The organism is Rhodanobacter sp. Root179 (assembly GCF_001428465.1).
Lineage (GTDB): Bacteria > Pseudomonadota > Gammaproteobacteria > Xanthomonadales > Rhodanobacteraceae > Rhodanobacter.
The window spans coordinates 1-57671 of the sequence record NZ_LMHR01000074.1 but is presented as its reverse complement, the minus strand read 5'-3'; the positions used below and the strand labels follow the sequence as shown (position 1 = coordinate 57671).

Annotated in this window: 42 protein-coding genes, 1 tRNA gene and 1 riboswitch (1 of these 44 running past the window's edge); of the genes, 23 read left to right on the top strand and 20 right to left on the bottom strand. The window is 68.2% G+C overall.

Annotated elements, in window-relative coordinates:
- A protein-coding gene (locus ASD82_RS08740; protein WP_056717442.1) for a pitrilysin family protein crosses the window boundary here: on the bottom strand, positions 1–986 show its start. Its footprint begins 1888 nt before the window's first position; the window shows 986 of its 2874 coding nt (coding positions 1–986); its start codon is at positions 984–986; the stop codon falls past the left edge of the window.
- Between the two features lie 273 nt (positions 987–1259).
- Here ASD82_RS08740 and ASD82_RS08735 point away from each other — a divergent pair, with 273 nt between their 5' ends.
- From ASD82_RS08735 to ASD82_RS08705, 7 genes are all read left to right on the top strand, one after another.
- On the top strand, positions 1260–1481 hold the full coding sequence (locus tag ASD82_RS08735; protein WP_056717441.1) for a hypothetical protein: 222 nt from the start codon (positions 1260–1262) through the stop codon (positions 1479–1481).
- 32 nt (positions 1482–1513) lie between these two features.
- On the top strand, positions 1514–1984 hold the full coding sequence (gene trmL / locus ASD82_RS08730; protein ID WP_056717440.1) for a tRNA (uridine(34)/cytosine(34)/5-carboxymethylaminomethyluridine(34)-2'-O)-methyltransferase TrmL: 471 nt from the start codon (positions 1514–1516) through the stop codon (positions 1982–1984).
- Between the two features lie 27 nt (positions 1985–2011).
- The gene (locus ASD82_RS08725) at positions 2012–2662 is read left to right on the top strand and encodes an SCP2 sterol-binding domain-containing protein (RefSeq protein WP_056717439.1); all 651 of its coding nucleotides are present in this window, start codon (positions 2012–2014) and stop codon (positions 2660–2662) included.
- Positions 2659–4308: a ubiquinone biosynthesis regulatory protein kinase UbiB gene (ubiB, locus tag ASD82_RS08720; RefSeq protein ID WP_056717438.1), complete on the top strand. Its 1650-nt coding sequence runs from the start codon at positions 2659–2661 to the stop codon at positions 4306–4308. Before ASD82_RS08725 ends, ubiB begins: the two co-directional genes overlap by 4 nt.
- Positions 4309–4418: 110 nt before the next feature.
- The gene (locus ASD82_RS08715) at positions 4419–5165 is read left to right on the top strand and encodes a pseudouridine synthase (RefSeq protein WP_056717437.1); all 747 of its coding nucleotides are present in this window, start codon (positions 4419–4421) and stop codon (positions 5163–5165) included.
- Positions 5166–5274: 109 nt separating this feature from the next.
- Positions 5275–5697: an alternative ribosome rescue aminoacyl-tRNA hydrolase ArfB gene (gene arfB / locus ASD82_RS08710; RefSeq protein ID WP_056717436.1), complete on the top strand. Its 423-nt coding sequence runs from the start codon at positions 5275–5277 to the stop codon at positions 5695–5697.
- Complete coding sequence (locus ASD82_RS08705; protein WP_056717435.1) at positions 5694–6290, top strand: 1-acyl-sn-glycerol-3-phosphate acyltransferase; 597 nt, start codon at positions 5694–5696, stop codon at positions 6288–6290. The genes arfB and ASD82_RS08705 overlap by 4 nt, the downstream gene beginning before the upstream one ends.
- Positions 6291–6320: 30 nt before the next feature.
- On the opposite strand, the gene ASD82_RS08700 is transcribed toward ASD82_RS08705, so the two are convergent.
- Entirely contained in the window at positions 6321–7358 is a 1038-nt protein-coding gene (locus tag ASD82_RS08700; RefSeq protein WP_056717460.1) for a LysR family transcriptional regulator, read from the bottom strand.
- Positions 7359–7480: 122 nt separating this feature from the next.
- Between ASD82_RS08700 and aceB the strand changes: the two genes are divergently transcribed.
- The gene (aceB, locus tag ASD82_RS08695; protein ID WP_056717434.1) at positions 7481–9091 is read left to right on the top strand and encodes a malate synthase A; all 1611 of its coding nucleotides are present in this window, start codon (positions 7481–7483) and stop codon (positions 9089–9091) included.
- Between the two features lie 142 nt (positions 9092–9233).
- Positions 9234–10532, top strand: coding sequence for an isocitrate lyase (gene aceA / locus ASD82_RS08690; protein ID WP_007804234.1), 1299 nt, complete (start codon positions 9234–9236; stop codon positions 10530–10532).
- Positions 10533–10624: 92 nt separating this feature from the next.
- Here aceA and ASD82_RS08685 read toward each other — a convergent pair whose 3' ends face one another.
- The 3 genes from ASD82_RS08685 to ASD82_RS08675 form a co-directional block, all read right to left on the bottom strand.
- On the bottom strand, positions 10625–12412 hold the full coding sequence (locus ASD82_RS08685; protein ID WP_056717433.1) for a sodium:proton antiporter: 1788 nt from the start codon (positions 12410–12412) through the stop codon (positions 10625–10627).
- A gap of 79 nt (positions 12413–12491) precedes the next feature.
- The gene (locus ASD82_RS08680; protein WP_082585288.1) at positions 12492–13985 is read right to left on the bottom strand and encodes a YifB family Mg chelatase-like AAA ATPase; all 1494 of its coding nucleotides are present in this window, start codon (positions 13983–13985) and stop codon (positions 12492–12494) included.
- A gap of 162 nt (positions 13986–14147) precedes the next feature.
- On the bottom strand, positions 14148–14408 hold the full coding sequence (locus tag ASD82_RS08675) for an accessory factor UbiK family protein (protein WP_040672624.1): 261 nt from the start codon (positions 14406–14408) through the stop codon (positions 14148–14150).
- A gap of 182 nt (positions 14409–14590) precedes the next feature.
- On the opposite strand from ASD82_RS08675, the gene glnK reads away from it, so the two are divergent.
- The 6 genes from glnK to ASD82_RS08645 all read left to right on the top strand — a co-directional run bounded on the left by glnK (position 14591) and on the right by ASD82_RS08645 (position 21585).
- Positions 14591–14929, top strand: coding sequence for a P-II family nitrogen regulator (glnK, locus tag ASD82_RS08670; protein ID WP_056717431.1), 339 nt, complete (start codon positions 14591–14593; stop codon positions 14927–14929).
- A gap of 89 nt (positions 14930–15018) precedes the next feature.
- Positions 15019–15234, top strand: a riboswitch (cobalamin riboswitch).
- A gap of 152 nt (positions 15235–15386) precedes the next feature.
- The gene (locus ASD82_RS08665) at positions 15387–17825 is read left to right on the top strand and encodes a ribonucleoside-diphosphate reductase subunit alpha (RefSeq protein WP_082585287.1); all 2439 of its coding nucleotides are present in this window, start codon (positions 15387–15389) and stop codon (positions 17823–17825) included.
- Between the two features lie 16 nt (positions 17826–17841).
- The gene (locus tag ASD82_RS08660; protein ID WP_056717430.1) at positions 17842–18066 is read left to right on the top strand and encodes a hypothetical protein; all 225 of its coding nucleotides are present in this window, start codon (positions 17842–17844) and stop codon (positions 18064–18066) included.
- Positions 18067–18081: 15 nt separating this feature from the next.
- Positions 18082–19107: a ribonucleotide-diphosphate reductase subunit beta gene (locus ASD82_RS08655; RefSeq protein ID WP_056717429.1), complete on the top strand. Its 1026-nt coding sequence runs from the start codon at positions 18082–18084 to the stop codon at positions 19105–19107.
- Between the two features lie 191 nt (positions 19108–19298).
- Entirely contained in the window at positions 19299–19685 is a 387-nt protein-coding gene (locus tag ASD82_RS08650; RefSeq protein ID WP_056717428.1) for a BlaI/MecI/CopY family transcriptional regulator, read from the top strand.
- Between the two features lies 1 nt (position 19686).
- Positions 19687–21585: a M56 family metallopeptidase gene (locus tag ASD82_RS08645; RefSeq protein ID WP_056717427.1), complete on the top strand. Its 1899-nt coding sequence runs from the start codon at positions 19687–19689 to the stop codon at positions 21583–21585.
- A 60-nt stretch (positions 21586–21645) separates the two neighbouring features.
- Here ASD82_RS08645 and ASD82_RS08640 read toward each other — a convergent pair whose 3' ends face one another.
- Positions 21646–23982 carry a S9 family peptidase gene (locus ASD82_RS08640; RefSeq protein WP_056717458.1) on the bottom strand — a complete coding sequence of 779 codons (2337 nt, stop codon included), beginning with the start codon at positions 23980–23982 and terminating at the stop codon, positions 21646–21648.
- A 258-nt stretch (positions 23983–24240) separates the two neighbouring features.
- Between ASD82_RS08640 and ASD82_RS08635 the strand changes: the two genes are divergently transcribed.
- A complete protein-coding gene (locus ASD82_RS08635) occupies positions 24241–24993 on the top strand; it encodes a glutathione S-transferase family protein (RefSeq protein WP_056717426.1) in 753 nt (250 codons plus the stop codon).
- A gap of 172 nt (positions 24994–25165) precedes the next feature.
- Here ASD82_RS08635 and ASD82_RS08630 read toward each other — a convergent pair whose 3' ends face one another.
- On the bottom strand, positions 25166–26065 hold the full coding sequence (locus tag ASD82_RS08630) for a LysR family transcriptional regulator (RefSeq protein ID WP_056717457.1): 900 nt from the start codon (positions 26063–26065) through the stop codon (positions 25166–25168).
- A gap of 104 nt (positions 26066–26169) precedes the next feature.
- Here ASD82_RS08630 and ASD82_RS08625 point away from each other — a divergent pair, with 104 nt between their 5' ends.
- The 3 genes from ASD82_RS08625 to ASD82_RS08615 all read left to right on the top strand — a co-directional run bounded on the left by ASD82_RS08625 (position 26170) and on the right by ASD82_RS08615 (position 28838).
- Complete coding sequence (locus ASD82_RS08625; RefSeq protein WP_056717425.1) at positions 26170–27162, top strand: aldo/keto reductase; 993 nt, start codon at positions 26170–26172, stop codon at positions 27160–27162.
- 122 nt (positions 27163–27284) lie between these two features.
- Positions 27285–28109 carry an NADPH-dependent 7-cyano-7-deazaguanine reductase QueF gene (gene queF, locus ASD82_RS08620; protein WP_056717424.1) on the top strand — a complete coding sequence of 275 codons (825 nt, stop codon included), beginning with the start codon at positions 27285–27287 and terminating at the stop codon, positions 28107–28109.
- Positions 28110–28268: 159 nt separating this feature from the next.
- Positions 28269–28838, top strand: a complete 570-nt coding sequence (locus tag ASD82_RS08615; RefSeq protein WP_056717423.1) for a hypothetical protein — start codon at positions 28269–28271, stop codon at positions 28836–28838.
- Positions 28839–28890: 52 nt separating this feature from the next.
- Here the strand turns inward: ASD82_RS08615 and ASD82_RS08610 are convergent, their stop codons facing one another.
- Genes ASD82_RS08610 through ASD82_RS08600 form a run of 3 tightly spaced genes read right to left on the bottom strand, consistent with a single transcriptional unit; the run spans position 28891 to position 33461 of the window.
- Positions 28891–29955 carry a glycerophosphodiester phosphodiesterase gene (locus tag ASD82_RS08610; RefSeq protein ID WP_157599224.1) on the bottom strand — a complete coding sequence of 355 codons (1065 nt, stop codon included), beginning with the start codon at positions 29953–29955 and terminating at the stop codon, positions 28891–28893.
- A 59-nt stretch (positions 29956–30014) separates the two neighbouring features.
- On the bottom strand, positions 30015–31022 hold the full coding sequence (locus ASD82_RS08605) for an alpha/beta hydrolase (RefSeq protein ID WP_056717421.1): 1008 nt from the start codon (positions 31020–31022) through the stop codon (positions 30015–30017).
- A gap of 3 nt (positions 31023–31025) precedes the next feature.
- Positions 31026–33461 carry a TonB-dependent receptor gene (locus ASD82_RS08600; protein WP_056717420.1) on the bottom strand — a complete coding sequence of 812 codons (2436 nt, stop codon included), beginning with the start codon at positions 33459–33461 and terminating at the stop codon, positions 31026–31028.
- A 395-nt stretch (positions 33462–33856) separates the two neighbouring features.
- On the opposite strand from ASD82_RS08600, the gene ASD82_RS17355 reads away from it, so the two are divergent.
- Complete coding sequence (locus tag ASD82_RS17355) at positions 33857–34009, top strand: DUF3309 family protein (RefSeq protein ID WP_200946065.1); 153 nt, start codon at positions 33857–33859, stop codon at positions 34007–34009.
- Positions 34010–34030: 21 nt separating this feature from the next.
- Here the strand turns inward: ASD82_RS17355 and recD are convergent, their stop codons facing one another.
- The 5 genes from recD to ASD82_RS08575 all read right to left on the bottom strand — a co-directional run bounded on the left by recD (position 34031) and on the right by ASD82_RS08575 (position 45499).
- The gene (recD, locus tag ASD82_RS08595; protein ID WP_056717419.1) at positions 34031–35899 is read right to left on the bottom strand and encodes an exodeoxyribonuclease V subunit alpha; all 1869 of its coding nucleotides are present in this window, start codon (positions 35897–35899) and stop codon (positions 34031–34033) included.
- A complete protein-coding gene (locus ASD82_RS08590; RefSeq protein ID WP_056717418.1) occupies positions 35896–39519 on the bottom strand; it encodes a UvrD-helicase domain-containing protein in 3624 nt (1207 codons plus the stop codon). The genes recD and ASD82_RS08590 overlap by 4 nt, the downstream gene beginning before the upstream one ends.
- Positions 39516–43181, bottom strand: coding sequence for an exodeoxyribonuclease V subunit gamma (gene recC / locus ASD82_RS08585; protein WP_056717417.1), 3666 nt, complete (start codon positions 43179–43181; stop codon positions 39516–39518). Before recC ends, ASD82_RS08590 begins: the two co-directional genes overlap by 4 nt.
- A 178-nt stretch (positions 43182–43359) precedes the next feature.
- A tRNA-Arg gene (locus ASD82_RS08580) sits at positions 43360–43436 on the bottom strand.
- A gap of 164 nt (positions 43437–43600) precedes the next feature.
- The gene (locus ASD82_RS08575) at positions 43601–45499 is read right to left on the bottom strand and encodes a M61 family metallopeptidase (protein WP_056717416.1); all 1899 of its coding nucleotides are present in this window, start codon (positions 45497–45499) and stop codon (positions 43601–43603) included.
- 290 nt (positions 45500–45789) lie between these two features.
- Between ASD82_RS08575 and ASD82_RS08570 the strand changes: the two genes are divergently transcribed.
- A complete protein-coding gene (locus ASD82_RS08570) occupies positions 45790–46866 on the top strand; it encodes a GGDEF domain-containing protein (RefSeq protein ID WP_056717415.1) in 1077 nt (358 codons plus the stop codon).
- A 34-nt stretch (positions 46867–46900) separates the two neighbouring features.
- On the opposite strand, the gene ASD82_RS08565 is transcribed toward ASD82_RS08570, so the two are convergent.
- Positions 46901–48403, bottom strand: coding sequence for an amino acid permease (locus tag ASD82_RS08565; RefSeq protein ID WP_056717414.1), 1503 nt, complete (start codon positions 48401–48403; stop codon positions 46901–46903).
- Between the two features lie 197 nt (positions 48404–48600).
- Here ASD82_RS08565 and ASD82_RS08560 point away from each other — a divergent pair, with 197 nt between their 5' ends.
- A complete protein-coding gene (locus ASD82_RS08560) occupies positions 48601–51099 on the top strand; it encodes a TonB-dependent receptor (RefSeq protein ID WP_056717413.1) in 2499 nt (832 codons plus the stop codon).
- A gap of 69 nt (positions 51100–51168) precedes the next feature.
- Here the strand turns inward: ASD82_RS08560 and ASD82_RS08555 are convergent, their stop codons facing one another.
- The 4 genes from ASD82_RS08555 to ASD82_RS08540 all read right to left on the bottom strand — a co-directional run bounded on the left by ASD82_RS08555 (position 51169) and on the right by ASD82_RS08540 (position 55357).
- Complete coding sequence (locus ASD82_RS08555; protein ID WP_056717412.1) at positions 51169–52437, bottom strand: sterol desaturase family protein; 1269 nt, start codon at positions 52435–52437, stop codon at positions 51169–51171.
- Positions 52434–53180 (bottom strand): lysoplasmalogenase, encoded by a 747-nt coding sequence (locus ASD82_RS08550; RefSeq protein ID WP_056717456.1) that lies wholly within the window; start codon positions 53178–53180, stop codon positions 52434–52436. Before ASD82_RS08550 ends, ASD82_RS08555 begins: the two co-directional genes overlap by 4 nt.
- An 84-nt stretch (positions 53181–53264) precedes the next feature.
- Positions 53265–53522: a hypothetical protein gene (locus ASD82_RS08545; RefSeq protein WP_235577699.1), complete on the bottom strand. Its 258-nt coding sequence runs from the start codon at positions 53520–53522 to the stop codon at positions 53265–53267.
- A 122-nt stretch (positions 53523–53644) separates the two neighbouring features.
- A complete protein-coding gene (locus ASD82_RS08540; protein ID WP_056717411.1) occupies positions 53645–55357 on the bottom strand; it encodes a sulfatase-like hydrolase/transferase in 1713 nt (570 codons plus the stop codon).
- 182 nt (positions 55358–55539) lie between these two features.
- Between ASD82_RS08540 and ASD82_RS08535 the strand changes: the two genes are divergently transcribed.
- Entirely contained in the window at positions 55540–57567 is a 2028-nt protein-coding gene (locus ASD82_RS08535; protein WP_056717410.1) for a bifunctional 2',3'-cyclic-nucleotide 2'-phosphodiesterase/3'-nucleotidase, read from the top strand.
- Positions 57568–57671 lie beyond the last annotated feature (104 nt).

Below are 57671 nucleotides of genomic sequence, written 5' to 3'. Positions count from 1 at the left end.
AGCTTGTCCTGGTAGACCAGCCGCTGGTACAGCCGCGAGGTCTTGCTGCCGCCGAGCACGGCGGCGGCCAGTTCCAGCAGGTTCTCGTCGTTGCTGCCGCGGCCGGGCACGTTCCACTCGCGGTAGATGCGGGTCTGCGCCACGTTGTCGGTCATGGTGCCCCGGGTGGAGCTGTCGCGGGGGGCGATCCACGGCTGCGGACGCGGCACCTGCGGGCCGGCGGCGATGTCGCCGAAGTACTTCTGCATCTTTTCCTTCGCCACCGCCGGCGTGATGTCGCCGGACAGCACCACCACCGTGTTCGCCGCGCCGTAGTAGTCGCGGAACCACTGCTTGACGTCGCCCAGCGAGGCGGCGTTCAAGTCGTCCATCGAACCGATGGTGTCGTGGTGGTAGGGATGATTGGCCGGGAATGCCTCGGCCTGGATCAGCTCGCCCGCGCGGCCGTACGGCTGGTTCTCGCCCTGGCGCTTCTCGTTCTGCACCACGCCGCGCTGCTCGTCCAGCTGCGGCTGGCCGATCGCGCCCAGCAGGTGTCCCATGCGGTCGGATTCCATCCACAGTGCCATGTCCAGCGCGCTGGTCGGCACCGTCTCGAAATAATTGGTGCGATCAAGCCAGGTGGTGCCGTTCTGGTCGGTGGAGCCGGCCAGCTCGAACGGCTTGAAGTACTCGTCCTTGTGGTTCTCCGAGCCCTGGAACATCAGGTGCTCGAACAGGTGCGCAAAACCGGTCTTGCCCTTCGGCTCATACGACGAACCGACGTGATACCAGACGCTGACCGCCACCACCGGCGCCTTGTGGTCTTCGTGCACCACCACGGTGAGGCCGTTGGGCAGGGTGAAGCGGCTGTAGGCCAGCTCGGGAATCTGCTGCGAGGCGGCGGCAGTCGTCGCGGCAATCGCGGGAGCCGCCCATGCCAGCGGCACGCCGCCCGCCAGGGTGAGTGCGCCGGCGATCAGCAGGGCGAGTGGTTTCTTTGTCACGGTGAACCTCCTGTTTCACGGATAAGTCGACACAGGCTAGCGTCGCGGGACAGGTGTCGCAAATGACTTGCGGCAGGGTCCGCCCGGGGCGTCCGCCCGCATGTCCGGCTGTCCGGCGGCGGTCGACAACGGTGTCCGCGGACAGGCTTGTTCGCCCGGGGTCGCCGCGATGAGCGCGTCAAATCAAGCACTTGGGGCGTTTGCAACCGTTGGCACGCGGATTGCTCTTATGTCCGTGCAGGGACTCTTCCCCCATTCGTCGGAGACAAGCTCATGAAATTCGAAACCCTGATGTTGCGCGGACTGTTCATCGCCTGCCTGGCGGTATGCGGCCTGATCTTCGGCGCGATGGTGACCACCACGCCGGCCTCGATACAGCTGGCCGGCAGCCATTCCCTGCGGACCATCCTGCTGGCGGCACCGAGCAGTTGCGCCTTGCCGCCCGACGGCGTGATGTGCGCCCAGCTCGGCACGGCGTCGCCGCTCAACGGTTGATCCCGGGCGATGCCGTACGGCGATAATGGCGGATGCTCCACGTCATCCTGTTCAATCCCGAGATCCCGCCGAACACCGGCAACGTGATTCGCCTGTGCGCGAACACCGGCGCTGCGCTGCATCTGGTTCGCCCGCTGGGCTTCGAACTTGACGATGCCCGCCTGCGCCGCGCCGGGCTGGACTACCACGAGTACGCAAGGCTCGCGGTGCACGACGACCTGGCCAGTTGCCTCGATGCGATCGGCGCGCCCCGGGTGTTCGCCTTCACCACCCGCGGCCGTGTCGCCCATGTGGAGGCGCGTTTTGCCGACGGCGACGCCCTGCTGTTCGGCTGCGAAACCGCCGGACTGCCGGCAGCCGTGCTCGAGGCGATTCCCGCCGAACAACGCCTGCGCCTGCCGATGCGTCCGGACAGCCGCAGCCTGAACCTGTCGAACACGGTGGCCGTGGCCGTCTACGAGGCATGGCGGCAGCTCGGCTTCCACGGTGCCGCCGACGTCTGACCGAAGCGGCCGGGCTACAATCGGCAGATGAACGCCGCCACTCCCAACTCCTGGTTGCCGCAACCGCTGCGCAAGCTTGCCGGCCGTGCGCTGGAAACCGCGCTGAACCACACCTTGTCGCTCGATCCGGACACGCAGCAGAAGCTGGCCGCGCTGAATGGACGCAGCGTGCAGCTGCACCTGCGCGGCCCCGAGATCGCGCTGGCCATCACCGTCGAGGACGCCCGCCTCAAGGTGGGCCCGCCGCAGGACGACAACCAGCTGAAGGTCGCCGCCTCACCGGGCAGCCTGCTGGCGATGATGTTCCGCCGCGACGACGACGGCATCGCTCCGGGCAAGGTGGAGATCGCCGGCGATGCCGAGCTGGCGCGCCGGCTGGAAAAGCTGGCCAGCAAGTTCGCCCCCGATTTCGAGGAAGCGTTCGCGCGCACGTTCGGCGACGTGCTCGGCGTGCCGCTGGCCAGGACGGTGCGCAAGGGCCTGGCCCACGCCCGCGAAACCGCCAGCCACCTCACCGAGGATGGCGCGGACTGGTTGCGCGACGAGGCGCGCGTGGCGATGGCGCCGGGCGAGGTGGAGGGTTTCCTCGAAGGCGTGGACGAGCTGCGCGAACGCAGCGAACGACTCGAATCGCGCGTGCAGCGACTGCTGCAGCGCGTGTCGGGCAACGCCGCGTGACGCCGCTGAAGGTCGTGCCGCGGCTGCTGCGGGTCGCCTCGGTGCTGCTGGCGTACCGGCTCGACGAACTGGTCGACGCGGCGCACCTGTACCGTCCGCTGAAGCTGCTGCGGCCGCTGGTGGCGAAGCCGCGCGTCGACATCCGCGGCTTGCCGCGCGGCGCGCGCCTGCGTCATGCGCTGACCGAACTGGGGCCGATCTTCGTCAAGGCCGGCCAGGTGTTGTCGACCCGCCGCGACCTGGTGCCGGCCGACATCGCCGACGAGCTGGCCCTGCTGCAGGACCAGGTCGCGCCGTTCCCGGGCAGCGAAGCCCGTGCGATCGTCGAGCAGGAACTGAAGCTTCCGATTGGACGTCTATACGCCCGTTTCGACGAAACACCGCTAGCCTCCGCCTCGATCGCCCAGGTGCATGCCGCCACCCTGCACGACGGCCGCGAGGTGGTGGTCAAGGTGCTGCGCCCGGGCATCGATGCGCAGATCGCCCGCGACGTGAAACTGCTGCGTTCGCTGGGCGAACTGGCACAGCGCTGGCACCCGAACGCCGACAAGATCCGCCCGCTGGATGTCGTCGCCGAAGTCGAGAAGATGCTGGAGAACGAGCTGGACCTGCAGCGCGAAGGCGCCAGCGCCAGCCTGCTCCGGCGCAACTTCGCCAGCGGCGTGGACCTCTACGTGCCTGAAGTGCACTGGGACCTGACCGCCACCCGCGTGCTCACCCTGGAGCGGGTGCACGGCCTCAGCAGCGACGACATCGCCGCGATCGACGCCGCCGGGCTCGACCGCAAGGCGCTTGCCGTCAAGGGCGTGCGGGTGTTCTACGAGCAGGTGTTCCGCGACAACTTCTTCCACGCCGACGCCCACCCCGGCAACATCTGGGTCGACCCGGCGCGCACCGGCGAACCGCGCTTCATCGCGCTGGATTTCGGCATCATGGGTTCGCTGCCCGAAGCCGACCAGTACTGGCTGGCGCAGAACTTCATCGCGCTGTTCGAACGCGACTACGCCCGCATCGCCAAGCTGCACGTGGACGCGGGCTGGATGCCTGCCAACGTGCGGCTGGACGAGCTGGAAGCCGCCGTGCGCACGGTGTGCGAGCCGTACTTCACCCGCCCGTTGTCGCAGATCTCGCTGGCCGAGCTGGTGGTGAAGCTGTTCCAGACCGCACGGCGTTTCGAGCTGACCCTGCAGCCGCAGTTGATCCTGCTGCAGAAGACCCTGCTGAACATCGAGGGCGTGGGCCGCATGCTCGACCCGGAGATCGACATCTGGGCGGTGGCGCACCCGGTGCTGAAACGCATCCTGCGCGAACGCTACAGCCCGTTGCGCACGTTGCGCGAAGTGCGCAAGCGGCTGCCCGAATGGCTGCACGAGGCACCGCAATTCCCCGAGCTGGTGCGCGACGCACTGCGCCAGATCGGTCGCGGCGAGCGACGCGAGGTTGCTGATCCACTGGCGCTGAAACTGGCTCTGGAAACTGCGCATCGCCAGCACAAGCTGCTTGCCTGCGGGCTGCTCGGCAGCGCGCTACTGATTGCTGCCGCTTTGCTGTGGACGCTGGCCCCGCAACACGGCAGCTGGCCACCGCTCGGCGCTGGCCTCGCCGGCCTGCTCGCTTTCGCCATCGGCTGGCCCCGCTCGCGCTGACCGGAATGCCGACGTAGGGCGGGCACTGCCCGCCGGCTCTTGGCGCAAGCCAGCGGGCAGTGCCCGCTCTACATTGATGGCGCAACTATCCCCCCGGCCGACGAACCACCATGATCGAGATTCTCTACCAGGACGACACGCTGATCGCGGTGAACAAGCCCGCGAACCTTGCCGTGCATCGCTCGAAGATGGTGGGCAACACCGAGGAATTCCTGATCGACCTGTTGCGCGAACAGATCGGCGACAACGTCTACCTGGCCCACCGGCTAGACCGCGCCACCAGTGGCGTGCTGCTGGTGGCGCGCAGCAAGGAGGTCGCCGCCGCGCTGGGCGAACAGTTCATGGCCCGCAGCATCCACAAGCAGTACCTCGTGGTGGTGCGCGGCTGGCCTGAACCGGGCGAAGAGGTGATCGACTATCCGCTGCCCGGCTCGCGCGAGACCGGCCCACGCCGCGAGGCACGCACCCGCTACCGGCGCCTCGCCACCATCGAGGTGCCGATCGAACTGAGCCGCTATCCGCAGCAGCGCTACGCGCTGGTTCTCGCCGAACCCGAAAGCGGCCGCTTCCGCCAGATCCGCAAGCACCTGGCGCATATCCACCATCCGGTGATCGGCGATTGCCAGCACGGCCGCGGCGACCACAACCGCCTGTACAAGCAGCATTTCGGCTGTCATCGGATGCTGCTGCACGCATGGCGGCTGGAGTTCCACCACCCGGTCACCGGCGTGCCGATGCAACTGGAAGCTCCGCTGGATGAGGCTTACACGCACCTGCTCGCCCGGTTCGGCTGGCCCCAGCCCGAGGACATCGAAGCACCGGCGAACGACTTCCCGCCACCCCTCGGTTCGTCCTGAGCGTCGCCGCACGGAGGCGAAGTCGAGGAGCACACGGCGCCATGCCCGGCCCACACGGGAAGAAGCCGCTCTCTCGCCCCGCCTTTCGCTTGCCCGTAAACTGCCTGGCATGTTGACCGTCAGCCACAGCATCACCCTGCCCGAGTCCGAGCTCGTCGAGCGCTTCCTGCGCGCCGACGGCCCCGGCGGACAGCATGTGAATCGCACCGAGAGCGCGGTGGAGCTGCGCTTCGACGTGGCCAGCTCGCCGTCGCTGCCTGAGGAGATCCGCACGCGTCTGCTGGAGCGCCGCGATCGCCGGCTGACCGCCGAGGGCGTGCTGGTGATCCAGGGCCGTCGCTTCCGCGACCAGGGACGCAACCGCGACGACGTGCGCGAGCGGCTGGTGGAGATCATCCGCGGCGTGCTGGTGCCACCGAAGAAGCGCCTGGCCACCCGCCCCACCCGCGCCTCGAAGGAACGTCGCCTGGTGGGCAAGCAGCAACGCGGCCAGATCAAGCAGTCCCGTTCACGCAAGCCGGATCTCGAATGAAGGGACAACTGCCCAGCCCCGGGCAACTGCCGCCGGGCATGCCGCATCTGGCCGACAACTGGCGCCGCCGACTCTGTCGAGGCGTACTTCGCCTGTGCGGCTGGAGCCTGGTCGGCGAGTTTCCCGACGTGCGCCGCGCCGTGCTGATCGCCGCGCCGCACTCGTCGTGGTGGGATGGCGTGTGGGGCCTGTTGATGAAGGTCGGCATCGGCGCCGACATCCATTTCATGGGCAAGCAAGAGCTGTTCCGCGGTCCGCTGGGCAAGCTGCTGCTGAAACTGGGCGGCATGCCGATCGACCGCGGCGCCGCCAAGGGCGTGGTCGAACAGATGATCGACCAGCTGCAGCAGCACGAATCGCTGTGGCTGGGCATCGCACCCGAAGGCACGCGCAAGCCGGTGGCGCGCTGGAAGAGCGGCTTCTGGCGCATCGCCCACGAGGCCGGCGTACCCATCGTCACGGCCTGGTTCAACTATCCGGACAAGACCATCGGCGTCGGCCCGCTGTTCCACACCAGCGACGACATGGAAGCGGACCTCGCCCGCCTGCGCGCGTTCTATGCGCCGTTCCGGGGCAAGCACCGCAACGTGTGACCGGATGCGGGCGCGCGCCCTGCCGCCGCGTCAGCGCTGCGAATGGCCCGGATCGTCGTGCTCGCGATGGGTCAGCAGGCCGGGCCGCACCAGGTCGATGAAGGCCCGCGCCTCGGCGCTGAGGAACTTGCCCTTGCGCATCACCACGCCGTAGCTGCGCTGGGGGAAGAACTGCTTCATGTTGCGCACCGCCAGCCGTTCGCTGTCGACGGCGGTGATGCAGATGCCGGTGACGATGGAGATGCCCATGCCCATCGCCACGTATTCCTTGATCACGTCCCAGCCGCCGACCTCGATCGCCACGTGGAACGGCACTTGCTGCTGCTGGAACACCAGGTCGACCAGGCGATAGGTGGACAGCCGCTGCGGCGGCAGGATCAGGCCGTAAGGTGACAGGTCTTCCAGGGTGATCTTTTCCTTGGCCGCCAGCGGATGACCCGGCGGCATGATCAGCATCGGGTCGTAGTGCTGCACCGGCGCCCAGGCGATGTCGTTGGGAACGTCGAGCATCGAGCCCACGGCGAAGTCGGCCTCGTCCGCGCGCAGCATCGCCATGCCGTCCTTGCCGGTGACGTTGGCCAGCTGCAACTGCACCGCGGGGAAGCGCTCGCGGTAGCGGCGCACCAGGTCGGGCAGCAGGTACTGGATGGTCGAGGTGCCGGCAGCGATGGTCAGGCGGCCGGCCTGCAGTCCCTTCACCCTGGCCTGGAAGTCGCGGTCCAGCGTGTCCCAGCCTTCGACCAGCGGCCGCGCCAGTTCATACAGCGCCTCGCCCGCGTCGGTGAGGTTGATGCGGCGCCGACGCCGTTCCAGCAGGCTCATGCCGAGTTCCCGCTCCAGCGCCTGCAATTGCAGGCTGATGGTGGGTTGCGACAGGTACAGCGCCTCGGCCGCGCGGGTCAGCGTACCCAGCTTCACCACGCTGACGAAGGCACGCAACTGCTTGTGCCGGTTGCCTTTGTAGTAATAGCGCCCGCCGTTCTCCGCCGGCGCGACCTCGCCGCGCTTCTTTGCTGCGCTGCGGCGCGGCTTTTTCGGTCCGTTCAGCGACACGTCGTGCTTTTTCATCGCCATATTTCAATACTTTGGAGTATGTATTGCATTTGCTCATAGTAATGATTGAAACATTCACTTTGTCAAATAGCTGATTTGTACCTAGCTTCGAGTCATTCCCGACACGGAGCGACACCATGGCAGTACCGCAGGAAAGACTCGAACTCGGCGCCATCGAGATTCATGCCGACGCGGCCGGTTACGCGAGCATCCTGACCCCGGCAGCGCTGGCCTTGCTGGCCCGGCTGCACCGCCGCTTCGAACCGACCCGCCAGAAGTTGCTGCAGGCGCGGCGCGAGCGCCAGGCGACGTACGACGCCGGCGGCCTGCCCGACTTCCGCGCCGACACGGCGGCGATCCGCGAATCGGACTGGAGCGTGGCGCCGATCCCGCCGGCGCTGCGTGACCGTCGCGTCGAGATCACCGGCCCGGTCGAGCGCAAGATGATCATCAACGCGCTGAATTCCGGCGCGAAGGTGTTCATGGCCGACTTCGAGGACTCCTCGGCGCCGACCTTCGCCAACCAGCTCGACGGCCAGCTCAACCTGCGCGACGCAGTGAATGGCTCGATCGACTTCACCTCGCCCGAGGGCAAGCACTACCGCGTGGGCGACAACCCCGCCGTGCTGGTGGTGCGCCCCCGCGGCTGGCACCTGCACGACAAGTTCTTCAGCGTGGATGGCGAGCCGATGGCCGGCGCCCTGGTCGACTTCGCCCTGTTCGTGCTGCACAACGCCCGCACCTTGCACAGCCGTGACCGCGGCCCGTATTTCTACCTGCCGAAACTCGAGGCGATGGAGGAGGCCGCGCTGTGGGACGCGGTGATGGCCGACGCCGAGAACGAACTGCAGCTGCCGGTAGGCACGATGAAGGCCACCGTGCTGATCGAGACGCTGCCGGCGGCGTTCCAGATGCACGAGATTCTGCATGCGCTGCGCCGTCGCGCGGTCGGCCTCAATTGCGGCCGCTGGGATTACATCTTTTCCTACCTGAAAACCCTGCGCGGCCATCGCGACCGCCTGCTGCCCGAGCGCAGCCAGGTGCAGATGACCGCGCCGTTCCTGAAGGCGTATTCCGAACTGCTGATCCAGACCTGCCATCGTCGCGGCGCGTTCGCGATGGGCGGCATGGCCGCGCAGATCCCGATCAAGGGCGACGAAGCCGCCAACGAAGCGGCGCTGGCCAAGGTGCGCGCCGACAAGCTGCGTGAGGTGCAGGCCGGCCACGACGGCACCTGGGTGGCGCACCCGGCGCTGGTGGCCGTGGCCCAGCAGGTCTTCGACCAGCACATGCCCGGCGCCAACCAGCTCGGCATGCTGCGCCAGGACGTGCAGGTCAGCCGCGAACAGCTGCTCGCCGCGCCCAACGGCACCATCACCCGCGCCGGCTTCGACAACAACGTCGAGGTGTGCCTGCGCTACACCGCCGCCTGGCTCGATGGCCTGGGCTGCGTGCCGATCCATCACCTGATGGAAGACGCCGCCACCGCCGAGATTGCCCGCGCCCAGTTGTGGCAGTGGCTGCATCACGCCGACGGGTCGCACGCGGACACGCTGGCATTCCCTGACCACGCGCCGATCGACTTCGCCCTGTTCGATCACGCACTGGCCTGCCACACCCACCGACTGCGTGACAGCCAGCACCCCGGCGCCGCCCGCGCCGACGCGGCCGCTGCCCTGCTCTCGGCGATGACCCATGCCGACGTGCTCGGCGACTTCCTCACCCTGCCCGCCTACGACCAGCTTTGATTTTTTTCCCTTCTCCCTCCGGGAGAAGGTGCCCGAAGGGCGGATGAGGGTACGAGGTCGAATGCGCTGCCGCGCTTCGCCCGAACCCTCTCCCCAACCCCTCTCCCGTAGGGAGAGGGGCTCAATACCACGGAGCCATGCCATGAAGACCACGACCCTGCCGACCGCCGAACAGATCACCCTGGACTGGAACAACAACCCGCGCTGGACCGGCGTGCAGCGCAACTACTCCGCCGAGGACGTGGTGCGCCTGCGCGGCACCGTGCACGTGGAGCACTCGCTGGCCCGCCATGGCGCCGAGCGGCTGTGGAAATCCCTGCACAAGGAAGACTTCGTCAATGCGCTGGGCGCGCTCACCGGCAACCAGGCGATGCAGCAGGTCAAGGCCGGCCTGCAGGCGATCTACCTGAGCGGCTGGCAGGTCGCCGCCGACGCCAACGTGGCCGGCGAGATGTATCCCGACCAGTCGCTGTACCCGGCCAACTCGGTGCCGCTGGTGGTCAAGCGGATCAACAACACCTTGCTGCGCGCCGATCAATTGCATCACGCCGAAGGCAAGGACGACTGCGACTGGCTGGTGCCGATCGTGGCTGACGCCGAAGCCGGCTTCGGCGGCGTGCTGAACGCGTTCGAGCTGATGAAGGCGATGATCGAGGCCGGTGCCGCCGGCGTGCACTTCGAGGATCAGCTGGCCAGCGTGAAGAAGTGCGGCCACATGGGCGGCAAGGTGCTGGTGCCGACCCGCGAGGCGGTCGACAAGTTGAACGCGGCGCGTCTGGCCGCCGACGTGGCCGGCGTGCCGACCCTGCTGGTGGCGCGCACCGACGCCGACGCCGCCGACCTGCTCACCTCGGACATCGACGACAACGACAAGGCCTTCATCACCGGCGAACGCACCGTCGAAGGCTTCTTCCGCGTGCGCCCGGGCCTGGACCAGGCGATCAGCCGCGGCCTCGCCTACGCGCCGTACGCCGACCTGATCTGGTGCGAGACCAGCAAGCCGAACCTGGACGACGCGCGCCGCTTCGCCGAGGCGATCCACGCGAAATTCCCCGGCAAGATGCTGGCCTACAACTGCTCGCCCAGCTTCAACTGGAAGAAGAACCTGGACGACGCCACCATCGCCAACTTCCAGAAGGAACTGGGCGCGATGGGCTACAAGTTCCAGTTCATCACGCTGGCCGGCTTCCACAGCCTCAACTACGGCATGTTCGACCTGGCGCACGGTTACGCCCGTCGCCAGATGAGCGCCTTCGTCGAGCTGCAGGAAAAGGAATTCGCCGCCGCCGACCGCGGCTTCACCGCGGTGAAGCACCAGCGCGAAGTGGGCACCGGCTACTTCGACGCCGTGACCCAGGCGATCCAGCAGGGACAGTCGTCGACCACCGCGCTGAAAGGCTCGACCGAAGAAGCCCAGTTCAAGCAGGCTTCGGCGGCCTGAGAAGAAGAGAAGTGAGTGCAGGGGAGTGAGGAGTCAGAGAGAGCAAAGGCACGGACTGCTCTCGCTTTCCCTCACTCCTCACTTCTTGTTCCTCACTTCTCGCTGGGCGGCACCAGCGCGATCACGGTCCAGCCGGGCTTCGGTTCCAGTTCGCGCTTGGCCGAGGCCACCCGCAGGGCGCCCTTTTCCTCGACGCCGAACATCAGCACCGTGTTCGAGCCGTATTGCTCGATGAAGTGCGGCCAGTCGAAGGTGGCGCTGAGCCGGGTCGACTTGATCCGCCAGCCCTGTTCCAGCATTTCGGCGAAGCGCCCGTGGGTCATCGTCTCGTCGAACAGCGGCGGCGCCAGCAGGCTGCCGGCGAGCGCGGCGCGGTCGGTGTTTTCCTGGGGCGTGAGGTTGCGCAGGCGGTAGACTCTTTCGCGACCGAATTCCTGCCGGTAGTGCACGCAGGCCAGCGAGTTGCGCTCGCGATGGGTCGACACCGCCAGCAACCGGCCGATGCCGGTGAGGTCCAGGTGCCGCTCCGCATGCGGCGAGGCGGGGTTGCCGAAGAAGGTGCTGCGTCCTTCCATCCGCGCGAGGCGGATGCCATCCCAGTCGTCGTCGGCCAGCACCACGCGGAAGCCTGCCTCGTCCAGCGCCTTGCCGATCGCGCGCGCCACGACGTCGGAACCGAAGATCAGCAGACCGCGCGGCTCCGGCTCGGCGACCTTCAGCCAGATCGCCAGCGGACGGGCGGTGGCGCTCTGCAGGATCACGGTGCCGATGATCAGGGTGAACACCAGCGGCACCAGCGCCTCGGCACCGGCCACGCCCAGGGCATCGAGGCGCAGCGCGAACAGCGCCGACACCGACGCGGCCACGATGCCGCGCGGCGCCACCCAGCCGATCAGCGCACGCTCGCGCCAGCTCAGGCTGCTGCCGAAGCTGGCGATCGCCACGGTCACCGGCCGCACGAGCAGTTGCGCGATCACGAACAGGGTGATGCCGGCGCCCAGCATGCCGTCGGGCAACGGCCATTGCAGCCGGGCGGCGAGCAGGACGAACAGCAGCGACACCAGCACCGTGGTCAGGCTTTCCTTGAAATCCAGGATGTCGTCGATGTGTACGCCGCGCAGGTTGCCCAGCGCGATGCCCATGATCGTCACCGCCAGCAGGCCGGACTCGTGGGTCAGCGTGTTGGAGACGCTGAAGGCCAGCAGCACCGCGGCCAGCACCGCGTAGTTCTGCAGGTATTCGGGAATCATCTGGCGACGCAGGAAGAACGCCATCGTCCACGCCGACAGCGCACCGATACCCACGCCACAGCCGATCGTGGCAACGAAGATGCCGATGGTGTGCCCTTCCTGGCGCGACACGATGGCCTCGTAGATCAGCACCGCGAACAGTGCGCCCAGCGGGTCGATCACGATGCCTTCCCAGCGCAGCGTGTTGGCGATGCGGGCATTCGGGCGCAGGGTGCGCAGCATCGGCGCGATCACCGTCGGCCCGGTCACGCAGGCCAACGCGCCGAACAGCAGGGCGATCGGCCAGGCCAGTCCGGCGACGAGATGGGCGGCCAGCGCCAGCAGCAGCAGCGACGCCACCGCGCCGTAACTGACCAGCCCGCGCACCGCCTTGCCGATGCCCGGCAATTCGTGGAAGCGCAAGGTCAGGCTGCCTTCGAACAGGATCAGCGCGACCGACAGCGAGACCATCGGGAACAGCAGTTCGCCCAGCAGCTTGTCCGGCTGCAGCACGCCGCTGACCGGCCCCAGGATGATTCCGGCCAGCAGCAGGAACACGATTGCCGGCAGTTTCACCCGCCATGCCAGCCACTGCGCCAGGAAGCCGATCACCAGCATGCCGGCGAGCATCAGGCTGAGCTCGATAGTCATCGCATTCCCTGGGAAGATCCGGGCGCTATCGAAACATGCGCGCTCCTGGACGTCCAGTCACGCAGGTTCTCGCCGTCGCTCAGAAGCGGCGGTACTGCAGCGCCTCGGCCAGGTGCTCGCGTTCGAGCAGGGCGGCGCCGCCGTCCAGGTCGGCGATCGTGCGGGCCACCCGCAACACGCGGTGATAGGCGCGCGCGGACAGGCCCAGCCGCTCCAGCGCAGCCTCGAACCAGCGCCGCTCCGGTGCGCCCAACGCACAATCGCGCTCCAGTTCACGCGTGCTGATTTCCGCATTGGGCCGACCCGCCCGCATCAGCGATTGCCGCCGCGCGTTGAGCACGCGCGCGCGCACCGTGGCGGAGTCCTCGTCGCGGTCGCCGCGCGGCGCACCCAGGTCGGCCAGGGGCACGGGCGGCACTTCCACGCACAGGTCGATGCGATCCAGCAACGGGCCGGAAATGCGCCCGCGATAGCGCTGGATCTGATCGGGCGTGCATTGGCAGCGGGGGTCGCCGGCGTAACCGCAGGGGCACGGATTCATCGCCGCCACCAGCTGGAACTGGGCCGGAAAGGTCGACTGCCGCGCCGCCCGCGAGATCATGATGTGGCCGGATTCCATCGGCTCGCGCAGCACTTCCAGCACGTGCCGGCTGAATTCCGGCAGTTCGTCGAGGAACAGCACGCCGTTGTGCGCCAGCGACACCTCACCCGGCCGCGGATACGAACCGCCGCCGACCAGGGCCACCGCGGACGCCGTGTGATGGGGGGAACGGAACGGGCGCCGTCGCCAGTGCGCCAGGTCGGTCGTCTGGCCGGCCACCGACAGCACGGCGCAGGTCTCCAGCGCTTCGGACTCGCTCAGCGGCGGCAGGATGCCGGGCAGGCGTTCGGCCAGCATGGTCTTGCCGGTGCCGGGCGGACCGATCAGCAGCAGGTGGTGGCCACCCACGGCGGTGATTTCCAGCGCGCGACGCGCCTGCAATTGTCCACGCACGTCGGCAAGGTCGGGGCCGTCTTCCGCGCCGCCGTTGCTGGGAATGCCGACCGGCATCGACAGCTCGTGGGCGCCGCGCAACCAGCCGCAGACCTCGGCCAGCGTATCGGCCACGCGCACGTCGACATCGGCCACCAGCGCCGCTTCGGCGGCGTTCTCCCGCGGCACCACCACCCGGCGCCCGCGCGCCCGCGCGCGCAGCAGGGCCGGCAGTACGCCGGATACGCTGCGCAGCGTGCCGCTCAGCGCCAGTTCGCCGAGGAATTCACAGTCGTCGAGTTTCTCGCGCGGCACCTGGCCGCTGGCGGCAAGAATGCCCAGCGCGATCGGCAGGTCGAACCGGCCGCCGTCCTTGGGCAGCTCCGCCGGCGCCAGATTCACGGTGACGCGGCGACCGGGGTATTCGAACGCGGTGTTCTGGATCGCCACGCGCACGCGATCGCGGGCCTCGCGCACCGCAGCCTCGGGCAGGCCGACGATGTTGGTACACGGCAGACCACCGGAAAGATGCACCTCGACCATCACTTGCGGTGCGGCGATTCCTTCCTGCGCACGGCTGAGGGTAACGGCAAGACTCATGCGGCCGCGGGTCGATGGAACAGCTGGAGGGGAAACATGGAGGGCGGGGTGCTGAGGGGCATGGACATGGAACGGCTCCATCAGCAGCGCTGAATAAATAACCGCCTCCGATCGTTCTCGGGGTGAGGGTGACGGATCGGAGGCGGCTCCCGGGAGGCGGTTTTACGAACCCGCGCGGGCAGCCACCGCGGCCTCCAACTGGGCCACGTGTCGCTCCAATTCGTCGACCTTGGCGCGCGTACGCGCCAGTACCTGGGACTGGACTTCGAATTCTTCGCGGGTGACCAGGTCGAGGCGGCGCAATCCTTGCGCCAGAACATCTTGGAAGTTGGTTCGCAAATCCTGATGCGCCTGTGCCAACCCTGGCGGTACCAACGACACAAGTCGCAGGGCAATCTGGTCGATATCCTGCCTATCCATCATGGATAGCGCCTCGCACTCGTCGGATTGAATATTAGGTGAATGCAAATCGGCGTCGCCATCGGTACGCTCCATCAATAATTGTAAGGATTGTCCTACACCCGTCGCGATCAGGCGACAATGTTCCGGCAGGCAGGCAAAATGGCCCTCCGACGTAATCGATGCCCTGGCAAGGAACCAAACCCATGAAGCTGGTCGTGGCGATCATCAAGCCGTTCAAGCTGGACGATGTCCGCGAGGCGTTGGCGGAGGTGGGTCTGCAGGGCATCACGGTGACCGAGGTGAAGGGTTTCGGCCGCCAGAAGGGGCACACCGAGCTCTATCGCGGTGCCGAATACGTGGTGGACTTCCTGCCCAAGATCAAGCTGGAAGTGGCGGTGGCCGATGATCAGCTGGACCGGGTGCTGGAGGCGATCCAGAACTCCGCCCGCACCGGCAAGATCGGTGACGGCAAGATCTTCGTCAGCACGCTGGAACAGGTGATCCGCATCCGCACCGGCGAGCTGGATCACGACGCGCTGTAATTTTTTGGCAGCCCGCGCCAGCGCTCGCCGCAAGCGGCTTTCGCCCCGACTTATGCACAACTTGTTGGGTTGACCCTGTCCGGGCCACCCGATATGTTGTGTCCGTCGGTGCCCGACCAGATGCGACATCGGTCGGGCTTAAAAGGGAATCCGGTGTGACTCCGGAACTGCCCCGCAGCGGTAAAGCGGAAACGAACGCCCCCACATGCACTGGCCCTCAGCGGCTGGGAAGCGGGAGCAACTAGGCGGATCGCTCTGATCCTCGTCCGCAAGTCCGAAGACCTGCCGACACAGCGGGACGAACGTGTCCCGTTGCGTAGTGACGGCTTCCGCGGGGAAGTGCGTCGTGAGGCGGTCGCCGCATGGCGTCCGCTCGCGCGTCGCCTCCGGAATCCGTCGCTATCAGGCCCTGCGCGCGGGAGCAGGCGTTTGATGTCCTTCGCCGGAGCCAACCGCCATGCAAGCCCTCGATACCGCCGAACGCGAGCGCGCCGTCGCGCGCGCCGAATCCCCCAGCCCGTCCACCGATGAAGCCGCGTTCGCGCTGACCCCGCCGCATAGCGCGGCCTCCATGCACGTGACCAAGCGCAACGGCGGCCAGGAAGCCGTCGACGTCAACAAGATCGTGCGCGCGGTGACGCGCAGCGCCGAAGGTTTGCACGGCGTCGATCCGCTACGGGTCGCGCTGAAGACCATCGGCGGCCTGTACGACGGCGCCACCACGCAGGAACTCGATCAGCTGTCGATCCGCACCGCAGCCGCCTTGACCGCGGAGGAGCCCGAGTACGGCCAGCTCGCCGCGCGCCTGCTCGGCGCGTACATCGACAAGGAGGTCAGCGGCCAGGAAATCCAGAGCTACTCGCAGTCGATCGCGCGTGGCGCCGAGCTGGGCATCCTCAACGATCGTTTGCGCGACTTCGTGGCCGCCAACGCGCGCAAGTTGAACGACGCGATCGACCCGCTGGCCACCCGCCGTTTCGAATACTTCGGCCTGCGCACGGTGTACGACCGCTACCTGCTGCGCCACCCGCGGCAGCGCCTGGTGATCGAGACACCGCAGCATTTCTTCATGCGCATCGCCTGCGCGCTGGGCGGCAACGAGATCGGCGAGACGCTGGAGCTGTACCGCCTGCTGTCGTCACTGGAATACATCGCCAGCTCGCCCACCCTGTTCAACGCCGGCACCGCGCACGAGCAGCTCAGCTCGTGCTACCTGCTCGACTCGCCGGTCGATTCGCTGGAGTCGATCTACGACAAATACGCCGACGTGGCCAAGCTCAGCAAGTTCGCCGGCGGCATTGGCCTGGCCTATTCGCGGGTGCGCTCGCGCGGCTCGCTGATCAAGGGCACCAACGGCCACTCCAACGGCCTGTTGCCGTGGCTGAAGACACTGGACGCGTCGGTCGCCGCGGTGAACCAGGGCGGCAAGCGCAAGGGCGCGGCCTGCGTCTACCTGGAGTCGTGGCACGCCGACATCGAGGATTTCCTGGAACTGCGCGACAACACCGGCGACGACGCGCGCCGCGCGCACAACCTCAACATCGCGAACTGGATTCCCGACGAATTCATGCGCCGGGTCGAGAATGACGGCGACTGGTCGCTGTTCGATCCGAAAGTGGTGCCGCACTTCGTCGACAGCTGGGGCGAGGTGTTCGACGCCGCGTACCGCAAGGCCGAAGCCGACGGCCTCGCGGTGAAAGCGGTGAAGGCACGCGAGCTCTATGCCCGCATGATGCGTACGCTGGCGCAGACCGGCAACGGCTGGATGACGTTCAAGGACCGCTGCAACGCCACGTCCAATCAGACGGCCAAATCCGGGAACGTGATCCATCTGTCCAATCTGTGCACCGAGATCCTCGAAGTCAGCTCGGTCAACGAGACGGCCGTGTGCAATCTCGGCTCGGTGAACCTGGCGCGGCACGTCACCGGGGGCGTGTTTGATTACGACCAGCTCGCCGCCACCGTGCGCACCGCGGTGCGCCAGTTGAATCGGGTGATCGACCTCAACTACTACCCGATCGCCACCGCGCGCACCGCGAACATGAAGTGGCGGCCGGTGGGCCTCGGCGTCATGGGTTTGCAGGACGTGTTCTTCAAGCTGCGGCTGCCATTCGACTCCGCCGAGGCGCTGGCGTTGTCCACCCGCATCGCTGAGGAGATCTACTTCAACGCGCTGTCGCAGTCGTGCGAACTGGCCGAAGCCGAAGGCGCCCATCCCGGTTTCGCCGAAAGCCGTGCGGCCAGCGGCGAGCTGCAGTTCGACCACTGGCCGCAGGCCACACCACACGACGACACGCGCTGGGATGCGCTGCGCGAACAGATCAAACAACATGGCCTGCGCAACTCGCTGCTGATCGCGATCGCGCCTACCGCGACGATCGCGTCCATCGCCGGCTGCTACGAATGCATCGAACCGCAGGTGAGCAACCTGTTCAAGCGCGAGACGCTGTCCGGCGATTTCCTGCAGGTGAACCGTTATCTGGCCGACGAACTGAAGGTGCTGGGGTTATGGACGCCCGAAGTTCGCGACGCGATCAAGCTGGCGGAAGGCTCCGTGCAAGGCATCACCGCGATCCCCGAGCCCCTGCGCCAGATCTACCGCACCGTATGGGAACTGCCGCAGAAGGCGCTGATCGAACTGGCCGCTTCGCGCGGCGCATACATCGACCAGAGCCAGTCGCTGAACCTGTTCATGGAAAACCCGAACATCGGCCAGCTGAGCTCGATGTACATGTACGCGTGGAAGGCCGGCATCAAGACCACCTACTACCTGCGCTCGCGACCGGCGACGAAGATCGCCAAGACCACCGTCTCGTCGTTGCCCGACCAGGCCCAGGCCACCGCCGCGGTGTTTTGTTCACTGGAGAACCCGGAGTATTGCGAAGCCTGCCAATGACGCGAGAGGTGTCGCGATGAAACGCTACCGGAACCTCGACGGCAACTCCGGCGTCACCGCCTACGAGTGCGGTGACGGTTTCATCTGCATCCGCTTCGTCAACGGCGACACCTACGAATACACCGACAAAGCCACCGGTCGCGAACACATCGCGAACATGCAAAAGCTGGCGCAAGCCGGCTTGGGGCTTTCCACCTATGTCAGCCGCTTCGTGCACGACGACTATGCGCGCAAGCTATGAATCCAAGGAACCAAGATGTCTGCCCAACCCACCCGCAACGCTCACATCCTCGACCCAGGCTTCGAACTCACCCTGCGCCCGATGCGTTATCCCGGCTTCTACGAGATGTACCGCAACGCGATCAGGAACACCTGGACCGTCGAGGAAGTGGATTTCTCGATGGATACGCGCGACCTCGACACGAAGATGTCGCCGGCCGACCGTCATCTGATCCAGCGCCTGGTGGCCTTCTTCGCCACCGGCGACACCATCGTGTCGAACAACCTGGTGTTGAACCTGTACCAGCACATCAACGCGCCGGAAGCGCGCATGTACCTGTCGCGCCAGTTGTACGAGGAAGCGCTGCACGTGCAGTTCTACCTCACCCTGCTCGACACCTACATCCCTGACCCGGCCGAGCGCAACGCCGCCTTCGCGGCGATCGAGACGATTCCGTCGATCCGGCAGAAGGGCGCGTTCTGCTTCAAGTGGATCGACTCGATCCAGGGCCTGCAGAGGCTGGAGACGCGCGCGCACCGGCGCCAGTTCCTGCTCAACCTGATCTGCTTCGCCGCCTGCATCGAAGGGCTGTTCTTCTACGCTGCGTTCGCCTACGTCTATTACATGCGCTCGCGCGGCCTGCTGCACGGCCTGGCGGCCGGCACCAACTGGGTGTTCCGCGACGAGAGCTGCCACATGGCGTTCGCCTTCGAGGTGGTGCGCACCGTGCGCGAGCAGGAGCCGGAACTGTTCGACGCGGACATGCGCGCCCAGGTCGAGGAGATGATGGAAGAAGCCATCGCCTGCGAAACCCGCTTCGCCGAAGACGTGTTGTCCGGCGGCGTGGCCGGCATGTCGGTGAAGGACATGCGCCAGTACCTGGAATACTGCGCCGACCAGCGCTTCGCCCAGCTCGACCTGCCGAAGAAGTACGGCGCGAAGAACCCGTTCGACTTCATGGACCTGCAGGACGTGCAGGAACTGGCCAACTTCTTCGAGCGCCGGGTGTCGGCGTATCAGGTCGGCGTGCAGGGCGAGGTGGCGTTCGACATGGCGTTCTGAGCGGAGATTGGAAGACGGGATCGGGGATACGGAAAGGACGGCGCTTGCCAGCGCCGCCTTCCCGCCACGCTGGGCGCAGCCCGCGCAGGGGGTGGAATCGAGGCGTCAACCGGACCCCGATCGAACGGCACTTGACTACGCCTGTAGTCATGGCGTAGCTTGCCTACAACTGTAGTCAAGCGGAACCCGTCATGCGCAAACCCTCCATCGGCGACCAGGAACTGGCGCTGCTGCAGCACATCGATGAAAGCGGCGCGGCCTCGGTCGGCGAAATCGCCGCCAGCTTCGGCGAGCCGCGCGGGCTGGCCCGCTCCACCGTGCTGACGATGATGGAGCGGCTGCGCGGCAAGGGTTTTCTCAAGCGCAGGCAACTGCGCGGCATGTTCCGCTACAGCACGGTCACCGGCGCCGGCGAGGCGATGCGCAGCGCGGTGGGCAGCTTCGTCGAAAAGACCCTGAGCGGTTCGGTCTCGCCGTTCGTGGCGTGGATGTCCGAGCGCGCCGAGGTCAGCGACGACGAACTGGCCGAGCTGGAAGCGCTGGTGTCCCAGCTGCAATCACGCCGCAAGGAGTCGTGAGATGGATGCACTGAACACGCTGGCCGAGACCCTGCTCACCCGCATGCTGTGGACGTCCATCCAGGCGATCGGCCTGATCGGCCTGGTCTACCTGCTTGGACGATTGCTGCCGCGCTTGTCGTCGGCGATGCGCTGCACCTTGTGGTGGCTGGTTGGCGCCCAACTGCTGCTGGGCCTGCTGTGGCATGCGCCGGTGGAACTTCCGTGGTTGCCGGCGCCGGCGGTGGAAGCGACGGTGCAGGTTGCTCATCCCGTCTCCTACAACGCCATGGTGCTGGCCGGCCATGAGACCGTGCTGCATACCTCGCCCACCGTCGTGGCCATCACACCCGTGCTTTCCTGGCGTGCCGCCGTGATCGCGCTGTGGCTGGCCGCGCTGCTGTGGCTGGCCTCGCGCAGCCTGCGCGAATGGCGCGCCACGCGACAGGTTCTGCACGACTCGCAAGCGATCGGCGACCGGGCGATGCAGGCGCTGTGCCTGCGCAAGTCCCGTCAACTCGGCCTGCGCCGCTGCCCGCAGCTTCGCGTATCGGACGCGATCGTGTCGCCCCAGGTCATCGGCCTGTGGCAGCCCACCGTGCTGCTGCCGGCGCGCGACGCGCTGAATGCCGACGAGTCCTCGATGGCGCTGGCCCACGAACTTGTCCACCTGCGCCGCGGCGACCTCTGGCTGGGCTGGATTCCGGCGCTCGCGCAATGGCTGTTCTGCTTCCACCCGCTGGTGCGCTGGGCGATGCGCGAATACGCACTGAACCGCGAGTCGGCCTGCGACGCGCAGGTCGTGCAGCACGACCAGGCCACCCCACAGGACTACGGCCGCCTGCTGTTGCGCCTCGGCGTGGCGCAACCCGTCCATGCCGGCCTGGCCGGCGCATCCCCCACCTTCCACAACCTGAAGAGGCGACTGACCATGCTTCAGCAAACCGCAAACCAGCCAACGTCCCGCGCACGCGGCTGGCTGCTCGTCGCCGCGATCGCCCTGATCGGCGTGCTGCCCTACCGCGTCACCGCCGCCGGCAACCAGCACGACAACGCGAAGGCGGCGGTGACCAGCACGGCCGCAGTGGCACCGTTGGCACCGTTGGCACCGCTCGCCCCGATGGCGCCGATGCATTCGTCCGCCCCGTCCGTCACGCCGCCACCACCGCCACCGGCCCCGCCGGCACTGCCGGCGATGAGCCCACCGCCGCCGCCACCGCCGCCGCCCGCGCCGCCTAGCGACAGCGGCTTCTCCGCGCGGCACGTCAGCATCGACACCACGGATCACGCGAACAATGGCTTCGCCCTGTTCGATGGCGACTCGATGATCACCATCAACGGCTCGAACGCCGATCTCGATGCAGTGAAGAAGCTCCGCGCCACCAACAAGTCGATACTGTGGTTTCGTCGCGGCAGCGAGGCCTACGTGATCCACGACAAGGCCATGCTGGAACGTGCCAGCCGCATCTACGCACCGGTGACCGCGCTGGCCCGGCAACAGGGCGAGCTCGCCGGCCAGCAGGGCGCGATCGCCGGCAGGCAGGCCGGGCTTGCTGCGCAGGATGCCGCCTTCGCACGGGAACAAGCCGGGCTGGCGCGGCAACAGGCGAAGATGGCGGCGCAGATCGCCTCGGTCGCTGCGAACGGAGCGGATTCACAGGCGCAGCAGCGCAAACTCGATGCACGGCAGGACGAGATGGACGCGGCGCAGGCGCGGCTCGACCAACGCCACGCCGAACTGGAAGCACGCCTGGCCGCCCAGCAAAAGGCGCTCGAAGCCCAACAGGCCGGCTTCGAGAAGCAACAAGAGGCAATCGACCGCCAGCAACAGCAGGCGCAGCAGGCGGCCGATCAGTCGATGAGCCAGTTGCTGGACGAAGCCCTGGCCAAGGGGCTGGCACAGAAGACCAGCCTGCGCTGAGGATCAGGGCAATCCTCCGAGTTGGCTCGACGCCGTGTCGTCACGGCGTCGAGCCCGGGTTCAACGCCAGGGCCACGCCTTCAGCTGATACTCCACCGGCGGCGTATTGCCGGCCAGGTACTGCACGAAGTAATCCCAGCGACGACGGGTGGCATACGGAGTGGCTTCGCCGTAACCGTGGTGGGCGTTGGGGATCATCAGCAAATCAAAGTTGCGGTTCGCCTTGATCAGTGCATCGACCACCAGCAAGGTGTTCGACGGCGGCACGTTGTCGTCCATCGTGCCGTGAACCAGCATCAGGTGGCCCTTGAGGTCCTTCGCGAAACTCTGGTTGGCCTGGGCGTCATAGTTGGTCTTGCCGTCCTTGTCGTTGACCAGCAGGCCCTGCCACTTCTCGGCCCAGTCGTCCTCGTAGTTGCGGTTGTCGTGGTTGCCGCTCTCGGCCCAGCCGACCTTGAAGAAGTCCGGGTAGTGGAACATCGCGCCCGCGGTGGCGTTGCCGCCGCCGGAGTGGCCCCACACGCCGACGCGGTCGAGATCGATCCACGGATACTTCTTGCCCAGTTCCTTCAGCCCGGCCACCTGGTCGGGCAAGGTGTTGTCCTCGACATGCTCGAAGTAGGCGTCGTGGAAGGCCTTCGAACGCCACGGCGTGCCCATGCCGTCGATCGCCACCACGATGAAGCCCAGCTCGGCCACCGACTGGTGGTCGGCGCGGGCGGAGGAGAAGCTGCGCCCGCGCACCGAACCGGTCTGCGGACCCGGGTAGATGTAGTCGATGATCGGGTACTTCTTCGAGGCATCGAAGTGGGTCGGCTTGAACATCATGCCGTACAGATCGGTCTTGCCGTCGCGGCCCTTCACCGTGAACGGAATCGGCGGCACCCAGCCGATGGCCTTCAGCCGGGTGATGTCGGCGGTGGCCACGTCGGCCAGCTTGCGGCCGTCGTCGGCGCTGCGCAGCACGGTGACCGGCGGCGTGGTGGGGGTGGAGTACGCGTCGACGAAGGCCTTGCCGTCCGGCGACAGCGTGACCGTGTGGTCGGCTGCCTCCGGCGTCAGCAGCACCGGCTTGCCGTCGTCCAGGCTGACCTTGAAGAACTGCTGGTAGTAGGGATTCACGCCCGCCGTACGGCCGACGCCACGGAACCACACGGTGCGCGTCTTCGCATCGAGCTTCAGCACCTCGGTGACGTTGCCGTCGCCCCTGGTGATCGCGCGCTTGAGCTTGCCGGTGTTGAGGTCGTAGAGATACAGGTTGCCCCAGTTGTTGCGCTCGCTGAACCAGATCGCCTCGTGGGTCTCGGGCAGGTAGCGCCAGTTCACCGCGCCATTGCCGCTCTCGTAATACGTCGGCACCTTCTCCTCGAACACGGTGCGCACCTTGCCGGTGGCGGTGTCGGCGATGCGGAACCATTCGTGCTTGTGGTCGCGCGAGGTGGAGACGAAGGCCAGGGTCTTGCCGTCGGCCGCCCACTTCACGTCGTCCCAGCCACCTTCGGGGCCGCAGCTGACGTCGTCGCACAGGCTGGAGCGGTGCTGGTCCGGCGGCATCTGCAGGCGGGTGACCTTCTTCGCGGCGACATCGATGATGACGCGCTCGATCATCGTCACGTCCTTGTCGCCAACCAGCGGGTACTTCCACTTCTCCAGCTTCGGATGGCCGACCCGGGTGCTGACCAGGTACATCTCGCCGGTCTTGCGCTGGTCCTGCTGGAAGGTGGCGATCTGCTTCGAATCGGGCGACCACTCGACGATCGCGTTGTCGGTGTGCTTCCAGCCGGCGTTGTCGGTGGCGTAACCGAAGTCTTCGACGCCATCGGTGGTGAGCTGGGTTTCCTTGCCGCTGGCGACGTCGCGCAGCCACAGGTTCCAGTCGCGGATGAACGCCTCGCTCTTGCCATCGGGCGACAGCGCGCCCGGTTCGTCGCCGGTCTTCACCAGCTTCGAAAGATCGGCGCAGCTGGCCTCGACGGCGGCGAGGTCACACGCGTAATGCTTGCCCCGCACGCCGACATCGATGCGGCCGTCAGCCATCAGCTTGTAGCTGCGCACCGGCAGCTTGCCGGCGTCGACGCTTTTGCCGCCGACCTTGCCCAGCGCCGCCGCCAGCTTGGCCTGGTCGAACAACGGCGCGGTCTTGCCACTGGCCACGTCCATCCGGACGAAGTGGTCGCCGGAGGCGTCGTGGTCGACGTACCAGAAATGACCGGCGTCGAGCCAGTCGACCTTCTGCACCGCGTGGTCGACCAGCGGCGCGGTGTTGTAACCCATGAAACGCTCTGCCTGCGCATAGTCGTTCGCGCTCAGGGTTCGCCCCTGCGCGGCGACACCGGCGGACAACGACCCCAATACCAGCGCACCCAGCACGCGCGAACTGCCGATCATCAAACTCATGTTGCGTTCCCCTTGCGAAAGCGGATTGCTGCGACTGCCGACCCTGGCCCAGATGTACTCGAACACCTGATGCTAGCCTGCGCATGACCAATGGCACCCCTGCCATTGGTCCCGACTGTGGGCCCATACCGCAAAAATACGCTGCCGCACGGACATCGGTCGCTTGTGACGACCGACCACGGCGCCGCGGGCCGGCCAGCTTGACGCGCGGGCGGCGGCCATCGCACGCTGCGGCATCCGTTCCGGAGGAGATGCCCCGTGACGCAGCGCCTCAGAATCATCGGCAACTACATTTCCCCTTATGTGCGCAAGGTGCTGGCCTGCCTCGAACTGAAGGGGCTGGAATACGAAGTCGATCCGATCGCACCGTTCGTCGGCAACGACGAATTCAGCCGGCTCAGCCCGCTGCGCCGCATCCCGGTACTGGTGGATGGCGACCTGGTGCTCAGCGACTCCAGCGTGATCTGCCAGTACCTGGAGGACCAGCACCCCACGCCCTCGCTCTATCCCCGCGATATCGCCGATCGCGCCCGCGCCCGCTGGCTGGAGGAGTACGCCGACACGCGGCTGGCCGACGGCCTGATCTGGCGGCTGTTCCACCAGCTGGCGATCAAGCGCCACATCTTCGGCGAAGCCCCGAACGAGGTCGTGGTACAGCACGCGCTCGAAGTGGAGATTCCTGCCGCGCTCGATTATCTGGAGCAGCAACTGCCCGACGACGGCTTCGTGTTCGGCGCACTGTCGATCGCCGACATCAGCCTCGCCAGCTTCTTCCGCACCGCCTCGTTCGTGCGCTACGCGATCGATGCCGAACGCTGGCCGCTGATGGCCGCCCTGGTGGCGCAGGTACAGGCCCAGCCCGCGTTCCAGAAACTGGCCCGCTTCGAGGACTGCATGCTGCGCCTGCCTCTGGCCGAGCAGCGCGGCGCCCTGATCACCGCCGGCGCCCCGCTGACCAGCGACACGCTGGGCACCAGCGCGCCACGTCCCGGCCCGCCCCGCGCTTCCTGATGGCCGGCTTTCCTGCGACCGCAGGAAATTCCCTTGGGGCAACGCAGGAGAGGTTCGGGCTACCGCAGGGAGTGCTTCAGCTGTGGGGTTCGCTCTTGATCTTCAGCCCCTCGCCAGCCCGGGCAACCCCCTCCCAACCTCCCCCTGCGCGCAGGGGGAGGAGCATCAGGCTTCAGCGCTGCTCCGCCGTCAATCCCACCAGCCAGTCGACGAACACGCGCAGGCGCGCGGGCATCTGCCGCTGCTGCGGATACAGGATGGTCATCGGCAATGGCGGCGGCGGATGTGCCGGCAGGATTTCGCGCAGTCGGCCGCTCTTCAATTCATCGCCGATGCGATAGCGCGGCATCTGCGTGATGCCCAGGCCGGCCTCGCAACAACCGAGATAGGCATCCACGCCGCTGACGCTGACGCAACCGGGCAAGGTCACTTCGCGCCGCTTGCGGCCCACCATGAATTCCAGTGGCTCGGCGCGATGGGTGGTCGGCGACACCCAGTTCACCGCCAGGTGGCCATCGTGCAGCGCGGCCAGCGACTCGGGCTGACCATGCCGGCGCACGTAGGCGGCGCTGGCCACGGTGACCTGCTGCAATACACCCACGCGGCGGCCGACCATGCCCGAATCGCCCAGCTCGCCGATGCGCAGCACGCAATCGACGCCCTCGCGGACCAGGTCGACGAAGCGGTCGCCAGTGCCGATATCGAGCTGGATCTGCGGGTAGCGCGCGAAGAAATCGCGCAGCGCGGGAATCACCAGCAGCCGCGCCAGCGTCGCCGGCAGGTCGACGCGCAGGCGGCCCTTCGGCTGCACCAGGGCCTCGCGGAAATCCGCCTCCACCTCGTCCATGTCGGCCAGCAGCCGCACGCAATGCCCGTAATAGGTCTCGCCATCGCGGGTACTGCGCACGCGCCGGGTGGTGCGCAACAGCAGTTGCGCGCCGAGCCGTGCCTCCAGCCGCTTGATCGCATGGGTGACGGTGGCGCGCGGCAGGTTCAGGTCGTCCGCCGCGGCGGTGAAACTGCCCAGTTCGACGATCCGCGTATACAACCGCATCGCTTCGAGTCGGTCCATGGCCATTGTTGCCGTTGATTGAATGGTGATGGCCATTATTGAGCATTTATCCGATGGGCGTCCGGGCGCACCATGCATCCACCTTCACCCCACGGAGCGACACCATGCAGACCCGCACGCTCGGCCGCCACGGCCCGCAAGTCTCCACCCTCGGCCTCGGCTGCATGGGCATGAGCGCGTTCTACGGCGCCCACGACGACGCCGAATCGATCGCCACCATCCACCACGCGCTGGATCGCGGCCTGAACCTGCTCGACACCGCCGACATGTACGGCCCGCACACCAACGAGGTGCTGGTCGGCAAGGCGATCAGGGGCCGCCGCGAGCAGGCCTTCATCGCCACCAAGTTCGGCATCGTGCGCGACCCGGACAACCCGCAGGCACGTGGCGTCAACGGCCGACCCGACTACGTGCACGCCGCCTGCGACGCCAGCCTCAAGCGCCTGGGCATCGACACCATCGACCTGTATTACCAGCACCGCGTCGACCCGAACGTGCCGATCGAGGAAACCGTGGGCGCGATGGCCGAACTGGTCACCGCCGGCAAGGTGCGTTACCTGGGCCTCAGCGAAGCGTCCGGCGCCACGCTGGAACGCGCCTGCAAGGTGCATCCGATCGCGGCGCTGCAAAGCGAATTCTCGCTGTGGACGCGCGATCCGCAGGACAACGGCATGCTCGACGCCTGCCGCCGGCTCGGTGTCAGCCTGGTCGCCTACTCGCCGCTGGGCCGCGGCTTCCTCACTGGCGCGATCCGCTCGCCCGACGATTTCGACGCCGACGATTACCGCCGCACCAGCCCGCGCTTCATCGGCGACAACTTCGCCCGCAACCTGCAGCTGGTCGAGCAGGTGAAGTCGCTCGCCGCCGACAAGGGTTGCTCGCCGGCGCAGCTGGCACTGGCCTGGGTGCTGGCGCAGGGCGACGAAGTGCTGGCGATTCCCGGCACCCGCAAGCGCTCGCGGCTGGACGAAAACCTGGGCGCGCTCGACGTGCGGCTCACCGCCGCCGAACTCGCCGCCATCGACGCGATCTTCCCGCCCGATGCCGTCGCCGGCAACCGCTACGTCGACTCGATGATGCACATGGTCAACGTGTAGAGCCTGCCGCGTACTCGTGAACTCCCTCCCCTGCCCTGCAGGGGAGGGCCGGGGTGGGGTGCTTTTGACGTCGAAGTGCCTGAACGCAAGAAGCCGGAGCGCGAGCAGTTAAACTCCACCGCATGAGCACTCCCGAACATTCCCCGCTCGGCAAGGACACCGTCTACGCCGACCGTTACGATCCCGGCCTGCTGTTTCCGATCCCCCGCGCCGACAAGCGCGCCGAGATCGGCCTGGGCGAGGTGCTGCCGTTCCACGGCGTGGACATCTGGAACGCCTACGAGTTGTCGTGGCTCGACCTGCGCGGCAAGCCGCAGGTGGCGCTGGCCGAGTTCCACGTGCCGGCGGCCTCGCCCAACATCATCGAGTCGAAGTCGTTCAAGCTGTATCTCAACGGCTTCGCCCAGGAACGCATCGCCGATGCGGCCAGCCTCACCGACACCTTGCTGCACGACCTGTCCGCCGCGGCGGGAGCCGTGGTGAACGTGCAGCTGCATGCCGCCGGCGGCGCCAGCCTGCCGGTGAGCGTTCTGGACGGCCAATTGCTCGATGAGCAGGACATCGCCATCGACAGCTACGGACCGCCGGACGCGGACTTCCTGCAAGCCGACGCCACGGCGACGCCGGTGGCCGAAACCCTGGTCTCGCACCTGCTGCGCTCGAACTGCCCGGTCACCGGCCAGCCCGACTGGGGCAGCGTGCAGATCGCCTATCGCGGCGCGCCGATCGACCATGCGGGCCTGCTGCGCTACCTGGTCTCGTTCCGCACCCACAACGAGTTTCACGAGCAGTGCGTGGAGCGCATCTTCGTCGACCTCACGCAGCGCTGCGCGCCCCGGCAGCTCAGCGTGTACGCGCGCTACACCCGCCGCGGCGGGCTGGACATCAACCCGTTCCGCAGCAGCACGCCGGCCACGCCGGGCAATCCGCGCACGGTGCGCCAGTAGCGGTCCGCGCGGGGCGTGGCCGCCGCGTGAAAGTTCAGCGGCCGCGGCAACTCCCGGTAATCGGCGCTTCAGATCCGTCGAGCTAGCCTCGCTGCACTGGCCACACCCGCGACGGGTCGCCGCCACGTGATCGACAGCGGAGTTCCCATGAAAACCTGCATGACATCCTTCCCGCGTTCCGGCGCGCTTTGCAGCGTCGCCTTCGCCGGCGCCCTGCTGCTGAGCGCCTGCGGCAAGAGCGAGCCCCCTGCGCCCGCCCCCACGCCGGCGCCGGCTTCCACGGCACCGGTGGCGCAGGCGCCCGTTTCACCGGCGGCATCCAGCGCGCTGGCGCCAGCCACCGCCGCCAGCATCGCGGTTGCCGCCTCCACCTTGCCGCCGCCCACGCCGTTCAGCGTGGCCAAGCTCACCCTGGGCAGCGCGGTGAACGCCGACCACCAGGTCACCCGCCCCGGCGACAGTTTTGCCAGCAACGACAAGGCGATCTACGCCAGCGTCGCCACCGAAGGCAGCACCGGCGGCGCCACGCTCAACGCGAAGTGGAGCTACCTGGAAGGCCAGGGCCAGCTGGTCAGCAACATCAGCCAGTCGATCGCCACCGATGGCCCGGCGATCACCACGTTCAAGGTGCAGAACCCCGACCTGTGGCCGGCCGGCAAGTACCAGGTCGAGATCTCGCTCGACGGCAAGCCGGTGACGAAGCAGCAGTTCCAGATCGCCGCCCGCTGAAGATCCTGGCCGGAACGAGGGGCGAGAGTTGTTCTCTCGCCCCTCAGTCCCCTTACTTGCTGTTGTCCATCCCGTCCAGCGCCTTGCGCCCGATCGCCGGGTCGTCGGTGAAGAACGCATCGATGCCGGTGGCGAGATAGGTGCGGATCTCGGCGATCGAACCGGCCTCGTTGAAGTTGCGCGGATCGATGCCCTGCCACCGGTCGAGCGGCAGGAAATAGTTCTCGGGCCGGAACGTGTACGGATGCACCTCGAGGCCGGCCGCGTGCGCGTCGTGCACCAGCGCGGTGGGCTCGCCCAGCAGGTGGTCGAATTTCAGCGGGATGATCGCGCGGATGCCGGGGCCGATCGCGTTCGCGTAGGTGGCGATGGTACGCAGCCCGGCCGGCGTCATCATCTGCCCGTAGTCGAGCTTGCCGCCCGCGGCGGCCACGTCGTACGGCTGCTCGTCGGCGTCGCCCAGCAACTGCAGCAGCCGGACGTTGCCGTGCGTGCCGTCGGCCAGCTTGGCGTGCAGGTACTGCAGGTTGCCGATCTCGAATGACTGGATCTCCACCGGCGCCGTGCGCGTATAGGCGTGTGCGGCCAGCGTGGCCAGCAGCTCGTCTTCCATCGGCAGGCCGATGCCGCGGAAGTAAGTGCCGTGCTTGATCTCCGGGATGATTCCGATCACGCGCCCGCGTGCCGCCGATTCGGCCGCCACGAACGCGATGATCTCGTCCAGCGTGGCGATCGGGAACTGGCCGTCGTATTGCGTGCTGCGCAGCCTGGGCAGCCGCTCTCGCGCGCGCAGCGTCTTCAGCTCGGCCAGGGTGAAGTCCTCGCTGAACCAGCCGTCGACCGCCACGCCGTCGATGGTCTTGCGGGTCTTGCGGGCGGCGAATTCCGGATGGCTGGCCACGTCGGTGGTGCTGCCGATCTCGTTCTCGTGGCGCGCCACCATCACGCCGTCCTTCGTCATCACCAGGTCCGGTTCGATGTAGTCGGCGCCGTCGACGATGGCCTTTTCATACGAGGCCAGCGTGTGTTCGGGACGCAGGGCGCTGGCGCCGCGGTGGCCGATCACCAGCACTTTTGCGGCCAGCGGCTTCTCGGCGGCGGTGGCGACGACGGGCATGAACACTCCACAGAAAACGGCGATGGCGAAGCATAGGCGATGCATGGTGGCTCCGCCGCTCAGTGTCCGCCGCCCGCATAGGGCAGCCCGACCACGTCGTGCAGGAAATCGCGGCTGCGCCGGTGCACCGACTCGACCGATTTCGAATACACCGACGAGGCGATCACGTGCGCGTCGGCATCGGGGAAGTCCTGCTTGCGTCGATACTTCGCCGCGGTGCCCAGCTGGTCGAACATGCCCAGGATCGCCGGCACCGACACCGTGGGGTCCTGGTTCTTCTCGTCGCGGTAGTAGTAGCCCACGAACGCCGGCGCATGGATCTTCGCGAACATGCGCGGGTTGAGCACGCTGCGGCTGAGCACCGCCACGCTGCGATAGCCGTCCATGTGGATCGCCTTCGACCAGTACGCCGAATCACCCGTCTGCGGCACCACCTCGTCGCCGTGGTTGTAGGCATAACGCAGAAAGGTGCCGCCCCATGGCCAGAACATCGGCGCCAGCCGGTCGTCGCGTTCGCGCACCAGTGGCGACCACAGCACCAGCGCGTCCACCGCCTGCGGCTGTTGCGCGGCCAGTTGCATCGCCAGCGCACCGCCCATCGAGGTGCCGATCACGATGACCCGGTCACCCAGTGCGTGACCGATCGCCAGCGCCCGCGCCGCGCCGTCGACCAGTTGCTGCGCATCCAGCCCGCGCATCGCGTCCGCCGCGGCCAGGCCGTGGCCGGGCAGCCGGCTGAGGTAGAGGTTGCAGCCGAAATCGCGGGCCAGTTCGCGATGCACCGGCGCGCCCTCGCCCTGGCTGGCGCCGAAGCCGTGCAGGTAGACGATGGCGCAGGCGGTGCGCGCCGGATGCTGCGGATCGGCCCAGACGATGCGCGCCTGGTTGTCCGGGCGGATGCCCGGCTGGGCGGCCTCGTGGGCGTCCACCCAGGCCTGCAGCCGCTGCGGTGCATCGGGCACTGGCGGCAGCGTCACCGTCAGCTCGCGCTTCCTTGCGCGAGGCCCGAGCGCCGCGACGGCGCCCAGCGCGAGCACCACCGCCAGCACGATGCGACGCTTGCGCATCGGCTAGAACTTGCCGCTGATGCCGATGCCGAAGGTCCGCGGCGCGCCGGGGATGTAGGTGGCCAGGTTGAAGTTCTCGCCCACGTTGCCGGCATCCACCAGGTACTTCTTGCCGAGCAGGTTGGCGCCCCACACCGAAAGATCCCAGCGTCCCTTGTCGAAGGTGACCCCCGCGCGCAGGTTCAGCAGGCCATACGCCGGCTGCACATAGGCGGGATTGTTGTTGTCCTCGAAATAGATCTTCGAGCGCCACGTGTAGCTGGGCCGCACGTACAGGTTGCGACCTTCCGCCAGCGGCTGGTTCCACTGCACGCCGATCGCCACGGTGTGGTCCGGCGCCAGCCGCAGGTGGTTGCCGGCGTAGCCCTGCTGGCGACCCTGGTTGTCCTTGTCGGCGAAACGCGCGTGCAGGTAGCTGTAGTTGAAGAAGCCGCTGAAGCGATCGCTGAATGCCTGCTGCAACGAGGCTTCGAAGCCCGGCACCTTGGCGCGGCCTGCGTTGAGCGTCAGCAGCCGGCCGCCCTGGAACGCGGTGCTCTGGAAATTGTTGTAGTCGTAATAGAACGCGGAAAGGTCGTAGGCAAAACGGCCACCGTCGCCTTCGCCCTTCAGGCCCACTTCGTAGCTCAGGATGGTCTCGGCCGGCAGCACCACCTTGTCGTAGCCGGTGCCCGCCTCGTTGACGTTGAAGGCCAGCACGTTGGGCCGTCGCCCGCGCGACACGCTGAGGTAGCTGTTGGTGTCCTCGTTGATGTGGAAGCTGCCGATCAGGCGGCCGACCACCGAGGTGCTGTCGTGTTCGTTGTGCAGCCGGCCGTTGGTCGGCACGAACAGGTTGTTCGGTCCGGTGACGCCGTTGAAGCCCGCGCCGAACAGCGCCAGCGTGGTACCGATGCCCGACGCGGGCGAGGCGTTGGTGACCTGGTAGGCGCCGGCCTGCTCCTCGCGGCTGACCCGCAGGCCGCCGGTGATGTCGAAGCGGTCATTGATGCGCCAGGTGCCGTCGGCGAACGCCTCGTACGAGCGCGTGCGGCCGTAGTTGGTATACGCCTCCTGCTCGTTGGTGTTCAGCGGCACGCCGAGCAGCGGGATCGCGCTGTAGGGCTGGTTCGGCTGGTAGTTGGCGTCGAGCAGCGGCGGCGCCGGGCCCAGCAGGGCGATCAGCTGGCGGGTGGAGTCGGACAGCCCGTCGAGCGTCGGCGCCAGCGCCAGCAGCTGCAGCAGCAGGCTGCGTTCGTCGGTGCTGAACGGCACCGCCTCGCTGCCGTTCTCGTAGAAATAGTTGGCGCCGAAGAAGCCGGTGAAGCTGCCGCCGGCGTCGTAGTTCAGGCGCAGCTCCTGGCTCAGCTGGTGGCTCTTCGAATGCTCGGCGAAGTTCAGCATGTTGACCTGCGAACCGTCGGCGTCGAACTTCTCCAGCGAATTGAACTTGCGCAGGCCGGTGGTGCTGGACAGCCGCCAGCTGTCGCTCAGCGCGAAGTCGCCGATCGCGGTGAGCCCGTAGACCTTGCGACGCAGTCCCAGCTGGTCGCCGTGATCGAGATCGGCCGCGCCGTAGACGTCGGTCGAGCCGTAGCGGTTCGGCACGATGCCGCTGTGGAAGTCGGTGCCCGGCGGGGCGTCGCGCTGGTAGTTCGCGATCAGGTCGATGCCGCTGCCGCTGCCCACGTTGAAGTGCAGGCTGGCGCGGATCGCCTTGGTGTCCTCGCCGTTGAGCCGGCCACCGCTGAGGTTCTCGACGTAGCCGTCGTGGTAGGCGTTGTGCACCGCCACCCGGGCGAAGACGTTGTCGGAGATCGGCGTGTTGATCCAGCCGGTGAGCTTGCGGCTGGAGAAGTTGCCGAACTCGCTCTGGAAGCCGCCCGAGTTGCCGGCCTGCGCCTTGTTCTGGATCAGCGAGATCGCCCCGCTCTCGGCGCCGCGGCCGAACAGCGTGCCCTGCGGTCCGCGCAGCACCTCGACGCGGTCCATGTCGAACAGCGACACCATCGAGCCGCGCGAACGGCTGATGTCCACGCCGTCCTGGAAGATCGACACGCGGCTGGCCGCCGTCGCCGCGCCATCGTCGGTGGTGATGCCGCGCACCGCGATGCCGGGGTTGTTCGGGCTCTGCACCTGCACCTGCACGCCGGGCACGTAGCGGCTGAGCGTCTCCACGTCGCTGATGCCGAAGCGCCGCATGAAATCATCGGAGTACGCCGAGATCGAGATCGGCACGTCGACCACCTGCTGCTCGCGCTTCTGCGCGGTCACGGTGACCCGGTTGAGATTGATCGCGTTGGCCACCGACGGCGCACTGTCCGCCGGCACCGGCGCATCGCCTGCCTGTTGCGCCTGCACCGCCATGGGCGCCAGCCCCAGCAACAGGCAGCGGATCGACCAGGACAACCAGTTGCGAGGTGACGCCAGGACGTCTGCACGCGGATTCGGATTCGACATGATTTCCCCAGGAAATGCGCGAGCCGCCAGCGAAGGCGGCGTTTCATTATTGTCGTCCGTGCATGACAGGCACATGTCCCGCTGGCCGGGCCTGCCCCACCTGCCGCAACGTCCGTCCCCCCGGGGTCGATGATGGCTGCCCCGTTGCCACGCAAGCTACTACGGACGAGGCGCGGCAGGCTTGCTGCGTTGCGGCAGCGGCGGGCCGTTCGCGCTGGCGATGCTGGCCGGAAGTCGTGGCACCCGCGAGCGCTGCCGTGACTGCCTCGTGATCACCCGGGCCGCGCCGCTTGACGATTCATCCACCGCGCGCCTGCGATGGTCTGCCTGCACCGCCTCACCGCGGTGGCCGCCGCGCCCATCGGGGGCGCGCGCATCGAGGAGTCCCCATGTCCCTGTCGCTGCTGATCGTCATCGTCCTCGTGTTGCTGCTGATCGGCGCGCTGCCGACCTGGGGCTACAGCCGTTCCTGGGGTTACCGCCCGGTGGGCGGGCTGGGCCTGCTCGTGGTGATCGTGCTGGTGCTCTGGTTGCTCGGGGTGTTCTGACCGCGGACTCGGCCGCGCGCGTCAGGCGATGCGCGCGGCCAGTCCGCTGGCACGACGCACCGGCGTGGCCAGCGCGGTGTCGCAGGCCGCGTCGGCAGCCCACAACTCGAGGCCCTGCCTGGCCCGCGACATGCCGGTGTACAGCAGCTGCCGCGACAGGATGCGGTGCTGCGGGTCCGGCGGCAGCAGCACGGCGACGTGGTCGTATTCGGAACCCTGGCTCTTGTGGATGGTCACCGCGAACGCGCCCTGGTGTTCGGGCAGGCCGGCCGGCGCAAAGCTGACGGCGCGGCGACCGACGTGATGGGCCGCGCCCACGGCCAGCGTCTCGCCATCGATCGCGGTGGCACCCTGCACGGTCACTTCGAACCAGATCGCCAGGTTGCCGTTTTCGTCGCGCAGGCACAGGCCCACGTCACCGTTGAACAGGCCGGCGGTGTAGTCGTTGCGGGTGATCATCACCGCGCGGCCGGGATACCACTGGTCATCCGGCGCCACGCCCAGGCGACCTTTCAGCCTGCGCTCGATGATCGCGTTGGCCGTCGCGGCGCCGAACTCGCCCTCGCGCAATGCGCACAGCAACTGGCGCTGGCGCAACGCATCCAGCGCCGCCAGCACGCCGCGCTGGTCGGCCTTTGCCACCACGTCGAGCGCGCCCGCCTCCTGCAGCGTCGTGGCCAGCGCCGTGCTCCAGCGCGCCAGCGCCCGGGCCAGATCCTGCGCGTCGGCCAGCGGGCGACGGAGCGCCTTGTCGCCGGCGGTGCGCCACGCGGCAGCGAACGCGTCCGCGTCGCCGCGGCGGATCGCCTCGTTGATCGGCACCAGTGACTGGTCGGCGCGGAAGCTGTGGCTCAGGCGCACCAGGTCCGGCGCATGTTCGGCTTCCATCGCGCCGACCAGGTCGAGCAGCACCGAACCGGTGCCGACCGAGGTGAGCTGGTCGGCGTCGCCGACCAGGATCAGCGCGGCGTCCTCGCGCAGCGCGTCGAGCAGGTTGCGCAGCATGGCCAGGTCGACCATCGAGGCCTCGTCCACGATCACGATGTCGGCGGGCACCGGGTTGTCGGCGTGGTGGACGAAACCGCCATGCCGGCCACGACTGCCCAGCAACCGATGCAGGGTGCTGGCCTCGGCGCCCAGCGCGCCGTCGAGTTGCGCCTGCCAGTCGAAATCGCGTGCGGCATCCGCGTGGGCGCGCATCCGTGCGACGCCGTCGCGCAGGGACTCGGACAGGCGTTGCGCGGCCTTGCCGGTGGGCGCGCCGATGCGGATCGTGGGCGCCGCCTGCATCCGCGCGGTGCGTTCCCTGATCAGCATCATCAGCATGCGCAGCACGGTGGTGGTCTTGCCGGTGCCGGGGCCGCCGGTCAGCACGAACAGGCGCTTGCCTGGTACCTGGGCGACGGCTTGGCGCTGCGGCTGCACCCGCTCGTCGGAGTCGCCATGGAACAGCGCGTCGATCGCCGCCGGATCGACCTCGCCGGCCGGCAGCGACGACGCGCGGCGCTGGCGCACATGCCGGGCGACGGCGGTTTCATGCAGGTAGTTGCGGCGCAGATAGAAGTGCGGCGGATCGAGCACGAAGGGCGTGCCGCCAGCGTCGCCGGCGCCAGCCAGCGCCACCATCGGCTCGGCGCGCAACGCGGCGATGTCCTCGTCCGAGCAAGCCCGCATGCCGTGGCGCGCCGCCGCCTCGCCATTCAGCAGCAGCGCGCTGTCGCCATGCCCTTCCGCATGGCTGGCCCAGCCGGCGATCCGCGCCAGCAACGGCGAGCCGCCGTGCGCCAGCACCCAGCGCGCCACCGTGGCGTCGAGCATGCGCCACGCGTCGGGCGGCGCAACGTCGCCGGCGAAGCGACGGAAGTGGTAACTGCGTGCGGGCGTGTTCATGCGACCTCCTCGCTGGCCGAGCCGGAGGCAAGCACCTCGCCGACCGCGTCGAGCAGGTCGGAAGAAAAGCGATGCCGCCAGATGCCCGCGTCGGGCGCCAGCCCCGCCGCGCGGATGAACAGGTAGACGCATTCGCCCAGCTGTTCTTCGCGGCGGTAGTCCGCGCCGAGTCGCTGGCGCAGGTAGCGATCCACGGCGACGGTGTAGAGCAGCGCCTGGAAGCGGTAGTGGCTGGCGTCCATCTGTGCGCGCAAGGCCTCGCCCGCGTAGTCGGCCAGGGTGTCGCCCAGGTAGTTGCCCTTGTAGTCGAGCACGTGATAACGCCCGTGGTGATGGAAGATCAGGTCGATCTTGCCGTTCATCAGGCCGCTCAGCACGCGCTGGCTGGCCGGCACCAGCTCGGCTTCGCCATGGGCGGCGCAGGCGGCGCGCAGGCGTGGCATCGACACGCGATCCAGCGCAAAGTGGAAGCCCATCTCGGCGCGCAGGTCGGCCGCGGCAAGGTCGGCCAGGCACAACGCGGGATACGCCGCGATGCCCAGCGGCGCGTCCAGCGCATCCTGGATGCGGCTGACCAGCAGGTCGACCAGGTCGGACTGCTCGATGTCCTTGCGCCGCACGCCGGCGTCGCGCAGGCACTGGGCGATCAACTCGCGTTGCGCCGACATCGGCGCGCCCACCTCGCGATGCTCGAACACCGCATGCACCGCGTTGCCGAAATCGGTGCCGCGCACCGCGGCCAGGGCGAGCAGGCCGGGATGGGCTTCCGCCGCCGCCATCGGGGAAGGCTGCTCGACCGCCGCCACGACGTCGGCATCGGCCAGCTCGACGTTGCCCGCTGCATCCTCGTCGCCGGCGGCGGCGCCGGGATTCACCGCGTCGCGATGCTCGCCCTGGGTCAGCGTGGTGAAGCTGTGCTTCGCCTCCAGCGGGCCGGAGCGCGGCGGCGGCAGTGCGCGCGCGTGACGCTCGATGGCAGGCGCGGCGACACCGCTGAAGTCGTGTCGCGCCAGCGGATGCCAGCCGTCGATCCAGCGGATATTCGACGTCTGCTCTCGCAGTTCGGCCGAATCCAGCGCGGGATCGATGCGCTCCAGCATCACGTCCAGCGCACTGCGCTTCGTGCCGCTGGCGGGCGTCTTGCTGCTGGCGCTGGCCGGCCGCTGCGGCGGCAAGGCGAACAGGTGACAGGCGTGGATGGCGCGGGTCAGCGCCACGTACAGCACGCGGAAACGTTCGTCCTGCAGGTCCTGCGCCTCGCGCGCCCTGGCCGCGGCGGAGAACTCGGCCAGGCGTTGCCCGCTGCGCGGATCGTTGACCACGTACATGCCGTCGCCCGGGCGTTCGCCGTGATTCCACATCAGCGGCAGGAACACGATGGGAAACTCCAGGCCCTTGCTCGCGTGCAGCGTCATCAGGCGCACCCGGGCGCTGTCCGATTCGATGCGCAGCTGCGCCGCGTCGGCGGCGTCGTTGTCGCTGGCCGCGCCATCCTCGCGGCACTGCTTCAGCCATGCCAGCAGTTCCTCGATGCCGGTGAGCTGCTCGCTCTGCGCCTGCAGCAATTCGCCGAGGTGGCGCAGGTCGGTCAGCACGCGCTCGCCGGCCATGGTCTGCAGGTAACGCGCGGCCAGGCGGTCGATCAGCTGGCCGACCACGTGCAGGATGCCCCGTTCGGCCCGCTGCTGGCTCCAGCTGCGGAAGGTATCCGCCACCGGTTGCCATTGCGCCACGTCGTCGCCCCAGCGCTGCAGCTCGCTGAAGCTGGCGCCCCACAGCCGCGTGGCCACCGCCGCCCGCAACGCGCCCAGTTCGGCGGGATGCGCGATCGCGTACAGCACGACCTGCAGCTCGCGGGCCACCTCGGTGTCGAACACACTGCTGCGCGAGGAAGTCACACAGGGCACGCCGCGTTCGCGCAGCGCATCGCGCAGGCTGATGATGTCGTTGCCGGTGGGCAGCAGCACGGCCAGGTCCGACGGCTGCACCGGTTCGCCGCCGATGCGATGCGTGCCCGACTGCAGCATGGCGGCGATCTGGTTCGCGCAGACCTCGAGCGCCTCGGCCCGACGCGCCGGCTGCGACGACGGCGGATCGCTGCGGTAGTGGATCACCAGCGGCGCGGTGCACGGTTCGCCATCGATCGTGTATGGCTGGCCGGCGCGCCGTTCGGTCCAGTTCACGCTTTCGTAGGCGATGCGACTCTCGCCCGCGGCGTCCAGCGCCGTGCCGCCCACCGCGTAGAACTGGTTGAAGGCCCGGACCAGGGCCGCGCTGGAACGATGGTTGGTGTCCAGCGTCAGCCGGCCCGTCGCGGCGACCGCCGAGGCGGCGCGCTGGTAGGCGTGGATGTCGCCGCCACGGAAGCGGTAGATCGCCTGTTTCGGATCGCCGATCATCACCAGCCGGCCGCGGGTGCCGCCGTCGCGCTCGCGGTAGATCGCATCGAGGATGCCGTACTGCTGGCCGTCGGTGTCCTGGAATTCGTCGACCAGGGCCACCGGCCACGCCTTGAACAGGGCATCGGCCAGCGGACGATCGCCGGCGCGCTCCGCTTCGCGGGCCAGCGCGTCGCCGACCGACTGGATCAGGCTGTCGAACGTCAGCTGGTGGCGCGCGGCGAGGCGCGAGCGCATTTCCGCCCGGGCCAGCGCGGCCAGCTCGTGCCAGAAGCCGGCGCGCAGGCTTTCGATGATTTCGGCGCAGCGCTCGGCGAACACCGCCAGCGCGAGCAGCTCACTGTTGTCCTTGCTGCCCTTGAGCACGCCGGTCAATGCCGTGGCTTCCTTCAGCCCAGCGCACGCCTTCGCGCCAGGCATGCGCGCGCGGTCGTCGAGGAAGTCGGCCAGCTCGCTCCAGTATCCCGGCAACAGCGAGCCCTTGCGGAAATGCGTGCCGTCGGCGACGGCGGCGCGCAGCCGCGCTGCCCACGCCGGGTCCAGCACGGCGTCGACCTCGGCTGCCGATGCCATCTTCACGCTGACGCCGGGCGCCAGGCAGACCTTCAGCCGCCGGGTGAGTCGTGCCAGGCTCAGCTCGTCGCCCGCCTGCGCGGCCAGCATCACCAGCGGGTCGTCGCCATCGGCCTGCTGCAGGCGCCGCCACAGGTCGGCGGCCACTTCGTCGAGCAGCGCTTCGCCGGGGACCATGTCGCCCATCACGAAGGCCACGCCGCAGGCGAACGGATGATCGGCCAGGATGCGCCGGCACAGGCTGTGCAGCGTGCTGACCGGCGCCACGTCCATCTCCGCCAGGGCCAGGCGCAGGCGCTGCAGATCGCGCACGCGCAGCTCGGCATCGCCCTGCCAGCGCGCGCGCAGCCATTGTCCGTCGCTGCCCTCGTCGCTGCCGGCGTCGTTCTCGCCGGCAAGGTTCTCGCTGGCGCGCAGCACCGCCCACTGCAACTTGCCACGCAGGCGTTCGCGCAGCTCCTGCGCGGCCGCGTCGGTGAACGTGGTCACCACGATCTGCCGCGGCGACAGCTGCCGCTCCAGCAGCAACCGCAGATACAGCACCGCGATGGTCCAGGTCTTGCCGGTGCCGGCGCTGGCCTCGATCAGGCTGCGCCCGCCATCGGCGAGGTCGAGGCTGCGCCAGTCGATGACCGCTGCCGTGCTCATGCCGACACCTCGACGCTGGCGTCGAAGCTGATGCAGCGATAAAGCGCCAGCGCAAATTCCGCCAGCGCGGCCAGCTCCGCGCTGCCCTCGGCGAAGTCCACCTCACCGGCCAGCAGGTGGCTGTAGCCGGGTGCATAGTCGCGTTCGCCCACGCCGCCATGACCGGCGATCCAGCTCGAACCGATGTCGATCCGCGCCGGCTCGTCGGCGGCCTCGACGTCACCCGAACGACTGGTGCGCTTCTTCGGATAGATGCGTTCGCTGATCGCCGCCCACGCCGACTTCGGGAAGTACCAGCGCGGCGCCGACTGCGCCTCGAACCACCAGCCCAGCAACCGTTGCAGGCGCCGTTCGAGTTCGCCGAGCAGCGCCGCGCGCCCGGCGTCATCGGCCGCCATGAAGCGTGCGTCCCAGTCGTTGATGCCGTCCTGCCAGGGGCGCTCGTCGCCGTCCAGCAGCGGACGCAGCCGCAGCGCGGGCAGCGTTCCGCCCGCGCGGGCGCTGTGCAGGCGCAGCAGCGCCCAGTCGAGGAACATCGGCACGCGCTCGCGGAAGCCCAGTTCCGCTTCCTTCTTCAGCCGGTCGCCGCTGCCGCCGAACACGCGCAGCAGTTGCCAGCATTCGCCGTCGTCGATGCCGCTGCGATGGACGTGGGTGACCTGGCCGGTCACGCGGTAGCCGCCGATCGGCACATCGATGCCGCAACTGCCACCGGCCGGCGCCGCGTGTTCGAAACCGGGCAGCTTCGCGGCTTCCTGCAGCAACAGGCCGACCACGGCGCTTTCCTGTTGCCAGGCCTGCTGGCCGGCCCGGCCCGGCGGCATCACGCCACCCAGGCGCAGCCAGTCCGGCGCGGTGGCCGGTGGCCACGCCGCGTGCGGCCAACCCGGCAGCGCGTCGTTGAAGAACAGCTTCCTGGCCACCGTGTCGAGCGCGGCGAACCGCGCCTCGATCGGTTCGTCCTGGGGCAGGCGATCGTCGGCGAGCGCGTCCAGGCTGACCTGCATGCGGTGTTCCAGCAGTTGCCTGGCGGGGTCGCGGTAGTACGCATGCAGTTCGCGCAGGGCGATCGTCGCGCCGGGGTCGATTCCCGCGGCGCCGCCGTGGTCGAGGAACGGCGCCACATCGGCCTGGTCGCCGCGGCCATGCATGCCGGCGAACAGCGCGTTGTAGGAGAACAGCCGTCCATCGCCGGCGTCGAAGTAGCGGCTGTCGAACGGCTGCAGCGGATGCCGCAGCAGCCACGGCCGGTCCGCCTCGTCGTCGTCGGGACGCAGCCCCGCGGCCGCATCCAGCACGGCCAGCAGTTCGGCCAGCGGCGGCGCCGGATTGCGTGGCTTGCCGTCCTTCACCCCTTCGCCGATGTAGCTCAGGTGCAGGCGTTCGCGCGCCGACATCAGGGTTTCCAGGAACAGGTAGCGATCGTCGCTGCGCACGTCGCGATCGCCCAGGCGGCGATAGCGCGCCATCAAATCCAGCCCCGCGTCGCTGCCCGAACGGGGGAAGTCGCCGTCGTTGAGGCCGAGCACCGCGACGACCTTGAACGGGATCGCGCGCTGCGGAACCATGCCGCAGAAGGTGACGCCGCCCATCAGGAAACGCTGCTGCTCGGGCACGGCGGACAGCCGCTCGACCAGCAGGTCGCGCACCACGCTGAAGTGCAGCAGCGGGTCCTCGCCGGCGGCCGCCGGCTCGCTGCCGAGGGTGCGGATGAAACCGAGCACCATCGCCTGCGCATCGCGGGCCGCCCGCTCCATCGGATCGATGCGGAACAGCGCCTCGAAGCGGCGCTCCAGTTCGCTCGCCCAGCTGCTGGCGCGGCGCGTTTCGGCGGACAGGTCGCACAGCGCCTGCACTTCCTGCAGCAGATGATCGAGCGCGCCCAGGTAGCCCGCGGCCGGGCCGTGGATGCCGGTGAGCGGCGCCAGCTCGGTGCCGTCGGGCAGATGCACCGACGGTTGCCGCTCGGCCTCGGCGGCGTCGGCCATCAGGTAGCCGGCCAGCATGCGATCCATCGCCCAGCCGAAGGTGTGCTCGGCGATCGGCGGCACGCCGAAGCGGGCGCGAAACGCGGGATCGAGCGCCCACGCCACCCGGCTGGCCTTCAGCCATTCGGCCAGCTCGTCCACGCCGGCCGCGTCCAGGCCCAGCCGTCGGCAGATTTCCGGCACCGCCAGCAGGTCCACCACCTCGGGCGCGGTGACCCGCGTGCCGGGCAGGTCCAGCAGTTTGCGGAACGCGCCGAACAACGAGTGACTGCGCGACACCGCCACGTCGGCCAGCTGGTACGGCAACAGCCCGCCGGCATGGCCGGCCACGCCGAACACCGCGGGAATCAGCGGCACGTATGCCTGGATGTCCGGCGCCATCACCACGATGTCGGCGGGACGGATCGGCTGGCCGTCGGCATCGGTACCGGCGATCGCATCCAGCAGCTGGTCGCGCAGCACCTCCAGTTCGCGCAGGCGGGTGTGGCAGCTGTGCACGCGCAGCGATGCGTCGGCGCGCGCGGCGCGATCGATCGGCGTGTCGAGCCGCACGTTCATCAGCGACGGATCGAGCGCGCGGATGCCCTGCTGCACGCGCTGCAGACGATTCATCCCGCGCAGCGCCTGCTCGTCTTCGCGATGGCGCACGTCGGACAACACGTCGCCCTCGCCCGCGGCGAGCTCCATGATGAAGTGCTGGCCCATGCGCCCCCAGCTGGCCAGCAGCGGATGCGCCTGGTCCGCCCAGTAGTCGTTGCCTTCGGCCGCGTCCAGCCGTGCCTGTTCCTCGGCGCCCTGCAGCCGCAGCGCGGGCAGCGTGCGGCCGAGCCCGCCCCAGTATTCGCGGCAGGGATCGGGCACGTACAACGCGACCAGCCGATGCCGCGCCACCGCGCGCAACACCGCCAGCTCGGACGGCGCCAGGTGGCTGACGCCGAACACGTGCAGCGCCTCGCCGCCGGCCCCGACGCGACCGAGCTGTTCGATCAGGTCGCCGACCACGTCGCCGCGATGCGCGCCCAGCCGGTCATGCAGGTGCTTCCACAGCGGCGCCAGCAGGCGCTGCTCGGTGGACGCCAGCACCGGCTCGGCGGCGTTTCCGGTCACCAGGCTGAAGTGGCCGCGTTCCCAGCCGCGCAACCAGTCCGGGCGATACACCAGGTATTGCGAGTAGATCCGCGCCAGCCGGTCGGCCAGCTGGAAGCGACGGCGCGCCTGATCCGCCACGCCGCCCGACGGATGCGTGCCGTCGGCGCGCAGGTAGCTGGTGACCCGCGCATCGCTGATGCCCAGCGCCGCCACGTCGCCACCCAGCACTTCATGGATGCTCCAGCGCAGGTGCTGGCGCTGGTAGCGCGGCAACGACACCGCGCGCTGGCCCAGCTGCTGCCGCGCCAGCCGATCGATCCACGGACTGGGCAGCAGGATGTCGAGGTTCGCGGCGATCCCGCCCGCGCCGTACTTGCGCGCCAGCGCCCCGTTCAACCAGTGCCGCATGCCCGGATGCGCCGCGATGATGGTCTGCGGCGCCAGCACGTTGTCCGGCTGGGTGACCGCCAGCAACTGCACCAGCGGATCGAGCAGCTTCTCCAGCCGACTCGCCCGATAGATCAGCAGCCCGGTGGTTTGCCGCTCCCCCTCCACCTCGCGAATTTCGCCACCTGCTGCCGTCACTGCCGTGCTCCCGGATGCTGCCGGATCATCCACGATCCATCCGCCCGATCTTCACCAGCGCCAGCGCGGATTGCAATGAGTGTCGCCAACAGCTTCGTCGCCCGCGCGACATGCGCGCCGGACGCCCGCAACGGCATCGCCGCGAGCACGCGGCGGAACGGAATGGTGGCAGGAAAAATGGTGCGCCTGGCGGGATTCGAACCCACGACCCCTGCCTTCGGAGGGCAGTACTCTATCCAGCTGAGCTACAGGCGCATGTGTGGCCGCGCGGGGCGGTGGCCCGCGGGGAGCGCAGTATAGCCGAGTTGCCGCGGGCGGGCATGCGCGGCCACCTGCGCTTCCCTCACCTCGCTCCTCTCCCACCAGTGGGAGAGGAGGCGAACAAGGGAAGCGCGGTGCCTGATGAGGCCGGAACGGCCTCAGCGGGCCTTGAGCAGGGTGCTCAGGGTGTCCGGCTTGCTGGTGTCGCGCACCAGGTGCGGGTACTTCAGGCCGTCGTGGTAGTCGATGCGGATGGTCTGGTACTGGTCGAAGTTCTTCACCAGCAGCTCGACCGGCAGGCTCTTGTCCTTGGCCGAGGCGGTGACCGCGTCCTTCAGCGCATCGGCGTCGTAGTCGTGGCCGTTCACCGCGATCACGCTCATGGCCGGCGAAATGCCGGCCTTGAACGCGGGGCCGTCCCACAGCACGTCGCCGATGCTGCCGTCCTTGCCCACCGACAGGCCCAGCGAGTAGGTGAGGTCGGCGGAATGACGGCGGGCCTCGATGGCCTTCACCGCGGCGGACGGCTTGTCGGTGTAGGTCAGCTTCCAGCCGTGGGCTTCGACGCCGCCGATCAGCGGGCCGTGGCCGTCCAGGCGGGTGCGCAGGTAGCTGGCCCAGTCGAACGGCTGGATGTCGTTGAGCGTCTTCACCACGTCTTCGAAGGTGTAGGGGTTCACGGCCCACTCGCCGTTGTCCATGCCGAAGAACGCCTTGCCGAAGTCGTCGATGGAATGCTTGCCCTTGCTGAGGTCACGCAGCTTGGCGTCGACGTCGAGCCAGATCATCTGGCCGGCCGAGTAGTAGTCCTCGCTGCCCTGGTAGTTGCGGTAGGGCAGCGGCGCGCGCTGGGCGATGATCGGGTCGTTGGTGGTGTCCTGCACGTTGCGCCAGCTGGCCAGGCCGGGGCGACCGCGGTCGTAGGTGGCGGCCACGAAGGCCAGCATGTCGCGCGCCTGCTCCTCGTTCCACAGGCCCGAGCGGGTGGCCATCACGTGACCCCAGAACTGGGTCTGGCCTTCGTACACCCACAGCAGCGAATCCTGCATCGGCACGTTGAAGTTCACCGTGGTGAGGTCGGCGCCACGGCGGTACTTGCCGTCCCACGAGTGGTTGTATTCGTGGGCCAGCAGGTCGCGGCCCAGCGCGCCCTTTTCCCACTCGGTGAAGTAGCCGGTGCCCACGCCGTTCTCGCTGGAACGATGGTGCTCCAGGCCCTGCCCGCTCATCTTGTCGCTGAGCGAAAGCAGGAAGTCGTAGTGGTTGTAGTGGTGGGCGCCGTACATCTTGTACATCTGCTGCACCAGATTGCGATGCAGCTTGATCTGCTCGGGCGTCACTTCCAGGTACTTCGCCGCGTCGGCCACGACGTTCAGATGCACCGGCGCCTTGGCGCCCGGATCGAGGTCGATGCGCTTGAAATACTTGCCGGCGAAGATCGGCGAGTCGACCAGGTCGTTGTACGCGATCGGCTTGAAGTGCACGGTGTCGCCATCGCGCGAGGCCACTTCAAGCGCGGTGCCGAACTGCCAGCCGGCGGGGAACTTCACGCTGGTCTCGGCCATGATGCGCTTGGCATAGTAGCCGGCCGGGTAGATGGTGTTGGCGTTCCACTGCAGGTTCAGCATTTCCGGCGTCATCACCACGCGCCCCTCGCTCTTGCTCTGCGGCGAGAGGAACTCGAACGACACCTCCACGTTGCTGGCGCCGGCGGGCACGTCGACGTGGAAGGCGTAGACGTTCAGCGGGTCGCGCTTCCACGGCAGGGTCTTGCCGTTGGCGGTCACCACCAGGCCGGCCAGCTTGTCGATCGGGCCGCTGGGCGAATGGTGGCCGGGCAGCCACTGCGGATACAGCAGGGTCAGCGGGCCTGGCTGGGCCGGGATCACCTCGTGCACGCGGAAGATCCGGCGCGCCAGGTCGGTGGCGTCCACATTGACCTTCAAGGTGCCCTGAAACGGCACATCCTGCGGCGCCGGGACATCGGCAAACGCGGCAAAACTGGCCAGGCCGAAGCTGGCGGCGACGAGGGCGGAAGCGAGGCGGGTGACTTTCAATGCGTTCTCCGGATGGAAAAGGGGGAGCCTGGCGAACGCTGCCGCGCCTGCCGAAAAATCACGACATGACGCGGCTCGGGCCAGACGGGGCCCGGGAATCCCTGCAACGGGAAGTTGTCATGGCAGGAGTCCAGACCCCGATGCTAGACCGGCCGCGACCGCCTTCACCCCTGCCGAAGGTCACGACCAGCGCGGCCGGCCATGCCGCGTCCCCGCGCTCGTGCCGAATCTGGCACCCATCTTGCTGCGCACCACGCTGAACTCTTCCGGCTTCACCGCTCAGGAACCCCATGCACGACCTGCTCGACCAACTTCCGCGCCACGACGACAGCCTGCAGCAGCGCGACTACCGCAGGTACCTCGCGCAGCGGATGGGGCCGATGATCCATGCCCTGATGCTGGTGGCCACCTTGGTCTACCTGGTCGCCGTGCTGGCCAGCAGCGTGCTGCAGAGGCCGCTCCTGTCCGTCTGGCTGCGCGCGTTGCCGCTGTTGCCGCTGGCGCTGGTGACGCTGTCCACCCGGCAGGCGCGCCGGCCACACCTGCTCAGCGCGCTGACCCTGCTGTTCGTGGTGCTGCTGGAGGTGAGCATCAACCTCAACACGTTCGGCAACCCGCATCGGCAGACGATGGTGTTGCCGGGCCTGCTGTTGCCCGTGGTCTCGTCGGTGATCTGGCTCGGTCGCTGGGATTTCGTCGCCGGCATGATCGTCTGCGCGCTGGGCCCGCTGCCGATGCTGCTGCTGGGCAACAGCGACGACGTGCAGGTGTTGCAGTACGTGATCTACATGGCGGTGGCGATCGTGCTGGCCGCGGTGCTGCGCGCGTTCATGGCGCGCACGCTGTTCGAGCAGTTCCGGCTGGAGCGCCGCCTGCGCGAGCAGGCCAATACCGACGGGCTGACCGGGCTGCTGCTGCGCAACCGCTTCCTGCAGCTGTCGCGGCTGGCGCTGGCCGACATCCGGCATCGCAAGCTGCCCGCGTGCGTGCTCTACCTCGACGCCGACCACTTCAAGCCGCTCAACGACGACTTTGGCCACGCCGCCGGCGACGCCGCGCTGATCGCGATGGCCGGCACGATGCGTCGGCAGATGCGTCCGGACGACCTGATCGGGCGCATCGGCGGCGAGGAATTCGCGATGCTGATGCCCGGCCTCGACCTGGCCCAGGCGACCCAGCGGGCCGAGCAGTTGCGGCTGGCGATCCACGCCATCCAGCGCCCCGACGGACGCATGAGCGTCAGTATCGGCGTGGTCGAATGCCGGCCGGACGACGAGGCGATCGAGACCCTGCTGATCCGCGCCGACCGCGCGATGCGCCAGGCCAAGCGCGCCGGCCGCGACCGCGTGGCCAGCGCGGTCGACTGAGCGACGGCGCTGGCGCCCGCTCGGCCTGCCGTGATCAGCCGGCCATCTTGCTGCGGCGGATGCCGTAGGCGAAATAGACCACGCAACCCAGCGCCATCCAGATGATGAAGCGCTCGTAGGTGATCCACGGCAGGCCGTAGATCAGCGCCGCGGAAAACAGGATGCCCAGCGGCGCGGTGAACCACACCGCCGGCGTGCGGAAGTTGCGCTGCAGGTCCGGCCGGCGCACGCGCAGCAGCATGATCGACGCGCAGATGATGATGAAGGCGCTGAGCGTGCCGATGTTGACCAGCTCGGCCACCTCGCCGATCGGCAGCAGGCCGGCGACCAGCGCGGTGAACACGCCGATGATCAGGGTCGGCCGCGCCGGCGTGCCAAAGCGCGGGCTGACCTTGGCGAACCAGGCCGGCAGCAGGCCGTCGCGGGCCAGCGCGAACCAGATCCGCGCCGCGCCCAGCATGAAGGCGAACAGCACGCTGGTGACGCCGATCACCGCCGCCGCCGCGATGGTCACGCTGAGCCAGTGCAGGCCGATCTGTTCGAACGCGTCGGACACCGACGCCTCGCCGCCGAGGTTGCTGTAGTGGGTGATGCCGGTGAGCACCAGCGACACCGCGATGTACAGCACCATCGCGATCGCCAGCGACAGCAGCACCGCGCGCGGCAGGTCGCGCTGCGGGTGCTTCGATTCCTCCGCCGCGGTGGTCAGCGTGTCGTAGCCGAACACCGCGAAGAACACCACGCTGGCCCCGGTCAGCACGCCCGACCAGCCGAAGTGGCCGACCCCGGTGGCGGCGTCGACCACGCGGGCGGGCACGAACGGCTGCCAGTTCGCCGGGTCGATGTAGAACACGCCGACCAGCACCACCAGCAGCACGCCGATCACCTTGATCGCCACCACCAGGGTGTTGAAGCGCGCGCCCCACTCGGTGCGCACGGTCAACAGGATCGCCACGCCAATCGACACCGCCGCCGCGATCACGTTGAAGCGATGGCCGTCGCTGGGCCCGGCGATCGCCGCCGAGCCGTGCAGGCCGAACAGCTGCTGCAGGTAATACTGCATGGTCTGCGCGCTCATGCTCTGCTGCGCCCACTCGGGCAGGTGCACGCCGAATAGCGATGAAAGCAGCACCTGCACGTAGCCGGACCAGCCGATCGCCACCACCGCGACCACCAGCGCGTATTCCAGCAGCAGGTCCCAGCCGATGATCCACGCGGCGAATTCGCCGAGCACCGCGTAGCCGTAGGTGTAGGCGCTGCCGGTGACCGGGATCAGCCCGGCGAACTCGGCGTAGCACAACGCGGCGCAGGCGCTGCCGAAGCCGGCGATCAGGAAGCTGATCGCCACCGCGGGGCCCGCGTTCATCGCCGCCTGCTGGCCGGCCAGCACGAAGATGCCCACGCCGATGATGCCGCCGATGCCGATTGCGGTGAGCTGCCACAAGCCCAGCACCCGGCGGAAGTCGCTGCGGGTGCCGGCTTCGGCCTGCAACTGTTCGATCGTCTTGTGCCGCACCAGCTTGCCGAGGAAACCCATTGCACACCCCTGATCGCATGACCGCCGGAAACCAGCGGCGATCATAGCGAATACCGCCCATCGTGTTGGCCCGTGCGCGACATGTTGCGCTGCACCTGTACACCTGCGCTCGACGCGGGCGAACATGCTTCCACGCATCCACGACCGGCCCGCGAGCGGGCGGCGAGGGAGGCGACCACGACCCGGGGAATACATCCATGCTCATCCGCACCCATCGTCTGGCTGCCGGCATCGCCTGCGCCCTGCTTGCCGGCACGCTCGGCGTGTCGTCCAACGCCTCGGCGCAGGACACCAGCCCGCCGCCGGCAGCGACCACCACGAATGCCACCGAGCTGGGCAAGATCACGGTGACCGCGCAGAGCCGCACGCAGGAAGTGCAGGACGTGCCGATCGCGATGGACATCGTCACCGCGAAGCAGCTCGACATCATCGCCGCCACCGACCTCAGCCAGACCAACCTGTTCGTGCCCGGCGTGGTGGTCGACGGCAGCGACCCGACCCAGCCGACCTACCGGATGCGCGGCATCGAGACCAACGACTTCGGCATCGGCACCGACTCGGCCGTGGGCGTCTACGTCAACGGCGTCTACCAGACGCGCTCCGGCGGCGCGCTGATGGCGCTCAACGACGTGGCCCGGGTCGAGGTGCTGAAAGGCCCCCAGGGCACCCTGTTCGGCCGCAATACCGCCGCCGGCGCGATCTCGATCGTCACCAACGAACCGACCGACAAGCTCGAGGGCAAGGCGCGCGTCCGCTACGGCGAATACGGCAAGCGCTACGGCGACGCCCTGCTCAACGTGCCGGTGAACCAGGACCTTGCCGTGCGGATGAGCTTCCTGGACAACCAGAGCAACGGCTATCTCAGGGATGCCGTCACCGGCCAGCACTACGGCAAGGACGACGAATGGGGCGCACGGATGGTGGCGCGCTGGCAGGTCACGCCCGACAGCACCGTGCACCTGTCGTGGGACCACGATCGCCTGAAGCAGCCTTCGCGCATGGACGTGGGCCTGATCCCGCTGTCCTCCACCGACCTGTACCAGCGCGCGCCGTTCCCGGCCGACCCGTCGACCTACTACGACCCGCGCCACGCGCCGTTCTTCAACGACAGCGACGGCGGCCGCGAACGACGCCAGTACAACGGCTGGACCCTGGCCTTCGACCACGGCTTCGACTGGGGTGGCTTCAGCTCGACCACCAACTACGCGGCCTACAACATCTCGCACGTCGAGGACGGCGACGGCACCAACCACGTCACCACCCACCTCGACACCGGCGTGATCAGCGAGGGGCGCACGCTGTACCAGGAGTTCAAGCTCAACGGCAGCAACGAGCGGGTCGACTGGGTCGCCGGCGCCAGCTATTACATGGAACGCGCGAAACAGACCAGCCTGGCTACGGTGAACACCGACACCTACGACACGCTGGCGATCAACAGCGGCCTCGGCGCCAACTTCACCCCGGACGGCACGCTGTTCCACTACTTCGACTCGCTGCTGCAGGCGTTCAACCTGCCCTACCGCCTGCTCGGCGATCCGTGGACCGAGACGATCAGCAACAACGGCCACTTCAATTCGTACGCGGTGTACGGCGATGCGATCTGGCACGTCACCGACAAGCTCAACATCACCACCGGCCTGCGCTACACCCACGACCGCAAGTATTTCGACTGGTACACGCCGGTGCGCTACGCGCCCCAGCTCGACGCGACGGTCGACCAGCTCGACGCGGCCGGCATCCTGGCGCTGGCACCGCTGCTCACCGGCGGCGCGCTGAGTGCCGACGCCCTGCGCGCCATCCTCACCCAGAACCAGATCTTCCCCAACGCGGTGGGCCAGCTGGTCAGCAAGGACAACAGCTGGAACGACCTGAGCCCGCGGCTGGTCGCCGACTACAAGTTCACCCCGGACACGATGGGTTATTTGTCGCTGGCCCGGGGCTACAAGGCCGGCGGCTACAACGGCACCGAGCCCGGCTCGCAGTTCCAGCCGGAGAAAGTGTGGAACGCCGAGCTCGGCCTCAAGAGCACCTTCCCCGACCAGCACCTGCTGTTGAATGCCTCGATCTACCACTACCGCTACACCGACAAGCAGACCCTGGTGGTGGTGCCGTCCACCGACGGCCTCGGCGTGCCGACCTACCAGGTCAGCAACACCAGCCAGGACGCCACCGGCGTGGACCTGCAGGTGCAGTGGGTGCCGCTGGACGATCTGCGGCTGGGCTTCAACGGCAGCTACATCGACTCGAAATACTCCACCGCACGCGTGCCGGCCGGCGTCGACACCAACGGCGATGCGCTCTACCTGGATGTCTCCGGCCAGCCGGTGGACGAGCCGAAGTTCTCCTACAGCCTCAGCGGCGACTACACCTGGCACGGCGTGGCCCAGGGCGAGCTGAGCTTCCACGCCAACTACGGCTATCGCGGACGCATGCGCTGCAACGACGCCTCGGTCTACCAGGGCAAGTGCGCCCTGCCGACCAACTTCGACCTGGGCGAACCGCAGCAGCGCACCGACCTGCGCCTCGACTGGAACGCGGCGAACGGCCGCTGGGGTCTCGGCGCCTACGTGCAGAACCTGTTCGACAAGCAGTACGTCAGCGGCCTGGGCACGATCTCGCAATCCGTGCTGGGCACGCCGTACGCCTACGTCACGCCGCCACGGATGTGGGGCGTGGAAGCGCGCGTGAAGTTCTGACCGACCCGCCGTCGCTCCCCTGCCCGCAGGGGAGCTGCCCGGAGGGCTGAGGGGTGCTCTTGAGAGGCGTCAGCCCGGCGCGACGTCGTGATGCAGCGAAGACGACGGGCGCAGCCCGCCCAGCCAGGGCAGCACCAGCGCGCTGAGCCCGAACACCACGGCGATGGCCAGGGCGATATGGCCGTCCAGATGGCCAATCCCGAACCAGCGCCCGCTGAGCAGCGGCACGGCGGCCGTCGCCAGCACGCGGATGCCCTCGGCCCAAGCCGCCCAACGCCGGCCTTCCATCAACGCACCGATCACGCACAGGCTGACGACCAGATACAGCGCGTACAGCAGCAGGGCGGAAAAACCGGCGCTGCCGGCCATGCCGAGGAACTGCGTGGCCATGCCCAGCAGCAGGGCGAACTGCAGCAGCACGTAGAGTTTCAGCGGCCACGACAGCGGCGGATCGAAACGCTCGGTGGGCATGGTGAAATCGGGCTTGGGGAAACGCGCCGCCACGTCGGCCGGACGCCAGCCCGGCGGCTTGATCCACACCAGCAGCTTGTCGCGCCAGCGCTTCGCATGCCAGGCGTCCTGCGCGGTCTTCCAGTACACCTCGGCGTTCGCCCACAGCGGGTTCCAGCTGCGCAGCGGGGAACGCGTGCCGTAGACCGGCTTGTCGCTGTCGTCCTCCTCGACGAAGGTGCCGAACAGGCGATCCCACACGATCAGGATGCCGCCGTAGTTGCGGTCCAGGTAGCGATCGTTCACCGCGTGATGGGCGCGATGGTTGGACGGCGAACAGAACACCCGGTCGAACCAGCCGAGCCGGCCGATCTGTTCGGTGTGCACCCAGAACTGGTACAGCAGGTCGATCAGCGCCACCACCACGAACACCTTCAGCGGCACGCCGACGATCGCCATCGGCAGGTAGAACACCCAGCCCAGCAGCGCGCCGCTGCCGGTCTGGCGCAGCGCGGTGGACAGGTTGTAATGCTCGCTCTGGTGATGCACCACGTGGGCGGCCCACAGGATGTTCACCTCGTGGCCCATCCGGTGCAGCCAGTAGTAGCAGAAGTCGTAGAACAGCAGCGCGCCGGCCCACACCCACAGGCTGTTCTCCGGCAGCGCGAACAGCGCCAGGTGTTCGACGCACCAGGCATAGATGCCGATGGTCACCAGCTTGGTGAACACGCCGACCAGCTGCGAGATCACGCCCAGCCCGATGCTGTTGATCGCATCGTTGGCGGCGTACGCCTGCCGGCCGCGCAGTTTCGCCACCAGCAATTCGATGCCGATCAGCAGGAAGAAGACCGGTGTGGCCCAGGTGATGATGAGTTCCTGCGTATTCACTTCGCCGCCTCTGTCACGATCGGGGACCCGACCCGCTGCACCGAGCGCGCGATCCACCACAGCGCCAGATAATACGCCGCCAGCACCCACAGGCTGGACCACGGCAGCGGACCGTCGAAGCGGTTCCAGGCCAGCAGGCAATCGCTGAGCATGAAGGTCAGGCCGCCGATCGCCGCCAGCCGCGCCGCCGGCGCCTGCGGGTCGCCGCGTTGGGCCAGCACCCGTGCGCGCACCAGCGCCTGGCCGCCCATGCTGGCCAGCACCACCACGTAGACGATCACCGGAATGCGCAGCGCCGGCCCGATCGCGTCCCACAGCAGGACCATGTTCACCGCGCCGAAACCCAGCGTGGCCAGCAGCAGCCACGGCCGCGCGGCGAAGCGGCAGTCGCCGGTGAACGCGGCGATGAAACACAGGTGGCCGCACAGGAAGGCCAGCAGCCCCGGCACGAACAGGTCGCCCGGCAGCATCAGCAGGACGTCGCCCAGCAGCGAGCAGGCGATGCCGGCAAGCACCAGCCGCCGGTAGCGCGGCGATTGCGCCGGCCGCGACTGCCAGGCCAGCACGAAGATCAGCACGGTGGCCAGCGGCTTGCCCAGCCAGTGCAGCCAGTGCCACGCCGGCGACGGATGGCTGGCCGCGAGCAGCGCGCCGGCGATGGCGGCGGATGCCGCCAGCAGGATGGCCACCGCCAGTCCTCGCGGGTAGCGTGGCGTGGCGGTATCGAAGGCAAGAACGGACATGCGCATCCCCGTTGACGACTGCCGTCGATCATAGCCGGACGCCGCCACCTGTCGGCCAGGCTTGAGCGACAGGGTCGACCCCGCTCAGCGCGGCGCGGGTGCCCGTCGGCGCGGGCTGCCGTACATCTCGCGGTAGACCTCGCTGATCCGGGCCTCCAGCGTGCCGCCCTGACGCGCTTGGCTGAAGGCCTCGTTCAATTGTTTCTCGGCCACATGCAGATGACGCAGGAAATGGCGCTCGTCGCCGGACAGCCCGCACTCGGCCATCTGCTGTTCCAGCGTGGGGTCGACGGGCGGGTCAGCGGGGGTGGGAGTCGGGGGCGGTGGCAGGCGATCTTTCATGCCGGAAACAAAGCAAGACACTTGCCATTCAGCTTTCCGCCGCGACGCCGCTCCGCTGCGTCAGACAGCACCGGCGCAGGCCGGCGCCGCGACGGATGGGCGACGCAAACTGCCCCCGGGTGTCACTGATAGACGTGCAGCCGGTTGATCGTCCAGGCGTGGTACGAGTCCAGCACGCCGGGGATCGCGCAGTCGTCGTACAGGCCGCTGCAGCGCGTGCGCAATTCGCGCGACGCGGTGAAGTACGCATCGGTGGGCACGCCGGCCGCCTGCAGCACCATGCCGGGCAGGAAGGCGATGTCGAGCATCGGATACGACGGCAACGGCGTCCCGGCGAAATTGCTCTTCACCATGTAGTAGGTGAGGTAGTCGCGATACGGCGCCAGCGCCGGCGGCGTGCTCCGCTCCAGCTTGCGGATGCCGCCGTTGAACGAGGGCTGGTGATCGCCGAAGTGCACCAGCACGGTTGGCTGTGGGCGGTCGAGGAAGGCGCGCTCGAGCCCGCGCATCGCCACGTCCGAATCGTGCAGCCGCGACAGGTAGGTGTCGAAGTTCAGCGCCATGCCCGGCGCAAGCCCGCGCAGCAGGTTGCGGTAGGGCGCGGGCAGCTTGTCCATCGGCTGGTGGTCGTGCGGGCCGTGCTGGTTCAAGGTCAGGATCATGATGAACACCGGTTGCCCCGGCTTCCTGAGCTTGTCGTAGATGCGTTTGGCCGCGGCGAACATCTGCGCGTCGCTTTCCTCCCATTCCTCCAGGCCCAGTTCGTCGGCGCCGAACAGATGATCGAAGCCGTAGGCGCGGTACGCATTGTCGCCGTTGATGAAGCTGGCGGCGGTGGGATACACGCCGATGGTGAGGTAGCCGAGCCGGCGCAGCTGCAGCGCCAGCGCATCGTGCACGTTGGGCGCCAGCACGTAGGGCGCATACATGCCGCCGGAGCCGAAGATGTCCTGCGGCATGCCGGTCAGCGCGGCGAACTCGCTGACCCAGGTGCCGCCGCCGAAGGTATGCACGCGCAGCACGCCGTGCCCCCGCGTGCGCGCATCGGGCTGGAACATCGCCGCCCGGCATGCCGGCACGTTGCAGTTGGTGTAGTTCGACGGGTCGAAGGTGCTTTCCTCCAGCACCTGCACGATGTCCGGATACGGCGGCGGCCGGCTGGCCGGCGTGCCCGACGCGGTGGCGCCCCAGTCGCGCTCGGCCACCTCGTCGCTGGCCATCGGCGGCAACTGCACGTCGGCGTCGCGCAGGTTCACGAAGAAGTTGGTCAGCTGTGCGTCGTCGGACATCTTCTGCCACGCATTGCGCGAATGCGCCCGGGCGAACGGCCCGGCCGGCAGCATGCACAGCCAGAAACCCAGCGCGCACGCCGCGATCCCGCCCAGCCGGATCGGCATCGCCCGCGACGCACGCAGGCTGGCCAGCAGGCGCCAGTCCCAGCGCCACACCAGGTACAGCAGCGGCGGCAGCAGCAGGCACAGCGCGATGCCCACGGTGTACAGATGCGGGTAGTGGCGCAAGGTGTCGAGCAGGCTGGTGCGCACGTAGTAGATGAAGTCCGACGGCATCAGCTGCGAATCAAGGTAGCGCAGCTTCAGCACCGCCACCGACTTCAGCAGCAGGAACAGCCCGCCGCCCACCACCAGGCCGCTGGCAAAACGCCCGAACGCCAGCAGCAGCACGCCGCAGCTGCACAGCATCAGGGCCATGATGAAGGCCCGCTGCAGCGGCAGCGGTTCCTGCCACGCCGTCAGCGCGATGCAGCCGCCCAGAAACGCCAGCGCGCACAACACCACCACACCGGCTCGCGATGGGCGCAAAGATAGTCGACGCATGCCTGGTCAGTCCCCCTGTAGGACCCTTGTCACTGGGTTGTCATCTTACGGTCTTGGCCACCGCGCTGCGCGGCGGCGCACTCGCACCGGAACGGAGCCATTCATCGGCCCCGGCGCGCATCCGGCCATGCCGATCTGCTAGTTTCTGCGGCCTGACCCAAGCTCCCGTCCCCGGAATCCCCATGTCGTCACGCCTGTTGCGCTCCACCACTCCCCTGCTCGCCCTCGCCGGCGCCCTGCTCGCCGGCTGCGCCGGCCTGCCCTGGCAGGGCAGCGCGCTGGCCGACGGTTCGCGCGCCAACGTGGCCATCCTGGAAACCACCGACATCCATTCGAACGTGCTCAGCTACGACTACTACAAGCTGAAGCCGGACGAGTCACTGGGCTACGAACGCACCGCTACGCTGATCCGCCGCGCCCGCGCCGAGTTTCCCAACACCTTCCTGTTCGACAGCGGCGACACCATCCAGGGCAGCGTGCTGGCCGACTACCAGGCGCTGGTGAAGCCGGTCGGCTGCACGCAGGAACTGGCCGTCTACCAGGCGATGGACGCGATGGGCTACGACGGCGGCACCGCGGGCAACCACGAGTTCAACTACGGCCTGGGCTTCCTGTCGCAGGTCACCGGCACGCCGATGAACGTGGACGGCGGCCACGACAACCGCTGCGCCGGCCCGCACTTCCCGCTGGTGCTTGCCAACGTCTACAGCGCGCGCGACGGCAAGCCGATCTTCAGGCCGTGGACCGTGGTGACGAAAACCATCAGCGCCTACACCCCGGACGGCAGCCGCATCGAGGCGCCGCTGAAGGTGGGCATCATCGGCTTCACCCCGCCGCCGATCATGGACTGGGACAAGCAGAACCTGGCCGGCAAGGTCACCGTCAGCGGTGTCGTCGAGGCAGCGCAGAAATACCTGCCCGAGCTCAAGGCGCAGCATCCCGACCTGATCGTGGCGATCCTGCACGGCGGCCTCAACACCGCGCCGTACACCCCGCAGATGGAAAACGCGGGCTGGTACCTGGCCGGCGTGCCCGGCATCGACGCCCTGCTGCTCGGCCACTCGCACACCGAATTCCCCGGCCCGCACTACGCCGGCATGAAGGACGTCGATGCGAAGCGCGGCCTGGTCCGCGGCGTGCCCACGGTGATGGGCGGCTTCTTCGGCAAGGACCTGGGCGTGATCCGGCTGGTGCTGGATCGCCAGGGCGGCCGCTGGGTGGTCGACCGCGACGAAAGCCACAGCGAAGTACGCCCGATCTGCAGCAAGTCAGGCAGCCCGAACAAGTCGGGCTCGCAAGCTGTCGAGTGCGTGCCGGCCGATCCGGCCATCGCGCCGCTGGTGCAGCAGGCCCATGAAGCGGCCATCGCCTACGTCAACACGCCGATCGGCAACAGCAGCGTGCAAATGAGCAGCTACTTCGCCGACGAGGGCAACATGAGCGCACTGGCGCCGGTCAACGCCGCCCAGGCCGACTACGTGCGCACTGAACTTCCCCGCTCGCACCCCGAGCTGGCCGACGTGCCGGTGCTGTCCGCCGCCGCCGCCTTCCGCACCGGCTTCGGCGGCCCCGACGATTACACCGACGTCGCCGCCGGCCCGCTCACCCTGCGCAGCGCCGCCGACCTGTACTTCTATCCGAACACCCTGGCCGCGGTGAAAACCGACGGCGCCGGCCTCAAGGCCTGGCTGGAAAAATCCGCCGGCCGCTTCAACCGCATCGACCCGGCCAAAACCGGCGAGCAGCAGCTGATCAGCAGCCGCTTCGTCGGCTACAACTTCGACCAGATCCAGGGCGGCATCCATTACGTGATCGACGTGTCGAAACCGGTCGGCCAGCGCATCACCACGCTGAGCTACCAGGGCAAGCCGGTGGCGCCGAGCGACCCGTTCATCATCGTCACCAACAACTACCGCGCCAGCGGCGGCGGCCACTTCCCCGGCCTCGACGGCAGCAACATCGTGCTCACCGCACCCGACGGCACCCGCGAGATCCTGGCGAAGTGGATCGAGCACAAGCAGCAGATCAGCGCCGCCAACCTCGAACCCGCATCCTGGAATTTCGCGCCGCTGAAAGTGCGCGGCCCGGTCGTGTTCACCGGCGCCGCCAACAAGCTCGACGTGGCGAAGGCCGCCGGCCTGGACAACATCCGGCAGCTGAAGGACAACGGGGATGGCACGGCGATTTACGCGCTTGATCTGGCGCATTGAGCGCCGCGGTTTCGTGGGGCGGGCACTACCCGTCGCCCTGACTTTCTGCTGAGTTCTGGAACGCATCAAGAGCAAGAGCTTTCGTCCTCCTTCGGAGGGCGAGG

Bases quoted from the DNA above. Each gene is read 5' to 3' on its own strand.
- ASD82_RS08705 (WP_056717435.1), top strand. From the start codon at position 5,694: ATGAAGGGACAACTGCCCAGCCCCGGGCAACTGCCGCCGGGCATGCCG.
- ASD82_RS08545 (WP_235577699.1), bottom strand. From the start codon at position 53,522: ATGAAAGATCGCCTGCCACCGCCCCCGACTCCCACCCCCGCTGACCCG.
- ASD82_RS08660 (WP_056717430.1), top strand. From the start codon at position 17,842: ATGAAACGCTACCGGAACCTCGACGGCAACTCCGGCGTCACCGCCTAC.
- ASD82_RS08700 (WP_056717460.1), bottom strand. From the start codon at position 7,358: ATGAAAAAGCACGACGTGTCGCTGAACGGACCGAAAAAGCCGCGCCGC.
- ASD82_RS08675 (WP_040672624.1), bottom strand. From the start codon at position 14,408: ATGATGGATAGGCAGGATATCGACCAGATTGCCCTGCGACTTGTGTCG.
- ASD82_RS08715 (WP_056717437.1), top strand. From the start codon at position 4,419: ATGATCGAGATTCTCTACCAGGACGACACGCTGATCGCGGTGAACAAG.
- ASD82_RS08605 (WP_056717421.1), bottom strand. From the start codon at position 31,022: ATGCGCAAGCGTCGCATCGTGCTGGCGGTGGTGCTCGCGCTGGGCGCC.
- ASD82_RS08610 (WP_157599224.1), bottom strand. From the start codon at position 29,955: ATGCCCGTCGTCGCCACCGCCGCCGAGAAGCCGCTGGCCGCAAAAGTG.
- ASD82_RS08650 (WP_056717428.1), top strand. From the start codon at position 19,299: ATGCGCAAACCCTCCATCGGCGACCAGGAACTGGCGCTGCTGCAGCAC.
- ASD82_RS08590 (WP_056717418.1), bottom strand. From the start codon at position 39,519: ATGAGCACGGCAGCGGTCATCGACTGGCGCAGCCTCGACCTCGCCGAT.
- ASD82_RS08685 (WP_056717433.1), bottom strand. From the start codon at position 12,412: ATGACTATCGAGCTCAGCCTGATGCTCGCCGGCATGCTGGTGATCGGC.
- ASD82_RS08540 (WP_056717411.1), bottom strand. From the start codon at position 55,357: ATGCGTCGACTATCTTTGCGCCCATCGCGAGCCGGTGTGGTGGTGTTG.
- ASD82_RS08615 (WP_056717423.1), top strand. From the start codon at position 28,269: ATGACATCCTTCCCGCGTTCCGGCGCGCTTTGCAGCGTCGCCTTCGCC.
- queF (WP_056717424.1), top strand. From the start codon at position 27,285: ATGAGCACTCCCGAACATTCCCCGCTCGGCAAGGACACCGTCTACGCC.
- ASD82_RS08680 (WP_082585288.1), bottom strand. From the start codon at position 13,985: ATGAGTCTTGCCGTTACCCTCAGCCGTGCGCAGGAAGGAATCGCCGCA.
- ASD82_RS08655 (WP_056717429.1), top strand. From the start codon at position 18,082: ATGTCTGCCCAACCCACCCGCAACGCTCACATCCTCGACCCAGGCTTC.
- ASD82_RS08735 (WP_056717441.1), top strand. From the start codon at position 1,260: ATGAAATTCGAAACCCTGATGTTGCGCGGACTGTTCATCGCCTGCCTG.
- arfB (WP_056717436.1), top strand. From the start codon at position 5,275: ATGTTGACCGTCAGCCACAGCATCACCCTGCCCGAGTCCGAGCTCGTC.
- ASD82_RS08640 (WP_056717458.1), bottom strand. From the start codon at position 23,982: ATGAGTTTGATGATCGGCAGTTCGCGCGTGCTGGGTGCGCTGGTATTG.
- trmL (WP_056717440.1), top strand. From the start codon at position 1,514: ATGCTCCACGTCATCCTGTTCAATCCCGAGATCCCGCCGAACACCGGC.
- ASD82_RS08570 (WP_056717415.1), top strand. From the start codon at position 45,790: ATGCACGACCTGCTCGACCAACTTCCGCGCCACGACGACAGCCTGCAG.
- ASD82_RS08630 (WP_056717457.1), bottom strand. From the start codon at position 26,065: ATGGACCGACTCGAAGCGATGCGGTTGTATACGCGGATCGTCGAACTG.
- ASD82_RS08625 (WP_056717425.1), top strand. From the start codon at position 26,170: ATGCAGACCCGCACGCTCGGCCGCCACGGCCCGCAAGTCTCCACCCTC.
- ASD82_RS08550 (WP_056717456.1), bottom strand. From the start codon at position 53,180: ATGTCCGTTCTTGCCTTCGATACCGCCACGCCACGCTACCCGCGAGGA.
- ASD82_RS08665 (WP_082585287.1), top strand. From the start codon at position 15,387: ATGCAAGCCCTCGATACCGCCGAACGCGAGCGCGCCGTCGCGCGCGCC.
- ASD82_RS08645 (WP_056717427.1), top strand. From the start codon at position 19,687: ATGGATGCACTGAACACGCTGGCCGAGACCCTGCTCACCCGCATGCTG.
- aceB (WP_056717434.1), top strand. From the start codon at position 7,481: ATGGCAGTACCGCAGGAAAGACTCGAACTCGGCGCCATCGAGATTCAT.
- ASD82_RS08565 (WP_056717414.1), bottom strand. From the start codon at position 48,403: ATGGGTTTCCTCGGCAAGCTGGTGCGGCACAAGACGATCGAACAGTTG.
- recD (WP_056717419.1), bottom strand. From the start codon at position 35,899: ATGAACACGCCCGCACGCAGTTACCACTTCCGTCGCTTCGCCGGCGAC.
- aceA (WP_007804234.1), top strand. From the start codon at position 9,234: ATGAAGACCACGACCCTGCCGACCGCCGAACAGATCACCCTGGACTGG.
- ASD82_RS08560 (WP_056717413.1), top strand. From the start codon at position 48,601: ATGCTCATCCGCACCCATCGTCTGGCTGCCGGCATCGCCTGCGCCCTG.
- glnK (WP_056717431.1), top strand. From the start codon at position 14,591: ATGAAGCTGGTCGTGGCGATCATCAAGCCGTTCAAGCTGGACGATGTC.
- ASD82_RS08600 (WP_056717420.1), bottom strand. From the start codon at position 33,461: ATGTCGAATCCGAATCCGCGTGCAGACGTCCTGGCGTCACCTCGCAAC.
- ASD82_RS08725 (WP_056717439.1), top strand. From the start codon at position 2,012: ATGAACGCCGCCACTCCCAACTCCTGGTTGCCGCAACCGCTGCGCAAG.
- ASD82_RS08535 (WP_056717410.1), top strand. From the start codon at position 55,540: ATGTCGTCACGCCTGTTGCGCTCCACCACTCCCCTGCTCGCCCTCGCC.